The sequence below is a fragment of the Verrucosispora sp. ts21 genome (assembly GCF_002879555.1).
GTDB classification, from domain to species: Bacteria; Actinomycetota; Actinomycetes; order Mycobacteriales; family Micromonosporaceae; genus Micromonospora; species Micromonospora gifhornensis.
Genome location: NZ_PNOZ01000044.1, coordinates 1 through 56,551 on the forward strand (window position 1 = coordinate 1; position 56,551 = coordinate 56,551).

Here is a 56,551-nt window from a genome sequence, read left to right on the forward strand (position 1 = left end):
GGGCGGGGGGCGACCACATGGTGACCAGGGGTGGGGGATGACGCGGGCGGGCATCGAAGCGCGCTACCGTCGCAGCACTACTGACAGACGCGGAAGGTGGCGACGAGGATGGCGGATCGGGCTACGGCGCAGATCGGTGTGACCGGGCTGGCGGTGATGGGCCGCAACCTGGCTCGGAACCTGGCTCGCAACGGGTTCACCGTGGCGTTGCACAACCGCTCGCCGGAGCGGACCCGGTCGCTGGTGGCCGAGCACGGCGACGAGGGCACCTTCGTCCCGACGGAGTCCCTTGCGGACTTCGTCGCCGCGCTGGAGCGCCCCCGCGCAGTGATCATCATGGTCAAGGCGGGCGGCCCCACCGACGCGGTGATCGACGAGTTGGTGCCGTTGCTCGAAGAGGGCGACATCATCATCGACTGCGGCAACGCGCACTTCGCCGACACCCGTCGGCGGGAGGAGGCGCTGCGGGCCCACGGCCTGCACTTCGTCGGCACCGGTGTCTCCGGTGGTGAGGAGGGCGCACTGTGGGGGCCGAGCATCATGCCGGGCGGCTCGGTCGAGTCGTACCGCAAGCTCGGCCCGATCTTCGAGAAGATCGCCGCGCAGGTCGACGGTGAGCCGTGCTGCCAGCACGTCGGGCCGGACGGCGCCGGGCACTTCGTGAAGATGGTCCACAACGGCATCGAGTACGCCGACATGCAGCTCATCGCCGAGGCGTACGACCTGCTGCGGGCCGGGCTGGGCGCGACGCCGTCGGAACTCGCGGAGATCTTCCGGGAGTGGAACACCGGCGAGCTGGAGTCGTTCCTGATCGAGATCACCGCCGACGTGCTGGCGCACACCGACGCCGCCACCGGCGAGGCGTTCGTGGATGTGGTGCAGGACCGGGCCGAGCAGAAGGGCACCGGCCGGTGGACCGTCCAGATCGCCCTCGACCTGGGCATCCCGATCACCGGCATCGCCGAGGCGACCTTCGCCCGGTCGCTGTCCGGGCACGTCGGGCAGCGTGAGGCCGCAGTCCGGGCCTTCCCCGACTCCGGGGAGAAGTGGCAGGTCACCGACCGCGAGGCGTTCATCGAGGATGTCCGCCGGGCCCTGCTGGCTTCGAAGATCGTGGCGTACGCCCAAGGCTTCGACCAGATCCGTGCCGGCAGCGCCGAGTACGACTGGAACATCGACCTGGGCGGCACCGCACGCATCTGGCGGGGCGGCTGCATCATCCGGGCCCGCTTCCTGGACCGGATCAAGCAGGCGTACGACGAGCAGCCGGAGCTGCCCACCCTGCTGGTGGCGCCGTGGTTCGCCGACACCGTGCGCGACGGCGTGCCGAGCTGGCGGCGGGTGGTGGCCGAGGCGGCGCAGGCCGGCGTCCCGACCCCCGCCTTCGCCTCGTCCCTGGCCTACTTCGACGCGCTGCGCGCCGAGCGGCTGCCCGCCGCCCTCATCCAGGGTCTGCGGGACAACTTCGGCGCACACACCTACCGTCGGGTCGACCGCGACGGTTCCTTCCACACCCTGTGGGCCACCCCGGACCGCGCCGAGGTCGAGGCCTGAGGGTCGCACCGGACCGCGCCGAGGTCGAGGCCCAAGGTCACACCCGATCGCGCCGGGGTCGAGGCCTGAGGGGTCACACCGTCAGGTCGACGCCTGAGCTGACGCTGACGCGCCCTGTCCCGGGACACCGGGACAGGGCGCGTCAGGTTACGGGGTCAGAAGAAGCGGCGACGCCGGGCCTTCTGGGGGCGCAGCAGGTCGGCTCCCCGGGTGAGCATGCGGCTGGCCCCGGACGGGCCGCGCCGCGACTCCAGCGTGTGACTGAGCCGGCGAGCACCCGCTGCCGCCAACGGAACCGCCACGGCCATCACCGCCCACTGGGCAACGCGCTTGCGGATCATGTGGTTTCACCTCCGTCAGTGGCTGCTGCCAGCGGTGGTACCCACTCCGGGCGGACACTATGCGTTCAGGTGGTCGGTGCCACCGGGTTGGGTAGCGCGCCGCCGAAGCGACGGTCCCGCTGGGCGTACAGCTCGCAGGCGTACCACAGGTGGCGGCGGTCGAAGTCCGGCCAGAGCGTGTCCAGGAAGACCAGTTCGGCGTACGCGCTCTGCCAGAGCATGAAGTTCGAGGTGCGCTGCTCACCGGAGGGCCGCAGGAACAGGTCCACCTCGGGCACCTCGGGGTGGTAGAGGTAGCGGGCGACGGTCTTCTCGGTCACCTTCGCCGGGTCGAGCCGGCCGGCGGCCACCTCCCGGGCGATCGCGGCGGCGGCGTCGGCGATCTCCGCCTGCCCGCCGTAGTTGACGCAGAACTGCAGGGTCAGCGTCGAGTTGCCCCGGGACATCTCCTCGGCGGTCTGCAACTCGCTGATCACGCTCTTCCACAGCCGCCCGGCCCGACCCGACCAGACCACCCGTACCCCGAGGTCGATCAGCTGGTCCCGGCGTCGACGGATGACGTCGCGGTTGAAGCCCATCAGGAACCGGACCTCGTCCGGCGAGCGCCGCCAGTTCTCGGTGGAGAAGGCGTACGCCGACAGGTAGGGGATGCCCATCTCGATGGCCCCCTCGACGGTGTCGAAGAGGGAGAACTCCCCCGCCTCGTGTCCCTTGGTGCGGGGCAGCCCCCGCTCCTTGGCCCAGCGGCCGTTGCCGTCCATCACCACGGCGACGTGCTTGGGCACCGCCCCCGGCGGCAGCGCCGGCGGCCGGGCACCCGACGGGTGCGGGGTCGGCGGCACCGGCTCGCGCCGGCCGGCCCTGGTGGATCGGATCACTCGGCTCTCCCCTGTTCACGCTCTGGGACCGCTGTGGTCGCCGGGCCACCCCGATCGACCAGCGGCAGCGAGCGTAGCGTGCGCTCCAGATGCCACTGCAGGTGCGCCGCGACGAGCCCGCTGCACTCCCGGCGTACCCCGGTGTCGGTGGCGTTGGCGACCCGCCAGTCTCCGCCGACAAGCGCGGACATCAGGTCGATGGTGGCCGGGGCGGGATGAGCGGCACCCGGGGGACGACAGTCCGGGCAGACCGCGCCTCCGGCGGGCACCGAGAAGGCCCGATGCCGGCCGGGGGTGCCGCAGACGGCGCAGGCGGTCAACGCGGGCGCCCAGCCGGCCAGGGCCATGCCCCGCAGCAGGTACGCGTCGAGCACCAGGGTGATGGCGTGTTCTCCCTGGGCGAGGGCCCGCAGCGCGCCCAGGGTGAGCTGGAACAGCCGCAACGACGGTTCCCGCTCCACCGGAGTGAGCCGCTCGGCGGTCTCGGCGATCGCGCTGGCCGCCGTGTAACGGGGATAGTCGCCGAGGAACCGCTTGCCGTACAGGTCGATCCCCTCGACCTGGCTGACCGTGTGCAGGGAACTGCCCAACTCCCCCTTGGGGTCACCGGCGAGTTGCAGGTCGACGTGGCCGAACGGCTCCAACCGGGCACCGAACTTGGAGGTCGTCCGGCGTACGCCTCGGGCCACCGCCCGCAGCCGGCCGTGCCGCCGGGTGAGCAGGGTGACGATCCGGTCGGACTCGCCGAGCTTCTGTACGCGCAACACCACCGCGTCGTCGCGGTAGAGCTGTCGGCGGTATCCGGCCATCGCGTCATTGTCCCTCCCGGCCGGACACCCGTCGGCACCCCGGGTCGGATTTCAGGGTCCGCTCCGGGTATCGGGGGCCGCTGACCCGGATGTGCCCCCACCAGCACCGGCGTTAGCGTGCTCGGCATGGCTGCACACCCGACCACTCCCCCTCGACCTGCTCGGCGTACCCCGGTCCGTCGGGTCGGCACGGTGATCGCCGCGGCGATCGCCCTGACCGTCCTGGCCGGCTGCAACAACCTCTCCTTCCGTCGGCTCGACTTCGACACCACCGAGGAAGCCAAGATCAGCAGCATCCGCCTGCTGCCGGGTGCCGGTGACGTGGTGGTCCGCGCCGACGGCGAACCGGACCGGATCCGCATCAAGCGGGTGGTCCGCTACCAGGGTGACGAGCCGGGCATCACGTACGAGATCAAGGGCACCGAACTGGTGCTGGACACCTCGTGCGGACGCCGGTGCAGCGTCTCCTACGAGGTGGTCGCGGGCGAGGGGGTCCGGGTCGAGGGCAGGACCGGTTCGGGCAACATCGACCTGAGCTGGGTGGGACAGGTCGAGGTGACTGTCGGCTCCGGCGACGTCCGGGTGGTCGGTGCCGCCGGCCCGGTCCGGGTGGAGAGCGGCTCCGGCGAGATCGAGGTGTACGACCTGACGTCCACCGTGGTGCTGCGGACCGGCTCCGGAGACATCACCGCCACCCGGCTGCGCGGGGAGGTGGACGCACAGGCCTCGTCGGGCAACGTGACGGTCGAGCTGGACGTGCCCGCCTCGGCCCGCGCGCACGCGTCGAGCGGCAACGTCGAGCTGCGGGTACCCGCCGGCAGCTACCAGATCCGGTCCGAGGCCGGTTCCGGTTCGGTCGACGTGAGCGTACCGAACGACCCGGCCGCCGCTCTGGTGCTCGACGTGCGGACGGGCAGCGGCGACATCTCCCTCATGACCCGGTGATGTCCCGGCCCCGCCGACCCGACACGGCGTCCTCCCGAGGCTCGGCCGACCGGTCACGCTGACCCGGTACGGCCATCTCGCCGGGCTCGGCGGCCCGATCGGGCGCGACACCGCGGCGGGGTTCCGCGTGCCCGCGGGCGGCCGGCACGGCGTGGTGGCGTCCGCCGGGGATCAACTCGGGCGGGCGCCCCGCCGCGACGTCCTCGACCCAGCCGACGAGTGCGGTGACCACCCCCACCAGCAGGAAGACCAGGATCACCCGGATCGCCAGGCCCAGCAGGTCCTGATGCGACCAGCCGAACACGTCCACCAGCGGGGTGAGCGCCACCACGAACGCCATGTGCCACAGGTAGACGGTCAACGCCCGGCGGTTCAGCACGGTGACCGCGCGACCGAAGACCGGGTTACGGTCCACCCAGTCCGCACTCGACGGGGCCCGGCCCAGCGCCACCAGGATGAACGCGGCCGACCAGAGGGCGTTGCCGAGCGGGTTGTCGTTCAGGTCGTAGCCGCGCGGCCCGGGGTGGGCCAGCAGCCAGGCACCGCCGGTCACCGCGAGGGCGAGCACGGTCGGCACCAGCACCCGGTTCGCCAGGCGGCGCAGCATCCCCGCCTGGTGGGCGAAGCCGAGCAGCCACGCACCGAAGTAGAGCCCGAACTCCCGCAGCACGCCGGGGGCGTTGGGGTAGATGCCCAACTCGATCGCCAACAGCAGGCAGTACGGGGCGAGCAGGGTGGGCAGTGGATAACGCCGGAACAGCCAGAGCGCGACCGGTGAGGCGAGCACGAACCACAGGTAGTCCCGCAGGTACCAGATCGGGCTCAGCGCCAACGCGCCCCAGTAGTTCGCCGGTGGATCGGCGACCGGGAAGAGCCAGAGCAGCACCTTCGGCGTCAGCGGCAACCCGGTCAGCAGCATCGCCGGTACGAAGATCGCGGCCACCACCCACAGCGACGGCAGCAGTCGACGCAGCCGACGGCCGACCGCGGTGGGGCCGGACCTGTGCAGCGAGGTCGCCATCAGCGACCCGGCCAGGGCGAACATCACCGACATCGCCGGGAACAGCAGGGTCAGCGACGCCCAACCGGTGACGTGGTAGACGACGACTCGCACGATGGCCAGGAAGCGCAGCAGGTCCAGGTATCGATTTCGCATCAGCCTGCATCTGTATCCGGGGGCATAGGTACGTCTCTCTACCCTCCGGGGTGGGCGGCGGAAACGCCCAGAGGCCCGGCCAGATAGTGAACCTTCCCATATGCCTGACCGGTACCGATCAGTCAGATGCGACGCGAGAAGTCCGGATTACCGGCGCTGTCAGAAGCCGAGTTTGCGCAGCTGCTTGGGGTCGCGTTGCCAGTCCTTGGCCACCCGCACATGCAGGTCGAGGTAGACCCGGGTGCCCAGCAGCTCCTCGATCTGCCGCCGGGCCGCGGTGCCCACCGCCTTGAGCCGGCTGCCCCGGTGCCCGATGACGATCGCCTTCTGGCTGGGCCGCTCGACGTACAGATCGGCGTAGATCTTCGTCAGCTGCCCCTCGGGGATCATCTCCTCGACCACCACCGCGATGGAGTGCGGCAGCTCGTCCCGGACACCCTCCAGGGCGGCCTCCCGGACCAGCTCCGCGACAAGCACCTGCTCCGGGTCGTCGGTGAGCATGTCGTCGGGATAGAGCTGCGGAGACTCGGGCAGGTACCGCGTCATCACCTCGACGAGCGTGTCCACCTGGTGACCGGCGACCGCGCTGACCGGTACCACCTCGGCGAACTCGCCCAGCTCGCTGACGGCGAGCAGCTGCTCGGCCAGCCGCTTCTTGTCCACCAGGTCGGTCTTGGTGACCACCGCCAGCACTGTCGCCTTCAACTCGGCCAGCTCGCCGGTGATGAACCGGTCGCCACGGCCGATCGGCTCGTCGGCGGGGATACACAGGCCGATCACGTCGACCTCGCTCCAGGTCTGCCGGACCAGGTCGTTGAGCCGCTCGCCGAGCAGGGTGCGCGGCCGGTGCAGACCCGGGGTGTCCACGAGCACGAGCTGCGAGTCCGGCCGGTGCAGCACCGCCCGGATGATGTGCCGGGTGGTCTGCGGCTTGTTCGAGGTGATGGCGATCTTCTGCCCGACGATCGCGTTGGTGAGCGTGGACTTGCCGGCGTTGGGTCGACCGACGAAGCAGGCGAAGCCCGCCCGGTAGGCGCGCGGCATCGGCTCGGCGCTCACTCGGTCACCGTGCCGAGCACCGTGCCGTCCGGCGCGGCCACGTGCACCGGCGCATCGGCGGCCAGGTCGCGGACGGCCGCGTACCCCGCACCGTCGAGAGTGGATGCCTCGGTGACCACGGCAGCGGCCTCCAACCGGGTGGCGCCGGCCGCCGCCGCCGAGGCGACCGCCAACTGCAACGCGGTGATCGTCAACGAGGGCAGCGACACGCTGGCCGCCGCGTACGTCCGACCGTCCTGGTCGCGGACCGCGGCGCCCTCCACGGCACCCACCCGACCCCGGGCTCCCCGGGCCAGGATGACCAGCTTGCCGTCCTCGGCGCTGAGCTCGGAGCCGGCGGGTACGGCGGCTGGTACGGCAGGTGACTCAGGCATCGGCGGGTTGCCTCTCCTCTGATCGATCGGTGTCGCCCCGGGAGGCGGTCGGCCCACCGCCCGGGTTGTCCTGGGTGTCGGTCGGCTCGACCCGGCGCACCAGCACCGTGTCGATCCGGTTGCGTCGGCCGGTGGTGCCCTCGGCGAGCAGCTGCAGCCCGGCCACCTCGACCTCCGCTCCGGGGATCGGCACCCGGCCGAGGCACTGGGCGAGCAGGCCGCCGACGGTTTCCACCTCGTCGTGCGGCAACTCGGTGTCGAACAGTTCGCCGAGATCCTCGACCGGCAGTCGGGCGGTGACCCGCACCGCGCCGTCGGGCAGTTGCTCGATCGGCGGACGCTCGACGTCGTACTCGTCGGTGATCTCGCCGACGATCTCCTCCAGGATGTCCTCGATGGTGACCAGCCCGCCGGTGCCGCCGTACTCGTCGACGACGATCACCAGATGGTTGCGGGCGGCCTGCATCTCCGACAGCAGGTCGTCGACGGGCTTGGAGTCCGGCACGAACGTGGCCGGGCGCATCAGCTCGGCCACCGGCAGCTGACGGTCCTCGGCGGCACCACCCTGGGTACGCCGGATGAGGTCCTTGAGGTAGAGCACACCGAGCACGTCGTCGACGCTCTCGCCGATCACCGGGATGCGGGAGAACCCGGAACGCAGGAACAGCGCCAACGCCTGCGCCAGCGTCTTGGTCGACTCGATCCACACCATCTCGGTACGCGGCACCATGACCTCGCGGGCGATGGTGTCACCGAGCGCGAAGACCGAGTGGATCATCTGCCGTTCGCCGTGTTCGACGACGCCCCGCTGCTCCGCGAGGTCGACAAGTTCGCGCAGCTCGACCTGGGTGGCGAAGGGTCCTTCCCGGAACCCGCGACCCGGCGTGACCGCGTTGCCGATCAGGATCAGCAGCGATGCGAGGGGGTTGAGTGCCCGGCCGAGCCAGCGCACCAGCGGCGCGGCGAACCGGGCCACCGCGTACGCGTGCTGTCGCCCGATGGTGCGCGGACCCACACCCACCGCGACGAAGCTGACCACGGTCATCGCCCCGGCGGTGACCAGCGCCGCCCGCCAGCCCGCACCGAAGGTGTCCACCGCGACCAGGGCCACAAGCGTGGTGGCGGTCAGCTCGGCAAGCAGCCGCAGCAGGAGCAGCAGGTTGAGGTGGCGGACCACGTCACCGGCGACCAGTTGCAGGGTGGGCGCGCCCCGCGCACCCTCCCGGGCCAGCTCGGCGGCCCGAGCCGGCGAGACCGCGGCCAGGGCGGCCTCGGTCATCGCGATGAGACCGCCGAGCACCACCAGCCCGGCGGCGAAGGCGAGTAGTTGCAGGTCGGGTAGGCCGGTGGCGGACGCGGCCAGCGAGGTATCCATCACTGGGTGCGGGTCGACCGCCAGCTCGACAACAACCGGGCCTGGAGCCCGAACATCTCCCGCTCCTCCTCCGGCTCCGCGTGGTCGTAGCCGAGCAGGTGCAGGACGCCGTGCACGGTGAGCAGGTGCAGCTCGTCGGCGGCGCTGTGACCCGCGGTGGCCGCCTGCTTCGCCGCCACCTCCGGGCAGAGCACGATGTCACCGAGCAGGGCCGGCTCTCCGCCGACGGCCGCGTTCTCACCCGGCCCGTGGTCGATGCTGCCCTCGTCCATGGGGAAGGCGAGCACGTCGGTCGGGCCGTCGCCACCCATCCAGCGATGGTTCAGCTCGGTCATGTAGCCGACGTCGACAAGCAGCACGGACAGCTCGGCGAGGGGGTTGACCCCCATCTCGTCGAGTGCGTGCCGGGCGACGGCCAGCACGGCGTCGGTGTCGACGGCGACACCCGACTCGTTGGCGATCTCGATGGACAACTGTCTTCCCTCGGTCTTAGCGGCGCCGACCGGCGCGGTTGCCCTGGGCGTTGCGCCCCGGCACCGCGTGCACGGCCTGCGCCTGCTGATTCTCCCGCTCGGCGTCCCAGCGGGCGTACGCGTCGACGATCTCACCCACCAGTCGGTGGCGTACCACGTCGGCGCTGGACAGCTGCGCGAAGTGCACGTCCTCGACGCCGGCCAGGATCTCCCGGACGACCCGAAGGCCGCTTGTCGTCCCACCGGGCAGGTCGACCTGGGTGACGTCACCGGTCACCACGATCTTCGAGCCGAAGCCGAGCCGGGTGAGGAACATCTTCATCTGCTCGGGCGTGGTGTTCTGCGCCTCGTCGAGAATGATGAACGCGTCATTCAACGTGCGGCCCCGCATGTACGCCAGCGGGGCGACCTCGATCGTGCCCGCCGCCATCAGCTTCGGGATCGTCTCCGGGTCGAGCATGTCGTGCAGCGCGTCGTAGAGCGGGCGCAGGTACGGGTCGATCTTCTCGTTGAGCGTGCCGGGCAGGAAGCCCAGCCGCTCCCCCGCCTCGACGGCGGGCCGGGTCAGGATGATCCGGTTGATCTGCTTGGCCTGCAACGCCTGGACGGCCTTGGCCATGGCGAGGTAGGTCTTGCCGGTACCGGCCGGGCCGATGCCGAAGACGATGGTGTGCGCGTCGATCGCGTCGACGTAGCGCTTCTGCCCGAGCGTCTTGGGCCGGATGGTGCGCCCGCGCCGGGAGAGGATGTTGAGGGTGAGCACCTCGGCGGGTCGTTCCGTGCCACCCTGTTCGAGCATGCCGACGGTACGCCGGACAGCATCTGTGGTCAGGGTCTCGCCTTTCTCGATGAGTTCGAGCAGCTCGCTGAAGATCCGCTCGGCGAGGGCATTGTCGGCGGGCGCGCCGGTGATGGTGATCTCGTTGCCCCGCACGTGCACGTCGCTGTTCACCGAGCGCTCGACCAGTCGCAGGATCTCGTCACCCGCGCCGAGCAGGTTCACCATGATCTTCGAGTCGGGGACGGTGATCCTGGTCTGCACCCGGGGTGGGCCGGGAGGTGGGGTGCCGGTCATAGGTCGGGCCGAAGGGCCCTGCGCCACCTGCTCTCGATCTCGGTGCCGGGCCTGGCGCCACGGCGTGCTGACGTTACCTCCATCGTATCGGGTCGCCCGCGCGGACACGCTGCCCAATTCCGCCGGCACGACACAGGCGTACACGAGCGGACGAAACGCCATAAAAGGCGCGGCTGTCCGGGCGGGTCAGGCCCGGAAGTCGTACCCGTCGAAGGCCTCCTGGTGCCGGGTGAACCGGTATGTCGCCCAGTGCATCCGGACCACCACCCCGGCACCGTCGCGGGTCAGCCGGAGCAACTCGCCGACCTCCCGCCCGGCGACCGTACGGAACACGTCCGGCCGGTCCGGTTGCGGCGCGAAGACCGCCGGCGGCTTGCCCGGCGGATCGTCCGCGCCCCGGGCCTGGAGGGTCCCGTCCCGCCAACTGAACACGTACTGGAAGCCTTCGCCCCACCAGCGGCCGAGCAGCCCACGCAGCTGGGCGGGGGCCGGGTCGCCGGGTCGCCACGGAGTGATCTCGGCGGGGTCGTGCTCGACGGCGGCGGCGAGCAGCCGGTGCGGCAGCTCCAGCAGCTCCGCCGAGGTGCCCGAGGAGCCCAGCACGGCAGCCCCGAAGGCGGCAGGGGTGCCCTCGCCGCCCCGGCGGCCGTACGCCCCGGCCAGGAATCCGGGCATGGCGCCGTCGTGCCCGACGTGCACCACCCGGTCGCCCTGCGGCACCAGGATCAGGCCGAGGCCGAACCCGGCGTTCCAGAGCGCCTCGTCGGTGACCGTGACCGGCCAGCGCATCTCTTCCAGGGTGGCCGGGCCGAGCACCCGGCCGGTCGCGTCCATCGCCGCCGGGTCGGCCAGGAAGGCCGCCCAACGGGCCATGTCGGTGGCCGTGCTCCAGAGCTGGGCGGCCGGGCCGACGGCACCGAAGTCGGTCGGCGGCTCCGGATGCGCCTCGTCGGAGTACGCGTCGACCAGGTAACCGGTGGCCGCCCGAGGGCCTGGCGAAACCGTGGTGCTGGTCAGTCCGAGCGGAGTCAGCACCCGCTCGGTAAGCACCTCGGCCCAGGTGCTTGCGCGTACCTGGCCGACCAGCCGGCCGAGCAGCGCCATGCCGAGGTTGGAGTAGTGGAAACGCCGGCCGGGCGGCAACACCCGCTCGGCCCGGTCCAGCTCGGCGACGAGTTGGTCGGCGTCGGGCACCCGCAGCGTGTCCCAGACGTCGCCGTACGGCTCGCGTTGCAGGCCCGCGGTGTGCGACAGCAACCGGCGTACGGTCAGCTCGCCGTGCGCCGGCAGGTCCAGGTGCCGGCCCAACCGATCGTCGAGGTCGAGCAGCCCGTCGTCGCGACACTGCATGACCAGTACGGCGGTGAAGGTCTTGGTCACCGACCCGATCCGGAACCGGGTCTGTTCGTCGAGCGCGGTGTCGTTGCCGGTGCCGCCGACCGTGCACGTCCACAGCGCCCGGTCGGCCCGGTGCACGGCGGCCGAGACCGCCGGCACCCGAGCCTGCGCCTGGACCCGCCGCACCAGCCGTTCGAGCTGCTGGGCGGCGGCGGTACGGCCGGCGGCCGAACTCACGCCACGCTCCGGGCCAACATCGGTCCGAGCGGCGCACCGCCCAGCACGTGCGCGTGCACGTGGAAGACCTCCTGGCCGCCGTAGGGGCCGGTGTTGAACATCAGCCGGAAGCCGTCGCCGAGCAGCCCCTCGTCCTCGGCCACCGCGGCGGCCGTGGCGAGCACCTCACCGGCCAGCGCCGGGTCGCCCTGGCCGAGGGTGGCCACGTCGGCGTAGTGCTCCTTCGGGATGACCAGCACGTGCACCGGCGCCTTCGGGTCGATGTCGCGGAAGGCGAGCGTGGTGGGGGTCTCGCGGACCACCGTGGCCGGGATCTCCCCGGCGACGATCCGGCAGAACAGACAGTCAGTACTCACCCGGGCAGTGTAAGGAAGGGCCCCTGCTTAACGCCTCAGGTAGAGCAAGGGCCCCTTGTTAACACCACCGCGCAGGTACGGCAGGATGTCGCCCATGGCGGAACGGGCAGTGCTGGTCACGGGCGGTTCACGGGGCATCGGGCGGGCGGTGGTGCAGGCCTTCGCCGCCTCCGGCGACCGGGTGGCCATCCACCACCGCGACTCGGCCGACCTGGCCGAGCAGCTGCGGGCCGACCTGCCGGGCACCGGCCACGTGGTGGTCCGCGCCGACCTCGCCGACCCCGACGCCGTACGGGCGATGGTGGACGAGGCCGCCGACCGCCTCGACGGGCTCGACGTACTTGTCAACAACGCCGGCGTGTTCGGGCCGGCCGACCCGCCGCACCCCGTCTTCGGCAGCAGCTACGAGCAGTGGCGGCAACGCTGGCGCGAGGTCTGCGACACCAACCTGTTCGGGGCGGCCAACGCCGCCTGGTGCGCCGCCCAGCACATGCGCACGCGAGGTGGGCGAATCGTCAACGTCTCCTCGCGCGGCGCGTTCCGCGGCGAGCCGACCAATCCGGCGTACGGCGCTAGCAAGGCCGGTCTCAACGCGATGGCCCAGTCGTTGGCGGTGGCCCTGGCGCCGTACGGCATCGCGGTGGCCACGGTCGCGCCCGGCTTCGTCGAGACGGACATGACCAACGAGCACCTGAAGGCACCGCGTGGCGACGCCATCCGGGCGCAGAGCCCGTTCGACCGGGTGGCCCGGCCCGAGGAGATCGCCGCCGCCGTGCACTGGCTGGCCAGCCCCGAGGCGGAGTGGGCCTCCGGCACCATCATCGACCTCAACGGCGCCTCCTACCTGCGCACCTGACGCAGCAGGCCGACAGCGGGGTCTACCAGCGCAGGAGGCGGGTGGCGAGGACGGCCAGGGCGGCCACGCCGGCGGTGGAGGTACGCAGCACCGAGGGGCCGAGGCGGACCGGGTGCGCGCCGGCCTCCTCAAACGTTGCCAGCTCGGCCGGGGTGATGCCGCCCTCGGGGCCGACCACCAGCACGATCTCGCCCGCCTCGGGCAGCTCGACGGTGGTCAGCCGGTCGGTCGCCTCCTCGTGCAGGACGTAGCCGGCGGCGGCGCCGGAGATGCGTCGGGCCACCGATGCGGTGGACTCGTCCGGCGCGCCTGCCACCACGGGCAGCCACGCCCGGCGGGCCTGCTTCGCCGCCTCGCGGGCCGTGGCCACCCACTTGTCCCGGGCCCGTACGCCCCGGTCTCCGCGCCACTGCGCGACCGACCGGCCGGCCGCCCAGGGGACGATCTCGTCCACGCCCGCCTCGGTCATCGCCTGTACGGCCAGTTCACCCCGGTCACCCTTGGCGATGCCCTGCACCACCACCAGCCGGGGGTTCGCCGCGTCGACGTACCCCCGGTCGGTGATCTCGAGGTCGAGGGTGCCCCGGCCGACGGCGCTGACCACGGCGGCGGCCGTGCCGCCCCGGCCGTCGCCGAGCAGCAGTTCCTCGCCGACCCGTAGCCGTTGCACGGTGGCGGCGTGGTGCCCTTCGGGGCCGTCGAGCACCATCGTGTCGGCGGCGGGCAGCGACTCGACCAGGAACAGCGGAGCGGACACGGGACGCCGGTCAGCCGTGACCGTTGAACGCGTCGCGCATCCGGGAGAAGAAGCCGCCCTGCTTGGTCAGCTCGGCGACCTCCTCGCCCCGGGTCTTGGCGAAGTCGCGCAGCATCCGCTCCTGGTCGGCGTCGAGCTTGGTCGGGGTACGCACGTCGAGGTGGACGTAGAGGTCACCACGACCGGTCCCACGCAGGTGGGGCACGCCCCGGGCGCGCAACCGCAGCGTGCTGCCGGGCTGGGTGCCCGCCTTGACGTCGACCGGTTCCTCGCTGTCGAGCGTCTTGATGGTCAGCCGGGTGCCGAGCGCCGCGGCGGTCATCGGCACGGTGACCCGGCAGTGCAGGTCGTCGCCCTTGCGGGAGAAGACGTCGTGCGGCCGCTCGTGGATCTCGACGTAGAGGTCACCGGCGGTGCCACCACCCGGACCGACCTCGCCCTGCTGGGCCAGCCGGATCCGCATGCCGTCCTCGACCCCGGCCGGGATCTTGACGGTCAGCGACCGGCGGGTCCGCACCCGCCCGTCACCGGCGCAGGTCGGGCAGGGGTGCGGGATGGTGGTGCCGTAGCCCTGGCAGACGGTGCACGGCCGGGCGGAGACCACCTGACCGAGGAAGGTGCGCTGCACCGACTGCACCTCGCCCCGGCCACCGCACGCCTCGCAGGTCGCCAGGTGGGTGCCGGCGGCGGTGCCCGCACCGGAGCAGGTGGTGCAGAGCACCGCGGTGTCCACGGTGATCGGCGCTTCCACCCCGAAGGCGGTCTCCTGCAGGTCCAGTTCCAGCCGCAGGATCGCGTCGGCACCCGGTCGGGTACGCGGTCGCGGTCCCCGGCCGGCGCCGGTGGCCCCGCCGAAGAAGGCGTCCATGATGTCCTGGAAGCCGACGAACGGCCCGGCGCCGCCGGGCCCGCCCGGGCCACCGGCACCGCCACCGCCCGGGGCCAACGGGTCGCCGCCGAGGTCGACGATCTGTCGTTTCCGATCGTCCGAGAGGACCTCGTACGCGGCGTTGATGTCCTTGAACTTCTCCTGTGCCTCCGGATCCGGATTGACGTCCGGGTGGAATTGCCGCGCGAGCTTGCGGTACGCGCGCTTGATCTCGTCATCGGAGGCGCCCCGGCTGACGCCGAGAATGCCGTAGTAGTCCCTGGCCACTGCGTTCCGTGTCCTCGTGTTCGTCTCGCGTTACGCCGGTCGGCGGCGGCAGCCCACCGTCGGCCCTGACTGATCAGTTCTGGGCCAGCAGCTCGCCCACGTAGCGTGCCACGGCCCTCACCGTGGCGATGGTCCCGGGGTAGTCCATCCGGGTCGGCCCCAGCACGCCCATCCCCCCGACGATCGTCGCGCCCGGGCCGTAGCCGGTGCTGACCACGGAGGCCGCCCGCAGGTTGTCGATCTCGTTCTCGTCACCGATGCGTACCCGTAGCGTGCTCGGCTCCACCTCGCCGATGAGTTTGAGCAGCACGACCTCCTCCTCGAGGGCTTCGAGGATCGGCCGCAGGGAACCCTGGAAGTCCAGTAGACCGCCGCGGGCGAGGTTGGCGGTGCCGGCCAGCGCGATCCGCTCCTCGTGCCGCTCGACAAGTGTCTCCAGCAACACGGTGGACAGGGTGGTCATGGCACCACGCAGATGCGGAACGCACTCGTCGATGAGGGCCTGCACCAGCGGTGGGGTCTCCGACAACTGGATGCCGACCAGCTTCTCGTTGACCGTCCGACGCAGGTCCAGCACGTCGTCGGCGTGGATCGGGGCGGGCAGTTCGACCAGCCGCTGCTCGACCCGCCCGGTGTCGGCTATCACGACGAGCATCAGTCGGGTGGTGGAGATCGGCACCAGCTCCAGATGCCGTACGCGGGACCGGGCCAGGCTCGGGTACTGCACCACGGCGACCTGCCGGGTCAGCTGCGCCAACAGCCGGACGGTGCGGTGCACCACGTCGTCGAGGTCGACCGCGCCGGCCAGGAACCGCTCGATCGCCCGGCGTTCGGCCGGGCTGAGCGGCTTGACCCGGCTCAACCGGTCGACGAACAGCCGGTAGCCGCGGTCGGTGGGCACTCGACCGGCGCTGGTGTGCGGCTGCCGGATGTAGCCCTCTTCCTCCAGCACGGCCATGTCGTTCCTGACGGTGGCCGGCGAGACACCGAGCTGGTGCCGCTCGACCAGGGCCTTGCTGCCGACCGGCTCCTGGGTGGCGACGTAGTCCTCGACAATCGCCCGCAGTACGGCGAGCTTGCGGTCGTCGAGACCCATCTCCCACCTCCTGTCGCAGGTCAGTGTCGAGCGTCACCCACCGTCGGCGGGCGCCCTGGCACTCGACTGTAGCGAGTGCCAGTCTACGTCGAGGCTCCCGGCAGCGCGATGATCAAGAAAACGGAGTTGTCCGCAGTCCGATCGGGGACTTGACACTCGCCGGTGTCGCTATGGTGCGCCATTGCCGCTGGCACCTACCGTGAGCCCATGACTGAACCACCTCGTCCCCCGAGTTTCGGCGACGATCCCACGGCTCCCGTTTCCGGATCGTCTGGCCAGGGCGGCTATCCCCCGCCCGGCGGCTACCCGCCGCCCGGTGACCAGCCCCCGCCGGCCGGCTACCCGCCGCCGGGTGGTTATCCGCCGCCCGGCGGTTATCCGCCCCCCGGTGTCGGCTACCCGACCGGCGGCTACGGCGCGCCCGGCGGCGGCTACGGCAGCAACGAAGACAAGACCTGGGCCCTGATCGCCCACTTCGGCGGCCCGCTCGGCGTGGTCGTCGGTGGTGGCCTGCTCGGCTGGGTCGCCCCGCTGATCGCGAACATGACCCGCGGGCAGCAGTCCCCGGTCGTCCGGGCGCACGCCGTCGCGGCCCTGAACTTCCAGCTCACCTGGGCGATCGCCGGGCTGCTGAGCTGGGTGCTCACCGCAATCACCTGCGGCATTCTGTTCTTCGTCCCGTTCCTGGCCGCGATCGTGCCGGTGATCTTCGGCATCATCGGCGGCGTCAAGGCCAATGAGGGCGCCCTCTACCGGTACCCGATGAGCTACTCCTTCGTGAAGGCCTGATCCCTGAGCCCGTCATCAGGGCAGCAGGTCACGCACCACGGCGTCGGCGAGCAGCCGGCCGCGCAGGGTCAACACCGCGCGGCCGGCCGCGTGGGCGGGAGCGGCCAGCAGGCCGTCGGTCACCGCCCGCGCCGCCGCCGCGCGACCGGCGTCGTCGAGCACGTCCAGCGGCAGGCCGTCGGCAAGCCGCAGCCGGAGCATGACCTCCTCCATCCGGGCCTCGTCGGCGGTCAGCACCTCCCGCGCCAGTCCGGGTGACCGGCCGGCGGCCAGGCGTTGGGCGTACGCCGTGGGGTGTTTGACGTTCCACCAGCGCACCCCACCGACGTGGCTGTGCGCCCCCGGCCCGAGGCCCCACCAGTCGCCGCCGGTCCAGTAGAGCAGGTTGTGCCGGCACCGGGCCGATGGCGTACGGGCCCAGTTGGACACCTCGTACCAGGAGAAACCGGCCGCGTCGAGGGCGGCCTCGGCGGCCAGGTAACGGTCCGCGGCGACGTCGTCGTCCGGGTACGGCAGTTCACCGCGACGCATCCGGGCGGCCAGTCGGGTGCCGTCCTCGACGATCAGGGCGTACGCGCTGACGTGGTCGGCACCCGCCGCCACGACCTGGTCCAGCGAGGCGGCGAAGTCCTCCGGCCGCTCCCCCGGCGTCCCGTAGATCAGATCCAGGTTGACGTGGTCGAACCCGGCGTCCCGGGCCTCCAGCGCGGCGGCCGTGGCCCGACCGGCGCTGTGTCGACGGTCGAGCACGGCGAGCACCCCGGGGGCGACCGACTGCATGCCCAGCGAGATCCGGGTGTAGCCGGCGGCCCGCAGTTCCTTGAGGGAGGCGGGGGTGACCGACTCGGGGTTGGCCTCGGTGGTCACCTCGGCGTCGGCGGCCAGTCCCCAGGTGCGGTCGATGGCGTCGAGGATGCGGGCCAGGTCGTCGGCGGGCAGCAGGGTGGGGGTTCCACCGCCGACGAAGACGGTCTCCACCCGGCGGGGCGGACGGTCGCCCAGCACCCGCGCGGCGAGGGCCAGCTCGGCCAGCACGGTGTCGGCGTAGCCGTCCCGGCTCGCGCCGCCGCCCAGCTCCTGCGCCGTGTAGGTGTTGAAGTCGCAGTAGCCGCAGCGACTGGCGCAGAAGGGCACGTGCACGTACACGCCGAAGCCCTGGTCACCGACGCTCGCTCGGGCGGATGCGGGCAACGACCCGTCGGTCGGGACGGGTTCGCCTGCTGGAAGGACGCCGGGCATGGCCACTAGTGTGCCCTCCCATGACCTCTCCCGACGCGCTGGTACGGGTCACCACGGCCCGCGGGGTGAGCACCCTCACCCTGGACAGCCCACACAACCGCAACGCTCTCTCCACGCCGTTGATGACCCAACTGCTGGCCGGGCTGGACGCCGCGGTCGCCGACGACACGGTCCGGGTGATCGTGCTGGACCACACCGGCCCGGTCTTCTGTTCCGGGGCGGACCTGAAGGAGACGGCGGCGGCGTACGCCAGCGGGACGGTGCCCGCCGGGATGCTGGGTGACGTGCTCGCGGCGGTCTGGCAGTGCCCGAAGCCGGTGCTGGCCCGGGTCGCCGGCCCGGCCCGAGCCGGTGGTCTGGGCCTGATCGCGGCGGCCGACCTGGCGATCTGCGCCGCCGAGGCCACCTTCGCCTTCACCGAGGTACGCATCGGGGTGATCCCGGCGGTGATCTCGGCGACCGTGCTGCCCCGGCTGCATCCCCGGGCGGCGGCCGAGCTGTACCTGACCGGCGACACCTTCGACGGCCGGCGGGCGGCGCAGATCGGTCTGGTCACCGCCGCGGTGCCGGCCGACGAGTTGGACGCCGCGGTGCAGCGCTACCTCGACTCGCTGGTGCGGGGCGCTCCGTCGGCGCTGGCCGGGGCGAAGGAACTGCTGCGCCGCCCACCCGCCACCGACCTGCGCGCCGAACTTGCGGAGCTGGGCACCCTGTCCACCCGCTACTTCCTGTCCGGCGACGGCATCGAGGGGGTCACCGCGTTCCGGGAGAAGCGTCCGCCGCGCTGGGTCGCCGAACTCGACAGGTGAGGATCGGCCGCCATCGGGGAACTTCCGTCCCGACGCGGATCGCGCGCTCGCGGTGGAACTGGACGGACGACCCAGGTCGGGCGCTGAGGGACGTACGCTTTCGGCGGACGTCGTACGGGAGGTGTGGGTGCGAACTCGGGTGGTCGTGGGCGGTTTCCTGGTCGTCGTGCTGGTCGCCGTGATCGGCATCGTGCTCGGCATGCGGCAGGTGGGAGAGCGACTACGGCTGCCCTTGGCCAGCCGGGCCTGCACCGTGCAGGCCGACGGGAAGGTGACCCTGGACGCTCACCAGATGGCCAATGCGGCGACCATCGCGGCCATCGGCATCCAGCACGAGCTTCCCGACCGGGCCGTGGTGGTGGCGCTCGCCACCGCCTACCAGGAGTCCGGGCTGCGCAACCTGGCCGGCGGGGACCGCGACTCGGTAGGCCTGTTCCAGCAGCGGCCGAGCCAGGGTTGGGGCAGTCCCGAGGAGATCCGTGACCCCCGGTACGCGGCCGACCGGTTCTACGCCGCGCTGAAGAAGGTGCGCGGCTGGCAGGACATGCGGGTCACCGACGCGGCGCAGAAGGTGCAGCGGTCCGCCTTCCCGGAGGCGTACGAGAAGTGGGCCGACGAGTCGGAGGTGCTCACCCGCGCGCTGCTCGGCCACGCCACGGGTGCGGTGGTCTGCACCTTCGGCGACGATCCGGCGATGCGGGGCGAGGCTGCCGCCACCGCGCTGACCCAGGGTCTCAACCTCGACTGGGGGTTGACCGGCTCGGCGACCACGGCGCATCTGACCGGGCTCACGGTCACGGCGGCGAACCAACTCGATGGCTGGCGGTACGCGCACTGGCTGGTCGCCCACGCCAACGATCACGGAGTGAAGCGGGTGCGCTTCGGCGACCTGGAGTGGACCAACCGGGGTGGTTCGTGGAGCCGGGTCGGTGACGGTTCGCGGGAGCATGCCGAGGTCGTCGCCGAGGTCTTCGCGGACGCCTGACAGACCCCGATCTCCTTACCCGCAGTAACCGCAAAAACCGGCATTCCGCCATTAATGGCCCAGCATCGCCACTCTGGGTGACTAGTGGTAGTCGCTCAGCTGCGGTGCGTCGTCATCATCGCAGGGATCGATGTGGGCGGTCCGACAGCCGGTGCGATCGCGCGTTACGATCGGCCACCTGTGCCAGAAATGGTTTCACCTCTTGGGGAGGGTACGACGTGGCTTTCGACTACGGCGACCGCACCGGCTATGAACCGATCAGTGACGTCGACCGCAAGGAGTTCCACGAGCAGGGCTTTCTCCTGCTGCGCAACGTCCTGACCGAGGACCACCGGGCCGCCCTCGAAGCCGCGGTCGACCGGGTGTACGCCGAGGAGAAGGCCAAGGGCAAGACCACCAAGGACGGCACCCTGCACCTGCTGGGCTTCCTTGAGCGCGACGAGCTCTTCGGCGACCTGCTCACCCACCCGATCGCCTTCCCGTACATGTGGGGCCTGGCCGGGTGGAACATCTACAGCCACCACAACCACCTCGACGTGACTCCTCCGGCGCTGGAGCCGGAGAAGCCGTACTGGGGGTGGCACCAGGACGGGTACCGGCAGAACTCCGACCCGGAGACGATGGACCCGAACCTGCCCCGGCCGATGTTCTCGCTGAAGGTCGCCTACGTGCTCTCCGACCTGTCGGAGACCGGCCGCGGCGCCACCAAGGTCATCCCGGGCAGCCACCTGTGGAACTCGCTGCCGCGTCCGGCGGACACCACGGTGCACAACCCGGACCCGGAGGGCACCGTCGAGATCACCGCCAACCCGGGCGACGCCTTCATCTTCGACCGCCGCCAGTGGCACTCGCGGTCGACGAACCTGTCGACCATCACCCGCAAGATGCTCTTCGTCGGCTACACCTACCGGTGGATCCGTCCCCTCGACGAGCTGCACATCGACAAGAACGGCGAGTGGTGGAACAACCGCACGCCGGTGCAGCGCCAGCTCTGCGGTGAGGGCACCCACACCGCGAACTACTGGGGCATCAACTGGGACGGCTACATCGACGACGAGATCCCGCTGCGCAAGGAACTCAAGCAGCGCGGCCTGCTCAACCGCAACATCCCCTGGCTCCGCTGAGCATGCAAGGAAGGGCACCTTATTAACGCCTCGCGTACTAAAGGGTGCCCTTCTTAACACCCGGCAGCACCTCGCGGCACCCACCGCCGCACCGGTGCTGATGAGAGCAAGATGCGCACGAGAAAGGCACCCGACCACTCAGGTCGGGTGCCTTTCTTTGTGATCAGCGATTACCGGTGGGTGACGCCCCGGCGACTGCGGCCGACCCCGGCGACCAGCGCGACCGCGATGGCGGCCAGCAGCACCTGGAGCATCAGCTCCCGCCAGTCGATGCCGGCGGTCTCGGCGAAGCCGGAGGCGCGGGCGATCACGGTACCGAGCAGCGCGGCACCGACACCGATGAGCATGTGCAGCCAGATCGGCATGGGCTGACGGCCCGGCACCACCAGGCGGCCCAGTGCGCCGACGATCAGACCGACGATCAGCGCGGTGATGATGCCCCAGACGGTGAGCTCCATGGTCGCTCTCCTTCACAAAAGACGATCCACATTTGTGGTTTTCCTGTCGTGACCGCCTAATGCCCGACCCGCGAAGAACTCAAACCGACCTATGCCGGTCGACAGTCCACCGGTCTCACCGCCCTGCCCGTACCCGTGGGTCAACACGGTTTCGCCGCAATGGCGGTCACCGGATTGCCTGGTGACCGCCATTGCGGCGAAACGACTACCGCACCCGAGGGGGCTACTTCTTGCCGGTGGGCTTCCCGTCCCCGGAGTCGGAGGAGAGCGCGGCGATGAAGGCCTCCTGCGGGACCTCCACCCGGCCCACCATCTTCATCCGCTTCTTGCCTTCCTTCTGCTTCTCCAGCAGCTTGCGCTTGCGGCTGATGTCACCGCCGTAGCACTTGGCGAGCACGTCCTTGCGGATCGCCCGGATGGTCTCCCGGGCGATGACCCGGCTGCCGATGGCGGCCTGGATCGGCACCTCGAACTGCTGGCGCGGGATCAGGTTGCGCAGCTTCGCGGCGATCGTGGTGCCGTAGGCGTACGCCTTGTCCTTGTGCACGATGGCACTGAACGCGTCCACCGGCTCGCCGTGCAGCAGGATGTCGACCTTCACCAGGTCGGACGCCTGCTCGTCGGTGGGCTCGTAGTCAAGCGAGGCGTAGCCCTTGGTGCGGCTCTTGAGCTGGTCGAAGAAGTCGAAGATGATCTCCGCCAGCGGCAGCGTGTAGCGCAGCTCCACCCGGTCGGCGGAGAGATACTCCATGCCGAGCAGGCTGCCCCGACGGCTCTGGCACAGCTCCATCACCGCACCGACGTAGTCGTTCGGGGTCAGCACACTGGCCCGCACCGTCGGCTCGTACACCTCGGCGATCTTGCCGGTGGGGTACTCGCTCGGGTTGGTGACCACGACCTCCTGGCCGTCCTCGGAGATGGCCCGGTAGACCACGTTCGGCGCGGTGGAGATCAGATCCAGGTTGAACTCCCGCTCCAGCCGCTCGCCGATGATCTCCAGGTGCAGCAGGCCGAGAAAGCCGCAGCGGAACCCGAAGCCGAGCGCACCGGAGGTCTCCGGCTCGTAGGTCAGTGCGGCGTCGTTGAGCTTGAGCTTGTCCAGTGCGTCGCGCAGGGCCGGGTAGTCCGAGCCGTCGATCGGGTAGAGGCCCGAGTAGACCATCGGCTTCGGGTCCTTGTAGCCGCCGAGCGGCTCGGCCGCCGGGCGCCCGTTGATGGTGACCGTGTCACCGACCCGGGACTGGCGGACGTCCTTCACACCGGTGATCAGGTAGCCGACCTCGCCGACGCCGAGCGCATCGGACTTCACCATCTCCGGCGAGATGACGCCGATCTCCAGCAACTCGTGCACCGCGCCGGTGGACATCATCTTGATCCGGTCGCGGGCGCTGATCCGCCCGTCGATCACCCGGACATAGGTGACCACGCCCCGGTAGACGTCGTACACCGAGTCGAAGATCATCGCGCGGGCCGGCGCGTCGGCGTCACCGACCGGCGGGACGAACTGCCGGACGATCTCGTCGAGCAGGTGCGGCACACCCTCACCGGTCTTGCCGGAGACCTTGATGCAGTCCGCCGGGTCACCGCCGATCAGGTGGGCCAGTTCCTCGGCGTACTTCTCCGGCTGGGCGGCCGGCAAGTCGATCTTGTTGAGCACCGGGATGATGTGCAGGTCGTTCTCAAGGGCGAGATACAGGTTGGCCAGGGTCTGCGCCTCGATGCCCTGGGCGGCGTCGACAAGCAGGATCGCGCCCTCGCAGGCGGCCAGCGAGCGGGACACCTCGTAGGTGAAGTCGACGTGCCCCGGGGTGTCGATCATGTTGAGCACGGCCTGCTCGCCGGCCCGCTCACCATCGCGGATGGTCCACGGCATCCGTACGGCCTGGCTCTTGATCGTGATGCCGCGCTCGCGCTCGATGTCCATCCGGTCGAGGTACTGCGCACGCATCTGCCGAGGGTCGACCACGCCGGTGAGCTGCAACATCCGGTCGGCCAGGGTCGACTTCCCATGGTCGATGTGAGCGATGATGCAGAAGTTCCTGATCCGCGCCGGGTCGGTGGCACCAGGAGCGTTCGCGCCGGTATCGAGCGTCGGTGGCACAGCGGTCCGTTCTGGTCGGCTGACGTGAGCAGGCCGGCTCGTGCCGGCCCCCTCTATGCTCCCACGTCCCCGCCGAGCGTCGGCCGGGCGTCCGTCACTCCTGTGGCGGCTCCACGAACAGGGCCGCGAGCTTGGGCAACCGACGCCGGGCCTCGTCGGCGTCGTCGAAGTCCCAGAAGTCGTTCAGGTCGGGCACCGGCGGCGATTCGCGGTCGGTGGGGAGTTCGGTCGCGGTCGCCTTGCGGTACGCGTCCCACGGCACCGCCAGCATGTCCTCGCACTCGAACTCCTCGCCGCTGAGCGAGGCGGACCGCACCCGCGGCAGGTCGGCCAGCGAGTCCGGCTCGGCCACCGCGCGGGCGAAGACCTCCCGGCCCTGTGCCATCAACCAGCCCCGGAAATACTCGAAGCCGTCGTCGGAGGCACCGCCGTTGATCAGGTACGCCGCACCCCAGAGGTCGACCCGGTAGGAGGCGGTGAGGACGCGCTGTTGGTGGCGGGCGTACCCGATGATCTCCTCGGGGTCGCGGGCCGCGAGCAGCGCGACCGCCCGAGCGGCGATGGCGTCCGGCTCTCCCCCACCGGACCGGGCGCTGTCGATCAACTGCCAGAACTCGTCGGTCCTCATGGCCTGGCAGTCTGGCAGACGCCGCCACCACCACCGCACGGCGCGCGGACGCCACGCGCGGTTGCCGGCCACCCTTGCGTGGTCGCTCCCCGGCCGCGCCGGCCGGCCGCGCCGCGCCCCTCGGTAGCCGGGCCGCGCGGTGGCGCTGCCGCCGGGGCAGCATGGTGGGGTGAGCAACCCGTCTGCGTCGCCCGTGTCGTACCACGCCACCGCCCAGCGGCCCGGCTGGGCGGCCCTGCCGGCGGCGGTCCGGGCCGCGTTGTCGGCCCGCCTCGGCACGCCGGTGGTCCAGGCCCGGGTCGCCACCGCCGGGTTCACCCGGGGTTTCGCCGCGGTGCTGCGCACCGCCGACGGCGGCAGCGCATTCGTCAAGGCCGCGGCCCGCGCCGAGCAGCCACACCTGGTCGACTGGTACGCCCGGGAGGCCGCCATCCTCACCCGGCTACCCGCCGGGCTGCCCGTTCCACGACTGCGCTGGACGCTGTGGGAGGCGGGCTGGTACGCGCTCTGCCTCGACCCGGTCGACGGGCACACACCCCGACTGCCGTGGGACCCGACGGAGTTGGACGCCACCCTCGCCGGGTTCGTCGACATCGCCGCCGCGCTCGCCGAGCCGCCGACCGAACTCGCCGACCTCGGGCTGCCCCGCCTCGCCGACCTGGCCCGCGAGGACATCCTCTGGTGGGGCGAGGTGGCCGCCGGCCGGGAAGCGGCACCACCGCTACCCGCACCGGTGGCGGGCCGGCTGGCCGAACTGGTCGCGCTGGAGTCGAAACTGCCCGGGTACGCCGCCGGGACGACCGGCCTGACCCACGGTGACCTGCGGGTGGACAACATCCTGATCGGTGCCGACGCGACCGCCTGGTTCTGCGACTGGACCTGGCTGTGTCACGGACCGGCCTGGTTCGACCTGGCCGGGCTGTTGATCACCGGGTACGCCAGCGGACTGGACGTGGACACCCGTTTCGCCGCCCACCCGGCCGCCGCCGACGCGCCGGCCGACGCCCTGGACGTGACCCTGGCCGCCCTGGCCGGCTACCACCTGACAGCCGCCGCCTCTCCCCCACCGACCGCGTCGGCCCAGCTACCCGCCCACCAGCGGTGGACCGGCGAGCAGGCGCTGGCCTGGCTGGCCCGCCGCCAGGCGTGGACCTGACTGGTCGGGTGCCGTTTTGGCTCGTCCGAGCCGACCTGGTAACCTGGCTCTTCGCGCAGCGATGACGCATGCTCGTCGCGCGCACAAGCTGACCAACCCGAGCTATCAAGACGAGGCTGTCGCGTGGCGAACATCAAGTCCCAGATCAAGCGCAACCGGCAGAACGAGAAGCGCCGGCTGCGTAACAAGTCGGTCAAGTCGTCGCTGAAGACCGCCATCCGCAAGTTCCACGAGGCTGCGGAGGCCGGTGACGCCGAGAAGGCCACCGCGCTGATGCAGGACGCCTCCCGGAAGCTGGACAAGGCGGCCAGCAAGGGCGTCATCCACGCCAACCAGGCGGCGAACCGCAAGTCGGCGATCGCCAAGCGCGTGGCGTCGCTCGCCTCCTGAGCCAGCGACCGCTGACCTGACGTAAGCCCCGGGGCACTGCCCTGGGGCTTACTCTCGTCATCCACCCGCTCCGGTTATCCACCCGCTCTCGTCGTCCACCCGTCGACTGGCCGGGCTTACTCTCGCCTGCCTGCTGACCGGCCGGACGCTGCGTCGGTGTCGTCGGCGGGTTTGACGCTGTCCGCCGGCCCGACCCGGACCACCACACCGGGCACGCTGTGCGGCAGCCAGTCGACCTGGGCCCGCCCCACGACCGGTTCCACCTGCCGCCGGAACCGGTCGCGTTCCTGCTCGGGCACGGCGGCCGCCGAACGGACCACCATCGCGACCACCAGGTCGTTGAGCTTGACCATGACGGCCACCGCCGTCGGCAGCACCACGATCGCCCACCACTTGACCAGTTCGGCGAGGACGAGCAGGGTCGCCAACGCGATCGCACCCTCGAAGAACAGGAAGCAGAGCACCCCACCCGGATTGACGAAACGCAGCCTCAGCGCCCGGGCGTAGAACGGGCGGTACCGCTGCTCGTCCGCCGGGATCGTGGCCCACGAGCCACGGGAGGCTCCGCTCATCTGCTGCCGTCCCGCCGCGCGGCGGCCACTGAGAAGACGGCCCGTTCCAGCGCGTACGCCCGGTCGTCCGAGCCGCCCTTGACCGCCGCGTTGCACTCGGCCGCCGCCTGCATCGCCTGGACCAGCCCCTCGGGCGTCCAACCACGTGCCTGCCGCTGGGCCCGTTCGACCTTCCACGGCGGCATGCCCAGGCTGCTCGCCAGTTGATAGGGGCTGCCCCTCCCGGCGGAGGCGACCCGGGCGACGGTGCGGATCCCGTCGGCGAGCGCATCGGCGATCGGCACCGGGTCCACCCCGACGTGCAGGGCCCACCGCAGTGCCTCCAGCGCACCCGGCAGGTCACCGACCATGGTGGCGTCGGCCACGGTGAAGCCACTCACCTCCACCCGGCCCCGGTAGTAACGGGCCACGGTGTCGGCGCCGATCCGACCGTCGGTGTCGGCGATCAGCTGTGCGCAGGCCGCGGCGAGCTCCCGCAGGTCGTTGCCGACCGCGGCGATCAACGCCTCGGCGGCGTCGTCGGTGCACCGCCCACCGGCCCGACGGAACTCGTCCCGGACGAAGGCCACCCGGTCACGGTGCCCCTTCAGCTTGGCCGCCGGCATGATGTGGGCACCGGCCGCCTTCAGGCCGTCGGCGAACGCCTTGCCCTTGGCCGCACCGAGATGCTGCACGATCAGCTGCACGTCCGGGTCGGGATTCTTCGCGTACGCCAGCAGGGCCGCGACCAGATCCTTGCGGGCGTCCTGACCGGAACGCAGCACCAGCACCCGGCGACCGCCGAACAGCGACGGGCTGAGCATCTCGTCGATCTCGCCGACACTGAGCTGACCAGCCTGGTATTCGCGGACGTCTACGTCCGGGTCGGCGGCCCGTGCGGTGGCGACGGTTTCGGCCACCGCACGCGTGGCGAGCAGCTCCTCGTCACCGAGGACGAGCACAATAGGAGCGGCACTGGCGGCGGTCACGCCGCCCATATTCGCACGCTCAGCGGCCCGGTCCAGTCCGGTCGGCCGCACCGCACGGGCGGACCCCGCACACAGCGCAAATCCAGACATATATCTAATTTGCCGCTAATCTCCATAAATTGGGGTCTATTCCCTGGTCGATGATGAACCTGCTTCACGGGGTGGACCGACTCAGGTCGACACCGCCCAGCACCACGGCCAGCCCGGACGCGGCGAGCACCACCGCCACGTCCCCGTCGATGTCGGTACGCAACACCCGCGCTCCGCCTCGGGACAACCGGGCCAGCACCGCGTCGCTCGGATGCCCGTAGGTGTTGCCCGCACCCACCGGCACCAGCGCGACCGCCGGTGCGATCGCGTCCAGGAAGGCTGCGTCCTGGAACGCGCTGCCGTGGTGGGCAACCTTCAGCACGTCGGCCCGCAGCCGGTGTACGGGCAACCGTTCCCGCAGTGCCTGCTGCTCCTCGGTCTCGGCGTCGCCGGTGAGCATGATCCGCACCCCGGCCACCGTGGCGAGCAGCACCAGCGAGTTGTTGTTCGGATCCGACCGGGTTCCCCGCATCGGGTAGGGCGGGCCGACGACGAGCAGGTCGACCGCGCCAGCCTGGTACCGCCACCCGGCCGCCACCGGCACTACCGGGGTGCCGTGGGTGGCGGCGGTGTCGTGGACCTGGTTCCGCCCGGTTGCCGGCTCCGGCCACTGCGGAGTCGACACCAGGTCGACCCGCCGCCCCCGGAACACCCCCGCCACACCAGCGGTGTGGTCGGCGTGGAAGTGGCTGACCACAAGCAACGGCACCCGGCGCACGTCGAGCCGGCGCAGACAGGCGTCCGCCGCCCCCGGATCCGGGCCGGTGTCGATGACGACCGCCCGCCCGGGCGCCACCGGCAACACCACCGTGTCACCCTGACCGACGGCGCAGACCGCGATGACCCAACCCTTCGGCGGCCAGCCCGGCGCGATCACCCGCACCGGCACGGTGCCGAGCATCACCGCGACCGTGCCCACCGCGACCAGGCGGCGCACCACCGGCCGCCGGGCGGCGACCAACAGGGCCACGGTCAGCCCCGCCAGCAGCAACGCCCCGGTCACTCCGCCCGGCCAGGGCAGGTTCCCCATCGGCATGCGTGCGCCGTACCGGGCGACCAGCACCAACCACCACGCCGGCCAGTGCGCCAGCCAGGCCGCGATCTCGGCACCGAACGGCCAGACCGGCGACACCGTCGCGGCCACCACACCGAGCACGGTGGCCGGGGCGATCGCCGGCACCACGAGCAGGTTCGCCGGCACCGCGACCAGGCTGACGGTGCCCGACAGGCCGGCGATCACCGGCGAACAGGCCAACTGCGCGGCAGCCGGCACCGCCAGCGCCTCGGCCGCCCCCGGAGGTACGCCCCGCCGCCGCAGCCCGTCGCGCCACCGTGGCGCGAGCAGCAACAGACCGCCGGTGGCCATCACCGACAACGCGAAGCCGGGGTCCCCGGCCAGATCCGGGTCGACAAGCACCAACACCGCCACGGCGGCGGCCAGCGCCGGTACCGCTGCTCGGGGGCGGCCGGCGGCCAGCGCGGCGAGCCCGATCGCACCCATGGTGGCCGCCCGGACCACGCTCGGCGAGGGACGCACCAGGATCACGAAGCCCACGAGTGCCAGCCCGCAGAGCACGGCGGCCAGGGTGGGGCCGGCCCGCGCCCAGCGGGCCACCAGCAACACCGCCCCGGCGATGATCGCGACATTGGAACCGGATACCGCATTGAGATGCGTCATTCCGGTGGCGCGGAAGTCCTCCTCGACCGCGTCGGGCAGCCGGCTCGTGTCGCCGACCACCAGCCCGGGCAGCAGGCCACCGGGCTCGTCCGGCAACGGCGCACACGCCTGCTGCAGACCGGCACGCAGCCGACCGGCGACCCGCTGCAGCGCCGAGGGTGTCCCGAGCCGGTCGGGCGGGCCGGCGGCCAGCAGCACGGCGGCGGTCAGATCACCACCGCGCGGTTCGGTCAACCGCCCCTCGGCGGTGAGCCGTTGCCCGGGCAGCAGGTGCCGCCAGGCCGGATCGTCGGTGAGCACCAGCACGCGGGCCGGTACGGCCACCCGCTGCCCCTCCGGGCCGGTGACGTTCACCAGTTTGGCCCGTACCAGCAGGGTGGGCGGGCGACCCACGATGCCACCGCGTACCGGCCGTGGATCGTCCCGGACGACCAGTTCGGCGGTGACCTGGGCCCGGTCGTCGACAAGTGCGCGGATCGGCTCGGCGTCGCGTACGGCCAGCCGGGCCGAGGTCGCGGCGCCACCGCAGACGACGCCGATCAGTACCGACACCACGATCCAGCCGTATCGGCGTGCGACCGTGCCGGGACGGCCGGCCACCCCGATCAGGTGCAGTGCCACCAGCACGGCCAGACCGGCCGCGACGGCGGCCACCAGCAACGCCCGCCCGGCGTCGACGTGCAGCCCGACCAGGGCGGTCAGCCAGGCTGCCACGGCCAGCCCAGCCAGCCGGAGATCGGGGATCTGGGCACCGTCCAGGCCGACGATCGCCCCGGCAGCGCCGAAGGTGCCGTCGCCCGAGCGCCTCAGCTCGGCCACCGCCGAGGTACGCCGGGACGAGGGTGCCCCGTCCGTCGTCACACCGTCACCAGGTCTTTGAGTTCCTCGTACCGTGCGTCGCCGATGCCGTTGACCTGGCGTAGATCGCTGACGGACCGGAAGCCGCCGTGCTCGTCGCGGTGCTCGATGATGCGTCGGGCCAGCACCGGCCCGACCCCGGGCAGCGTTTCCAGTTGGGGCTGGCTCGCGGTGTTGAGATTGAGCCGGCCACCCGGGGCCGCGCCCGCCGCCGGGTCGGCACCTGGCGCGGCCCCCACCGCCGGGGTGGCCGCCGCCACGCCGACCAGGATCAACTCGCCGTCGGCGACCTTGCGGGCCGGGTTGAGCATGGCCACGTCCACTCCGGGCAACGCTCCGCCGGCTGCCTCGACGGCATCGGCGACCCGCGCACCGGCCGGCAGTCGCACCAGTCCGGGACGCCGGACCTTGCCCGCCACCGCGACCACCACCTCGCCGGTCGCCTCACCGGTCGCCCCGTCGGCCTGCTCGTCTCCCGAACTGTCGGACGGGACCGCGGTGGGTGCGCCGGTTACCGCGCTGACCGGTTCGACCTGTGGTCGGGAGCGCCAGGTCCAGCCGGCGGCACCGAGCACCACCAGGACCGCGACCACGGCCAGTGCCCGAACCCCCCGCCGGCCCGGATCGAAGGCCCCCGGCCCCGGCAACCGCGACGCCGACGCGACCTCGGCCGCGTCGAGCCCGGACCGCGAATCGGTCGACTCCGGCCCGACCGACGGCCCCGGATCAACCCACCCCGGCCCAGTCAGCCGGGCAGGCCCGACCATGGATGGCCCGGCCACGGTCGGCGGGAGGGGGTTCCGGTCGATGGTGGCGGGGCGGACGGGCAGCGGTACCGTCGGCCAGTCCAGCGGCGTGGAGGCCGCCACCGACGCCGAACGAGGGCCGCGCAGGCGGAACTCGGGCATGCCTGAGTCCTCGGATTCCGGCTCGGCCGCAGGTGCGTCGGGCACCACCGGTGCGTCAGCAGCGTGTTCGGCCGCGTCGGGCATGAGTCGCCACAGGCGCGCCCGTACCGCCGTCTCCTCGTCGTTGGACACCGCGCGAGGCTAGGACGATCGGGCCGGTGCCCGTTGGCCACGAACGCTTCGCTGTGGACAACCAGCGCCCTGTGGACAACGCCCTGATCATGCCCTCGATGTGCTAGTGCCTAGGCCGACTCCGGGTCGAGGCCGAGCACGCTGCGCCCACCGTCGACCGGCAGGATCACGCCGTTGACGAAGCCGGCGGCCGGCGACAACAGATACGCCACCGCCCCCGCCACGTCCTGCGGCTGTCCGATCCTGCCCACCGGGTGCAGCCGGGCCAGCTCCGCCTCGATCCGTTGCACCTCACCGGCGTCCTGGCCGGCGAGGAACGCCTCGTGCCGCTCGGTCGTCACCGAGCCCAGCGCGACGGCGTTGCTGCGGATGCCGTACCTGCCGTACTCGACCGCGAGCGCCCGGGTCAGTCCTTCCACGGCGGCCTTCGCGGTGGCGTACGGCAGGCAGCCCGGCACGGGGCGGCTCGCCTGGTGGGAGGAGACGTTCACGATCGCGCCAGGGGTCTCGGCGGCGAGGAAACGCCGTACGGCGGTGGCCGCCCCGACCACGGCGGGCCGCAGGTTGCGCGTGATCAGGTCGAACACCTCGCCCACCGGGGCGTCATGCACGGAGGCGTCCCGGAACACCGCGGCGTTGTTCACCCATCCGGTGAGCGGCTGGTGCCGTTCCGCCAGGTCGGCGGCCCGGCCTGTGACCGCCTCGTCGGCGGCGTCGCCCACCACGGCGGTCAGGCGGTCCGCGTGGGGATGCCCGGGCACCCAGGACACCACATCGGCATCCCGCTCGATCACGACCACGGTCTCACCACCGGCGAGCAGGTGCTCGACGATCCCCCGTCCGATCCCCCGCCCGCCGCCGGTCACCACACAGGACATCCGCCACCCCGTTCACGCTTCACGGTCGTCGGTGGATCACCACGCAGGCCAGGCCGGGGCCGACGTGGGCGGCGACGGCCGCACCGGCCTCGGTGACGTACGTGTCGTGAAGTCGGTCGCCGAGCCGAGCCGTCAGCGCACCGAGCAGATCCTCGGCGCGTTGCGGCGCGGCGAGGTGGTGGACGGCGAGATCCACCTGTGCGTCGCCGGCCGCCTCGACGGCCAGGTCGACCAGGCGCGCCACCCCTCGACTGGCGGTACGCACCTTGTCCTTCAGCACGATGCCGCCGTCGGGCATGTGCAGGATCGGTTTGACCGACAGTGCCGTGCCGAGCAGCGCCTCAGCCGCGTTGATCCGGCCGCCCCGTCGCAGCAACTCCAGCGTGTCGACGTAGAAGAAGGTTGCGGTACGCCCCGCCGCGTCGACGGCCTCGGCGCGTACGCCTGCCAGGTCTACGCCCTGCGCGGCGGCCCGGGCCGCAGCGAGGTTCGCAAAGCCGAGGCCCATGCCGCAGGAGCGGCTGTCCACCACCGTCACCTGCCCGCCGAACTGGGCCGCCGCCAACTCGGCGGCCTCGACGGTGCCGGAGAGCGCGGCCGACAGGTGCACCGAGACGATCCCTTCCGCGCCGGCCTCCAGCAGGCTGCGGTAGGTGCGGGTGAACTGTTCGGGCGACGGGCGGGAGGTGCTCACCGAGACCCGTCGCGCACTCAGGGCCCGGGTGGCGTCGGCGGGGAAGACCTGCACTCCCTCCAGCCCTTCGACGCCGTTGAGCACCACGGTCAGCGGCACCACGGTCAGTCGGTGCGCCAGCACCAGTTCCGGTGGCAGATAGGTGGTGGAGTCGGTCACGACCGCGACGGGCATGCCGGCACCGTAGCGGATCATCCCCGCCCCCACCCCCACCGGTTCAACCCCGAAACCCTCCGTGGGCCCCGAACCACCTGGTTGATCAAGAGGTTTGCGTCACCGATCGACGCGACCACGACGCAAACCTCTTGATCAACTGCTCAGGCGGCGGCGCCGGCGGTGCGGTTCAGACGGGTTCGGTGGGGGGTGTGGTGATCGGGCCCACGTTGTGGGCGCGCAGGTGCCAGCCCTGTTCGGGGTGGTGGCGTAGTTCGGTCCAGTGGCAGTTGCGCAGGGGGCCGACGGTACGCAGCACGGCATGGTCCCAGCCCAGCAGGTGCCCGCAGCCCTGGCGCGCCGCGCCGCCGTGGGTCGCAACGACGATCGTGCCACCGGCCATCTCGTCGGCGATCTCGTGCAGGGCGGTGCCGATCCGCTTGCCCAACTCGTCGAGGGGTTCGACGTCCGCGCCGGGTGCCGGGTCACCGGCTCGCCAACGGGCGTACTCGTCGGGGAACTGTGCGGCGACCTCGGTGAGCAGCAGCCCCTGCCAATTGCCGAAGTGGCGTTCCCGCAGCCGGGCGTCGGAGCGTACCGGCAGGCCGGTGAGCGCGGCCAGCGCGGCGGCGGTGTCCGCCGCGCGGCTCAGGTCGCTGGCGACGATCGCGTCCGGGCGCAGCGCCGCGAGCAACGGTGCGGCCTCGCGGGCCTGCTCCCGGCCGAGATCGTTGAGGGGGATGTCGGTCTGCCCCTGCACCCGGCTGGCGGCGTTCCAGTCGGTGTTGCCGTGCCGCCAGATCAGCAGCCGGGTCACTCGCCCGATCCGGCGGCGGCCTCGGCGCGAGCCAGGTCCCGGTCGACGAACGGGATGGTCGGGCAGTCCTTCCAGAGCCGGTCGAGGGCGTAGAACTCGCGCTCCTCGGTGTGCTGGACGTGCACCACGATGTCGACGTAGTCGAGCAGCACCCAGCGCCCGCCGCGCTCACCCTCGCGCCGAATCGGCTTCGCCTTCTCCGGCAGGTTGAGCAGGGCTTCCTCGATGGCGTCGACGATGGCCAGCACCTGCCGCTCGTTCGACGCTGCGGCGAGCACGAACGCGTCGGTGATGGCGAGCTGGTCACCCACGTCGATGATGACGATGTCCTGAGCCTTCTTGTCCGCCGCCGCCTGGGCTGCGGCGATCGCCAGCTCGTGAGCGCGCTCGGAAACTGTCACCGTTCTCCTTCGATCAACCGTGCGATACCCAAGCCTCTCACACGGCCCGCGAGTGCGACCCGCCAGTTTCAGCCCGGAATCGGCATTATCTATCGCATAAGTGGACGTATCACTGCTGATAGAGACGCCGTTTCGCGATGTACTGCACCACACCGTCCGGCACCAGATACCAGACCGGCTCACCGCGGGCGACCCGCGCCCGACAATCGGTGGAGGATATCGCCATCGCCGGCACCTGGACCAGGCTGACCGTGTCGGCGGGCAGGTGAGCGTCGGACAATGCGAATCCCGGTCGGGTCACCCCGATGAAGTGGGCGAGTTCGAAGATCTCGTCGAGGTTCTTCCAGCTCAGGATGCGTTCCAGCGCGTCCGCACCGGTGATGAAGAACAGTTGCGCCTTGGGCCCGTACATCGCGTGCAGGTCCCGCAGGGTGTCGACCGTGTAGGTCGGGCCGCCCCGGTCGATGTCCACTCGACTGACCTGAAAGCGCGGATTGGAGGCGGTGGCGACCACGGTCATGAGGTAACGGTCCTCGGCCGAACTGACCGGAAGATCCGCCTTCTGCCACGGTTCGCCGGTCGGCACGAAAATCACTTCGTCCAGCCCGAACCGGTCCGCGACCTCACTGGCGGCCACCAGGTGCCCGTGATGGATCGGATCGAAGGTGCCGCCCATGATCCCGATCCGCCGGTTGTCTTCCGTCACCCCATGATCGTAGTCCGAGCCGGCCTCATTTCAGGCCGGGCATGACGGACAGCTCACGTCCCGCCACGCAGATCAGGCAGTGGTGGCAGCCACCGCCGTCCGCGCCACCAGGGCACGACGCAGGTCGTCGTCGGCGTCGGTGATCACCCGGCGCAGGCCGGGCGTGAGGTCATCCCGGGACAGCAGCGCCGCGGCCGCCTCCCGGGTGGGCTGCGCCACCGCGTAGCGGGGGAAGGCGAGCTTCGCCACCTCGTCGGCCACCCAGGGCGTACGCAGCCGCGCCATGGCGGGCATGTCGGCGAAGAAACGCGGCACGTACTCGGCGGTCAGCTCGGCCTGCTCGGGCTGCCAGAAGCCGGTTGCGGTCGCCTCGATCAGCCGGTTGGAGACCGTGGTGTCGGTCACGATCATCTCCCATGCGGCCTGCTTGGCTGCCGGATCCGGCAACGCGGCTCGGCACCGCGCGGCATGCTCGGCACCTGCGGCGCTCCGATCGGCCGTCGCCTCCGCCTCGATCTCGGCCGCACCCGCCGCACCGAGCACCACCAGCCGACCCAGGATCTTCCAGCGCAACTCGGTGTCGATCGCCAGACCGTCCGGGACACCTCGGCCGTCGAGCCAGCCGGTGAGCAGGGCGGCGTCGGTGGTCGCGGCGATCCGGCCCCGCGCCGCGGCCAGCTGCATGGACCCGCCGGCGAGAGCGGTGTCGAGCATCCGCCGGCAGGCTTTGTCGATCACCGCCAGGGCGGTCTGCCGCATCGACGGATCGAGGTAACGGTCGACAAGCGAACGGCTCAGGGCCAGCACGTCCTCGGCGATGATCACCTCGGTCTCGGTGGGCAGCGCCTCCCCGATCAGCTCCACCACCGCCATGACCGGCCGCTCACCGTCGGTCGCCGCGTCCAGCGCCTCGCCCCACAGCAGAGCGCGGGCCAACGGGTCGGTCAGCCGGGGAAGCAGCAGCGGCACCGCGTCGAACGAGGCGGGATCGAGACGGATCTTGGCGAAGGTGAGATCGCCGTCGTTGGGCAGCAGGACGGCCGACGCCGGCTCACCGGCCAACCGGTCGAGCACCGTCCGGCCACCGTCGGTGCTCGGATCCAGGTCGACCTCGAAGCGGTCGGCGCTGCCGTCGACGGCGTACCGTCCCACGCCGATGCGGTGCGGGCGCAGCACCGGATGCGTCGACGGCGCGGTCTGCAGGACCGCCACCTCCCGGTACCGGCCGTCGGCGTCCAGGGCCACCTCGGCCCGCAACGTGTTGACCTGGGCGGCACGCAACCACGCCTGCGCCCAACCGGCCAGGTCCCGCCCGCTCGCCGAGCCGAGGCTGGCGAGGAGATCGGCCAGGGTGGCGTTGCCGAACCGGTGGCGGGAGAAGTGGTCGTTCAGCCCGGCCAGGAAGGGCTCGTCGCCCAGCCACGCCACCAGTTGCCGCAGCACACTGGCACCCTTGGCGTACGAGATGCCGTCGAAGTTGAGCAGCGCCTCTGCCGCGTCGGACAGCTCGTCCGGAGCCACCGGATGGGTGGAGGGACGCTGGTCTGCCGCGTACCCCCACGCCTTGCGGCGCATGGCGAACGTCGTCCATGCCTGGTCGAACCGGGTGGCCTCGGCGGTGACCCGGGTGCCGAGGTATTCCGCGAACGACTCGTTGAGCCACAGGTCGTCCCACCACCGCATGGTGACCAGGTTGCCGAACCACATGTGGGCCATCTCGTGGGCGATGGTGGTGGCCCGCAGCTCCCGCTGGGTGTCGGTGACCGCGGATCGGAAGACGTAGTCGTCGCGGAAGGTGACCAGCCCGGGATTCTCCATGGCACCGGCGTTGAACTCCGGCACGAACGCCTGGTCGTACTTGCCGAACGGGTAGCGCTCGTCGAACAGCCTGTGGAAGCGGTCCAGGCACTGCTTGGTGACGGTGAAGATCTCCTCGGCGTCGGCGTCCAGGTGCTCGGCCAGGGAACGCCGGCAGTAGATGCCGAGCGGAACGCCGTCGTGCTCGTCGCGACGGACGTGCCAGGGCCCGGCGATCAGGCTGAACAGGTAGGTCGAGATCGGCAGGGTGGGGGCGAACTCCCAGCGCCCCGGCCCGGGCTGGGCGGCCAGGTCGGCGTTCGCCGCGACCGTCCAGTGTGGCGGTGCGGTGACCGAGAGGGTCACCGGGGCCTTCAGGTCGGGCTGGTCGAAGGCGGCGAAGATGCGCTGCACGTCGTCCAGGAAGGACATGGCGTAGAGGTAGGTCTCCCCGTCGGCCGGGTCGACGAACCGGTGCAGTCCTTCGCCAGTGTTGGTGTACGCCATCTCCGCCTCGACGGTCAGCGTGTTCTCCTCGACCAACCCGGTCAGGGCCAGCCGGTTGTCGTCCAGCGCGGCCGGATCGAGGTCGACGCCGTTGAGGCGTACGGCCAGCAGTTCCGCGGGCTTGACCTCGGCGAAGGTCTCGGTGCCGGTGGCGGTGAACCGGATCGTGACCTGCGACCGGAACCGCTCGCCGCCCCCGGTCAGGTCGAGATCCACGTGGTACGACTCGACGGCGATCGACGCGCCACGCGCGGTCGACTCTGCACGGCTCAGGCTCGGCATCCGCTTATCCTGCCGGATGGGGTCGCACGGAGCGCCCCCACCCACCGACGCTGGAGGACTGGACCATGACAACGCACCCCAAGGGCGACTTCGACCTCTCCCGGGCGGTCTGGCAGCGTGCCGAGGGGGACACCTCCGAGGCCGCCGTGGAGGTCGCCTTCGTCGACGACCTGATCGGCATGCGCAACTCCGCCGAGCCGGACGGCCCGGTGCTGGTGTTCACCCAGGCCGAGTGGGACGCCTTCGTCGCGGGCGCCCAGGACGGCGAGTTCGACCTCGACTGACCGGCGGGACCCACCGCCCCGGTCGGCGGGCCCGACCCCGCCGTGCCGGACCGGGGCGCTCCCTCAGGCGACATCGCCATCACCCCACCCCAACCCACCCGGCCCCGGCGCGTGATGGAACCCCGGATGGCCGGCGACGTCGACGCAGCGCTCGCCGTCGGGGCCGACCGCCCCGCAGAACAGCCGCTCGGCCCGCCGCCAGTCCTCGGCCGGGGACACCGCAGCCGCCCCGAGCGCCACCTCGGCCCGCAACACGCTAAGCGCCTCCGCGTATCCGACCGCCGTTTCCCGGGCGGTCGCCAGATCAGGCGCGGTGAAGCCGAGGTGCGCGGTGAAGCACCGATCCGGCCGGACCACCCGCCGAGGCGGCCCGATCAGTGGTGGGTCGCCGCCACCACACAGCGCCCCGGCCATCCACCGCCGCCAGTGTGCCGGCCTGTTGTCCCGCATGCGTCCTCCCCCGCGTGCCCGCCGGCACACTTGCCGCACCCCGCCCCGCCGACGCTCCGCCGCAAGCCGGCCGGCCGACGCGGTGCGCACCGCCCGGGTGGGCGGCGTCGCCGACGCTGACCGCAGTCAACCAGGAACGTCTGCTCCCGGGAGGGGCCAGCTGGCCCACACTGCCGAATCGGCAACGGCCCACCTGGTGACGCCGGGGCCGCAGCCCCGGCGCGTCAGGCGTCAGGCCGGGTGCAACACCGTCCGCAGGCACCCGTCCTGCTTCTTCTCGAAGATCTCGTAGCCGCGGGCGCCCTCCTCCAGCGACATCGGATGGGTGGCCAGGTAAGCGGGATCGATCTCCCCGGCGACGAGCCGCTCCAGCAGCATCGGGATGTACCGCTGGGCGTGCATCTGCCCCATCCGCAGCACCAGGGCCTTGTTCATCGCCGCACCCAGCGGGAACTTGTCCACGAAGCCCGCGTAGACGCCGACGATGCTGACCGTGCCGCCTTTGCGTGCCGCCAGGATGGCCTGCCGGACCGACGTCGGCCGGTCCAGCTGCGTCCGGGTGGCCTGCTTCGCCCGGTCGTACGCGTACGCCGGGCCGACGTCGTGCGCCTCCATGCCGACCGCCTCGATGCAGGCGTCCGGTCCACGGCCGGCGGTCATCTCGCGCAGCGCCTCCAGCACGTCGGTCTCGGCGTAGTTGACCGTCTCCACACCGAGCCGGTCGGCGGCGGTGGCCAGCCGTTCCGGCAGCCGGTCCACCATGATGACCCGCTCGGCGCCGAGCAACTGGGCGGCGCGGGCGGCCATCTGACCTACTCCCCCGGCGCCCCACACCGCGACCACCTCGCCGCCGGTCAGGCCACAGAAGTCCGCGGCCATCCAACCGGTGGGCAGCGCGTCGGAGGCGAAGACCACGGAGTCGTCCGGTACGCCGTCGGGCACCTTGAACGCACCGATGTCACCGAACGGCACCCGGACGTACTCGGCGTGGCTGCCGGAGTAGCCACCGGCGGCGTGCGAGTAGCCGAGGATGCCGGCCGGTGAATGGCCCCACAGCTTCTCGGTGAACACCGGCTGCGGGTTGGAGTTGTCGCACAACGAGTACTGCTCGGTCCGGCAGTACCAGCAGCCGCCGCAGGCCACCACCGAGCCGACCACCACCCGGTCGCCGACGGCGATCCGTCGTACGCCCGGCCCGGTCTCCACCACCTCGCCCATGAACTCGTGGCCGAGGATGTCCCCCTCCCGCATGGCGGGCAAAAACCCGTTGATCAGGTGCAGGTCGGAGCCGCAGACGCTGCTGGCCCGCACCTTGACGATGATGTCCCCGTCCGCGCGTACCGTCGGCTCCGGCACGTCGCGCACCTTGAGTTTGCCGACTCCTTCCCAGCACAGCGCCCTCATGCCCGTCCTCCCGCCGACAGCCGCTCACGCACCTTGTCGGTGGCGCGCTCCTGCATCCGGCCACGACCGGACGGGTCACGTCGGGTCTCGATGATCTGACCGCACTCGATAAGCGACTTCACCCGGCGCAGCGTGTCGCGCAGTCGCAGGTCCGGCTCGTGGTCACCGGCGAGGCCGAGTACCCGGCGCAGCGGACCGGAGCGGTACCGCAACTCGGCCCGGATCTCGGTGCCCCGGCCCTGCGGGGCGGTCACCAACTCCACCGTGCCCTGCTGTTCGGGCCCGTCGGTGACCTGCCAGCTCAATCGGCCCGGACCGGTGACGGTGATATCGGCCCGCCACTCGACGCCCTCGCCCGAGTCGTCGCGCGCCACGCACCGCCAGTGTTCGTCGTCGATCCGTTCCAGGGTCGCCCACTCGGCCAGGGCACGGTCGAGCCGTTCCTGGTCGGTCCAGAAACCGATGACCGCCTCGACCGGCCGGTCGACCGTCACCCCGCGCCGCACCACGTACCAGCCGTCCTGCTTGACAGGCTGGTGCCGATGTCGCCGCCGCGCGACCGCCCGGCCGACGCCGACCGCGGTCACGGTGGCGGCACCGAGCAACGCCCACCTCGCACCTTTGCTTGTCGTCATGTCTCCTCCACTCGGACGTCCGGCGTTGAACCGTCCACTCCGAGCGCTACCCGGACAGCGGTCGACGAAACGACACGTCAGGCGCTTCCGGTCGACAGGTGCCGGGTCGTGTCTGATTGGTCGTTTCGCTGCGGGAGCACCGCCGGGCTTACGACAATGGAGGACCAACGGGCCGGCGAGATCGCCAGGCCGGTGCCCAGCCTCGCCGCCCCCTCGGCCGCGCGCGTATCCAGATCCACAGGGGTGACATCAATGGCGCATCACGCACGCCGCGGTCGGCCCGGACGTAGCCGCGTCCAACTCGCCGCCCTGGCCGTGGCAGCCCTCTTCCTGGTCCTCGGCGTGGCAGGCTTCATCCCCGGCATCACCACCGGGTACGGCGACATGACCTTCGCCGGGCACCACTCCGGCGCGAAGCTGCTCGGCCTGTTCCAGGTCTCGATCCTGCACAACCTGCTGCATCTCGGCTTCGGCCTGATCGGGCTGGTGCTGGCCCGCCGGCTGGCCGGCGCGCGGATCTTCCTGACCGCCGGCGGGGCCGTCTACCTGGCCCTGTGGCTGTACGGGTGGGCGACCGAGGACGACAGCAGCGCCAACTTCATCCCGGTCAACGGCGCGGACGACTTCCTGCACCTCGGGCTCGGTTTCGGCATGCTGGCCCTGGGCCTGCTGCTGTCGAACAACGTCGGCACCGGCGGTCGACTCGACGATCCCCTCGACCGCCCCTGATCTTTCGCAGCGGCGGCCGTCGGCCTACTCGGCGTCGTCCGCCCCGATGGCCGCCGTACCCTCGGTGGCCGCCGTAGCCTCGGGTGCCGCCTCCACCTCGTCGGCGGGCCGCTGCCGGCGAGCCTTGCGGGCCGCCAGCCGTTCGGCCGCGCTCGCCCGGGTCGACTTCTCCTCCAGCCGGATGTCACGTCCCCGGCTCCCAGGCGTGAACTCGGCACCCGCGTAGAGAGTCGGCTGCCAGTCGAACTCCCGCTCACCGATGCGGACCAGGTCGCCCGGTTGGGCGCCCGCCCTGGCCAACTGGTCCTCGACACCGAGTCGGGCCAGCCGGTCGGCGAGGTAGCCCACCGCCTCGTCGTTGTCGAAGTTCGTCTGGCGCACCCACCGCTCGGGTCGGACACCCCGCACGGTGTACGAGCCGTCCTGCTCCGCCTCGATGGTGAAGCCGGCGTCGTCGACCGCCTTCGGCCGGAGCACGATCCGGGTCGGTTCGGCTGGCGGCGCCGCGGCGCGCGACTGCTCCACCAGCTCCGCCATCGCGTAGGTGAGCTCCTTGAGCCCTTCCCGGGTGGCTGCGGACACCTCGTAGACCCGCAGTCCGCGCGCTTCAAGGTCGGGCCGGACGATGTCGGCCAGGTCCCGCCCGTCGGGCACGTCGATCTTGTTCAACGCGACCAGTCGGGGCCGGTCGGCCAGACCGCCGTACTCCGCGAGTTCCGCCTCGATGGTGTCGATGTCGGCCAACGGGTCCCGACCCGGCTCCAGGGTCGCGGTGTCGATGACGTGCACCAGCACGGCGCACCGCTCGATGTGCCGGAGGAACTCCAGCCCCAGGCCCTTGCCGGTGGCCGCACCGGGGATCAGGCCGGGCACGTCGGCCACGGTGAAGGTGTGGTTGTCGACCCGGACCACACCGAGGTTCGGTACCAGGGTGGTGAACGGGTAGTCGGCGATCTTCGGCTTGGCTGCGGAGATCACCGAGATCAGCGACGACTTACCGGCCGACGGGAAACCCACCAGACCGACGTCGGCGACGCTCTTGAGTTCCAGCACCACGTCCAGGTGCTCACCCGGCTCGCCCAGCTCGGCGAAGCCGGGGGCCTTCCGGCGGGCGTTGGCCAACGAGGCGTTGCCCCGGCCGCCACGACCACCCCGGGCCACCTCGAAGGTCGTGCCGGCACCCACCATGTCGGCGAGCACGGTGCCGTCGAGGGTCTGCACGACCGTGCCGTTGGGCACTGTGATCACCAGGTCCGCGCCGTTGGCGCCGTCCCGGTTGGAACCGGCACCCCCGCGACCGTTCTGCGCCTTGATGTGCGGGCGGAAGTGGAAGTCGAGCAGCGTGTGCACCTGCGGGTCGACCACCAGGGAGACGCTGCCGCCGTGCCCGCCGTTACCCCCGTCGGGGCCGCCGAACGGCTTGAACTTCTCCCGGTGGATCGAGACACAGCCGTGCCCACCGTCGCCGGCCTGCAGGTGCAGGACGACCCGGTCAACGAACATCGTCACGCCGCAATCCTTCCAGCGGGGAGCAGCCCCGCATCTGAAAAGGCGAAGCGGGCCGGGACATCAGGTCCACGGCCCGCTCACGCCGGAGAGTTACTGCTGCGGCACGATGCTGACGGTCTTGCGACCGCGCTTGCTGCCGAACTGGACCGCACCGGCGGCCAGCGCGAAGAGCGTGTCGTCTCCGCCGCGGCCGACCAGGTCACCGGGGTGGAACTTGGTGCCACGCTGCCGGACGATGATCTCGCCCGCGCTGACGACCTGACCACCGAAGCGCTTCACGCCGAGCCGCTGGGCCGCGGAGTCCCGGCCGTTACGCGAGCTGGACGCACCCTTTTTGTGAGCCATCTTGAGACGACCTACTTCCCGCTGGAGATGCCGGTCACCTTGACCTGGGTCAGCGGCTGGCGGTGACCCTGGCGCTTGTGGTAGCCGGTCTTGTTCTTGAACTTGTGGATCCGGATCTTCGGGCCCTTGGTGTGTGCGGCGATCTCGCCGGACACCTCGACCTGCGCGAGCTTGGCCGCGTCGGTCACCAGGTCGTCACCGTCGACGAGGAGCACCGCGGCGAGCTTCACCGCGTCGCCGGGAGCACCGACGAGCTTCTCGACCTCGATCACGTCGCCTTCGGCGACCTTGTACTGCTTGCCGCCGGTCTTGACGATCGCGTACATCGGAGGCGCACTCCCTGTCGTTGAGGCTGCTAGCGTCTTTACCCACCGTTGCCGGTCGGTCGTCCCCGCGGCGGCTCGCCGGGTAGCAGAGGCACGGCGGCGCGGGCACGCGAGAACTCGGCACACAAGGGTGCGCCGCAGGCAAGCGTACGCCATGCCTGCCCTGCGCCCCAAACCGCCCCCGCCCCACGCCGGGCACGGCCCGGCGGGGAGCACGCAGCAGCCCCTCCTCGCGGACGTCACCGCAGGGAGGGGCCACCACGAGCATGCTCAGGTCAGGGCCGGGTACGGCGCCGAGCACCGGCCCGGCGGGAGCGCCGGCGACCGGAGCCGCTGTCGTCCTCGTCGTCCTCGGCGAGCGCATCCGGGTCGTCCGGTGCGGCCAGCCGAGCCGACTCACCCTGCTGACTGTCGGCGACGTCCGGCGTGGCCGGGGTCTCCGCCTCGTAGCGCGACAGGTCGTAGCCCATGGTGTCGTGGTAGTCGGCGTCGGCGCTGCTCGTGTCGTCGACCTCGGCGACCTCCACCACGGCCCGCTCGGCCGCAGCGCTCTTGCGAGCCCGACGCCGGGACGAGGCGGTCGGCTGCTCCGCCGTCGTCGGCGCAGCAGCCGAGGCGACCGCCTTGACCTTCTCCGCGCCACCGGAGCGGGGCTTCTCCGGCACCGGCTCGGTGTGGATCACCAGGCCTCGGCCCTTGCAGCACTCGCAGGTCTCGCTGAACGCCTCCAGCAGACCGGCGCCGATCCGCTTACGGGTCATCTGCACGAGGCCCAGCGAGGTGATCTCGGTGACCTGGTGCTTGGTACGGTCCCGGCCCAGGCACTCGGTCAACCGGCGCAACACCAGTTCCCGGTTCGACTCCAGCACCATGTCGATGAAGTCGATCACCACGATGCCGCCGATGTCGCGCAGCCGCAGCTGACGGACGATCTCCTCGGCCGCCTCCAGGTTGTTGCGGGTGACCGTCTCCTCCAGGTTGCCGCCGGCACCTGTGTACTTGCCGGTGTTGACGTCGACCACGGTCATCGCCTCGGTCCGGTCGATGACCAGGTGGCCGCCGGAGGGCAGGAAGACCTTACGGTCGAGCCCCTTGAGGATCTGCTCGTCGATGCGGTACTCGGCGAAGACGTCAGTGGTGCCCACGTGCCGGCGCAGCCGGGCGAGCAGGTCCGGCGAGACGTGCGACAGGTACGACTCGACCATGTCGTACGACTGGTCACCCTCGATCACCAGCTCGCGGAAGTCCTCGTTGAACAGGTCCCGGACCACCCGGATGACCAGGTCCGGCTCCTCGTAGAGCAGCACCGGCGCGCCGCCCTCGGCGGCCTTGGCCTGGATGTCCTCCCACTGCGCCTGGAGCCGCTTGACGTCGCGGGCCAACTCGTCCTCGCTGGCCCCCTCGGCCGCGGTCCGGACGATCACCCCGGCGCCATCGGGCACCAACTTCTTCAGCACGTCACGCAGGCGCTTGCGCTCGGTGTCGGGCAGCTTGCGGCTGATCCCGGAGGCGTTGCCGCCGGGCACGTACACCAGGTGCCGACCCGAGAGCGCGACGTGGCTGGTCAGCCGGGCGCCCTTGTGTCCGATCGGGTCCTTGGTGACCTGCACCAGCACCGAGTCGCCGGACTTGAGGGCCTGCTCGATCGAGCGGGCCCGACCCTCCAGGCCGCTGGTGTCCCAGTTGACCTCTCCGGCGTACAGCACCGCGTTGCGACCGCGACCGATGTCGACGAACGCCGCCTCCATGCTGGGCAGCACGTTCTGCACCTTGCCGAGGTAGACGTTGCCGGCCATGGTGCCGGTGGAACTGCGGGTGACGTAGTGCTCGACCAGCACGCCGTCCTCGAGCACCGCGATCTGGGTGCGGTCACCGCGCTGGCGTACCGCCATCACCCGGTCGACGGCTTCCCGGCGGGCCAGGAACTCGGACTCGCTGAGGATCGGCGGGCGCGTACGGCGCTGCTCACGACCGTCCCGACGGCGCTGCCGCTTGGCCTCCAGCCGGGTCGAGCCGGAGACGCCCTGCACCTCGTCGACCGTACGACGGGGCTCCCGGATCTTCACCACGGTCGGCACGCCGTCATCGGCGGCGCCCTCGGTGTCACCGGCACCGCGCCGACGACGCCGACGACGCCGACGGGTCAACCCGTCGCCTTCGGTGTCGTCGCCGTTCTCGTCGGTCTCGGCCTCGGCCTCGGCTTCGGTCTCCCCCGCCTCGCCGTCCTCGGTCGCGGTGGCCTCCTCGGCCTCGCCGTCCTCGCCGTCCTCGGCCTCTTCCGCGCCACCCTTGCCGCGTCCCCGGCCCCGACGACCACGCCGACGGCGACGTCGGGCGCTGGCGGACTCCTCGTCCTCGTCCTCCTCGGCGGCCTCCTCGGCCTCCTCGACGGCGGGTTCCTCGTCGGCCTCGACCGTCACGACCGGCTCGGGCTCGCGCCGGCTGCGCCGCCGGCGGCGGGAGGGTTCGGCCGGTTCCTCGGCGACCTCCTCCTCGGCCTCCAGCGCGGCGGCGGCGATACGGGCCGCGGTGATCTCCTCGGGGGCCATGAACAGCACCGTCGGGGCGGTGAGCGCGGCCCGTCGGCGGCGCGACCGAGGCTCCGGCTCCGCGACCGCCTCCGGCGCCGGTGGCACCTGCGTCACCGGTGGCGGCACCGCGCCCGGTGCCGGCTCTGCCGCCGCGCCCGCGGTCGGCGTCTCCGCCGTCGGCTCGACCTCTTCGGTGGACTCGTCAGGTGCGGGGGCAGCGCTCTCGGCCGGGACGGCTGCGGCTCCGAAATCGGTTCCGGCGGCGGGTTCGGCCGCGGCCTCCGGCTCTTCGGCGCTCGGCACCTCGGCCGGGGTCTCGACGGCCGGCTCGACCGCCGCGGGCGTGGCCTTCCGCCGCCGGGTACGGGTCACCTTGACCGGCGGTACGACGTCACCGGCGGTCGCCTCGACCTCGGCAGCGGCCAGGGGCTCCTCGGTGCTCTTCGCCGCGGTGGTGGCCTTGCGGCGTCGCCGCGTGGTCTTGGGTGCGGCGTCGAGGTCACCGGAGACCGGGGCGAAGACCTCTGCCTGCGGGGCTTCCGCACTGCCCACGGCCGGCGTGTTCTGCGCGTCCACCGGGGCGTCGGTCTGCTCGGGCTGGCTGACCGGGGTGGCGCGCCGCCGGGTGGTCCGCCGCCGGGGCGGTGTCTCGCCGGTGGGCACGCCGGCCAGGTCGGCCGTACCGCTCACCGTGTCGGTGGCGTCCTGTGACGTGGTGCCACCCGCTCCGGGGGCAGTGGTCTCCTGCGGCGCAGCGGTGCCGCCGGCCCCGCTCGCCGCGTCGACGGTGGTGGGCTCGGCGGCCGGGTTCGCACCGGTCTGTTCGCCGCCCTCGGGCTCGTTCTCGAGCATGGACGTTCTCCAGTTCTGGCTTCCCCGGGCGCGGGTGAGCGCTGCCACGCAGGGATGCCGCAAAAGGTGTTTCCCCGGGCGCACGGCGTGCGCGACCGGCGAAGTCTGCCTGCCTGGACGCCAACCGTCGGTCAGCGTCCGCCGATGGTTGCCCCGTCGCGGTCCGCGTCCAGCGGATCCACGATCGCACCCTGCGCGGTCAGCGTGCCCTGAGCCAGCCGGATCACCTTCGGGGCCACCGGCGGCTCCAGGCCGGCCACCACGCGGAGGCCGGAAAGGACGTCATCGGGTCGTACGGACGGGGTGACCTGCCGTACAACCAGTTCGAGTATCGCACACGGTACGGCTGATGCCTCGGAAGGCGTCGCCGATGCAACGTCCACATCGATGGAGATGACTGCGGCCCGCGCGTCGAAGGTGCGCCGGCCCTGTTTGGTCATCCGCTCGACCTGGACCTCCTCGGCGGCGCTGAACGCGGCCACGGCCTTGGCGAGCACCTCCGGATCGACCTGCGGCAACTCGACGCGCCACTGGGACGCCTCGATCCGGTCGGCCAACCCGCTGCCGGTGGCCACCACGGCGTCGAGCACGTCGATGCCGGGCGAGAGCGCGGCGTCCAGCGCCAGACGCAGCGCGTCGGGATCGACCGGTTCACGCAGGCCGATCTCCAGGTACTCGGCCTCGCTCGCCACCCCGGTCGGCGCCGCACTGGCGTACGAGATCTTGGGGTGCGGGGTGAAGCCCTGCGAGAAGGCCATCGGCACGCCGGCGCGGCGCAACGCACGCTCGAACGCCCGGGCGAAGTCCCGGTGCGAGGTGAACCGCAACGGGCCGCGTTTGGCGTACCGGATCCGCACACGCTGCACGACCGGCGCCTGGCCACCTTCGGGCTGTGGTCTCTTACTGATCTTCATGCTCCTCGTTGAGAGACCCGATCAGATCACTGCTGGGCGCCGGTGGGCAGCTTCAGGCCGTTGACCGGGGTCAACGGGAGCAGCTTCCGGCCGGTGGGGCCGATCTGGATCTCGGTGTCCATGGTCGGGCAGACGCCGCAATCGAAACACGGTGTCCACCGGCAGTCGTCCTGCTCGTACTCGCTGAGCGCGTCCTGCCAGTCCTGCCAGAGCCAGTCCTTGTCCAGGCCCGAGTCCAGGTGGTCCCAGGGCAGGACCTCCAGCTCGTCACGCTCGCGGGTGGTGTACCAGTCGAGGTCCACGCCGAAGGTCGGCAGCACCTCGGCGGCGGCCTCCACCCAGCGCTGGTACGAGAAGTGCTCGCTCCAGCCGTCGAACCGGCCGCCGTTCTCCCAGACCTTGCGGATCACCGCGCCGACCCGGCGATCGCCCCGGGACAGCAGGCCCTCGATCAGCGACGGCTCACCGTCGTGGTAGCGGAAACCGATCGCGCGGCCCAGCGAGCGGTCCGCGTTGATCGCCTGCTTGAGCAGCTTGAGTCGGCCGTCGATGACCTCCGGCCGTTCCATCGCCGCCCACTGGAAAGGGGTGTGCGGCTTCGGCACGAACCCGCCGATGGAGACCGTGCAGCGGATGTCCTTGGAACCGGTGGCGGCCCGGCCGGCCCGAATGACCTCGTGGGCCATGTCGGCGATCTCCAGGACGTCGGAGTCCGTCTCGGTGGGCAGGCCGCACATGAAGTAGAGCTTCACCTGCCGCCAGCCGTTGGTGTACGCGGTGACCACCGTACGGATCAGGTCGTCCTTGGAGACCATCTTGTTGATGACCTTGCGGATCCGCTCCGACCCGCCCTCCGGGGCGAAGGTCAGACCGGTCCGCCGCCCGTTGCGGGACAACTCTTGGGCCAACTCGATGTTGAACGCGTCCACCCGGGTCGAGGGCAGCGACAGCGACACGTTCGTGCCCTTGTACTGCTCGGCCAGGCCGGAGCACATGTCGCCGATCTCGGAGTGGTCGGCCGAGGAGAGCGACAGCAGCCCCACCTCGTGGAAGCCGGAGAACTCCAGCCCCTGCTGCACCATCTGCCCGACGGTGGTGATGGACCGCTCGCGTACCGGTCGGGTGATCATGCCGGCCTGGCAGAACCGGCAACCCCGGGTGCAACCCCGGAAGATCTCCACCGCGTACCGCTCGTGCACCGTCTCGGCCAGCGGTACCAGAGGCTTCTTCGGGTACGGCCAGGCGTCCAGGTCCATCGTCGTGCGCTTGTGCACCCGGAACGGCACGTCCGCCCGGTTCGGCACGACCCGCTGGATCCGGCCGTCGGGCAGGTAGTCCACGTCGTAGAAACGCGGCACGTAGACGCTCTCGGTACGCGCCAGCCGCAGCAGCAGCTCGTCGCGGCCACCCGGGCACCCCTCGGCCTTCCAGTCCCGGAGAATCGCGGTGATCTCCAGGACCGCCTCCTCGCCGTCGCCCAGCACCGCGGCGTCGACGAAGTCGGCGATCGGCTCCGGGTTGAACGCGGCGTGCCCGCCGGCCACGATCACCGGGTCGGCGTCGGTCCGGTCCGCCGCGAGCAGCGGGATGCCGGCCAGGTCGATCGCGGCGAGCAGGTTCGTATACCCCAGCTCGGTGGCGAACGACACGCCGAACAGGTCGAAGTCGCGCACCGGCCGGTGCGCGTCGACGGTGAACTGCGGCACGCCATGGGCGCGCATCAGCTTCTCCAGGTCCGGCCAGACCGCGTAGGTCCGCTCGGCGAGGGTGTCGGGCAGTTCGTTGAGCACCTCGTAGAGGATCTGCACGCCCTGGTTGGGCAGGCCGACCTCGTACGCGTCCGGGTACATCAGCGCCCAACGTACGGTCGCCGAGTCCCAGTCCTTGACCACTGCACCCAGCTCGCCACCGACGTACTGGATGGGCTTGGTCACCTGGGGCAGCAGCGGCTCCAGCCGGGGCCACACGGAATTGGCCGCGACGGGGCGCGGTGTGGTGGACGGGACGCTCATGATGCCCAAGGGTACGCGCCCGCCCGTCGACGGCCGCGCCACACCTGTCCCCCCGGCACGCCGGGCCACCGGTCCCCCTCAAGCGGCCGACCACCGGGACCGGACGCGGCCTGATTCGGACACGCTGGCACGACGGTACTAACCTCGGGTCGGCGTGAGAGGAGATTGCCGCGATGCCGGAGCCGCAGCCGGGTACCGACCGGCCGGTCGACGGGAACCGGCCGGACGCACACCGCGACGGGGAGCCCGCGGTCACCCAGGAACAGCCCACCCCGGTGGTCCTCGGGGCCCCCACCGGCCCTGACGGCACCCAGGTGCTGCCTGCCGACGCGCCCGACTCCACCCGCCCACCTCGTGACGCGGACCAGCCGACGCGGGAGGACAACTCCGTCGGTAGCGACCCCACGGCAGCCCCGCCGGTAGACGCCGATGCCACGGCACCGACCGCCACCGCACCGGGACAACCCGACGACGAGCCGCGCAGCCCCGGGCAGGCCCCCAGCGGCTCCGGTGACGCGCAGCGCACCGCCATCGACCCGGGTGACGCGCACCCCACCGCAATCGACCCGGGCGACGCGCAGTCCGCCGGCACTCCGCCGACGGCTGTCGGTCCGCAGGGCACCCGCCTCATGCCGCAACCGCTGCCGGACGAGGAGCCCGCGCCGCGCTGGAGCGGGTCGGCCGCCGTACCGCCGGCAGCGCCGCGCCGCCCCAGTTGGGGCGAGTCGGCCGAGCCGACCCCGCCGCCACCGGCCGCCGTGGCCCACCAGCCGGAGCACCAGACCCCGGTCGACCCGTGGGCGGGGGTCGACACCAGCGGATGGGAACTGCACTCGGCCGACTTCCCGGCGCTGCCGCCGACACTGTCCTACCCGGCGCCACCGCCGACCACGCCGTACTCCGGACCACCGGCCCACCAGCCACCGCCCGCCAACTTCCCCCCGCCGGCTCCCCCGATGCCACCGGCACCTCCGGCGTATCCGCAGGCAGGCTATTCGCCGCCACCGGCTCACCAGGCGCCCGCGCCGTCCGCGCGTCCCGCCGCCCGCCCGCCGGCCCCGGTCGGGCCACCACCACCGCCCGCCCGAGGGCGAAAGGCGAAGAAGCTGCCACCGGCCGCGCCGCCGCCCGGCTGGCAACCGCCCCCCGGGAACGTCCGGGCCCGCAAACGACGCCGCTGGCCCTGGGTGCTGCTGCTGACCCTGGCGTGCTGCTGCGGCTGCCCGGCCTACTACGGCATGCCGATGGCCACCCAGTACCCGGCGGATGCGGCGCTACCCAGGCAGGTGGCGGATCTGCGCCTGCGGGAGGATCCGCGCAACGCGCAGACCGCCCGGAAACTGGAAGCCCAGACGCGCCAGGCGCACCTGCTCTCCGACAACATCTTCGCCGGGGTGTACACCACGAGCGTCGGCAAGCGGGTGACGGTGTTCGGTGGCACCGGATTCCGACTCACCCCCTCCTCCGACGCCGACACCGAGATCGAACGCCTCACCGAGGAGTACTCCCTCGGCGCGGCGGAGGTGGTGGACAGCGGCGTCCGGGGGCGGCACGGGCGCTGCGCGGTGGGCAACTCCGACGGCGTCGGGGTGGTCGTCTGCACCTCCGTCGACCACGGCAGCCTCACCACCGCGGTGTTCACCGGCCTCTCGGTGGACGACAGCGCCCGGCTGCTCGACACCCTGCGGGAAGAGATCATCACGCCTGCCTGACCTGAACCGGTTTCCACCCCGACCCGCGCCCGCTCGGGGGACAATCGGGTCATGTCTCGGCGTTGGCTGTTCGCCGACCAGCTCGGACCACACTTCCTCGACGAGCGCCGCCAACCGGTGCTGCTGATCGAGTCGAAGGCGGTCTTCCGTCGTCGGGCCTTCCACCGGCAGAAGGCGCACCTGGTGCTCTCCGCCCTCCGCCACCGGGCGGCCGAACTGGGCGACCAGGCGATCTTCCTACGCGCCGAGACCTACCGGCAGGCACTGCGGCGGGTACGCGAACCGCTGGAGGTCTGCCACCCGACGTCCCGGGCCGCGCTGGACTTCGTCCGTGGGCTGGACCAGGTGACCGTGCTGCCGCCCCGCGGCTTCGTCACCGGGCTGGACGAGTTCGCCGACTGGGCGGACGCTCGGCGCGGCGCGCTGCGGATGGAGACCTTCTACCGGTTCGCCCGGGAACACCATCGGGTGCTCGTCGACGGTGCCGAGCCGGTCGGCGGGCGGTGGAGCTTCGACACCGAGAACCGCCAGCCGCCGCCGAAGGGTGTCGAGCGGCTCGACGTACCGCCTCCGCCGATGCCCCGCGAGGACGACATCGACGCCGAGGTGCGGGAGGATCTGGACCGCTGGGAACGGGAGGGCATCCGTTTCGTCGGGCGGGACGGTCCGCGACGATTCCCGGCCACCACCCGCGAGGCTCAGGCACGGCTGCGGCACTTCCTCAAGCACCGCCTACCCCACTTCGGCCCGTACGAGGACGCCATGCTCGCCGGTGACCCGTGGCTGGCGCACAGCATGCTCTCCTCCTCGTTCAACCTCGGGCTGCTCGACCCGATGGCGGCGCTCCGTGGCGCGGAGCAGGCGTACCGCAAGGAGAAGGTGCCGCTGCCCAGCGTGGAGGGCTTCATCCGGCAGATCCTCGGCTGGCGGGACTTCGTCTGGAACCTGTACTGGTACTTCGAGCCCGGCTACCAGCGGAGCAACGCGTTGGGTGCCCGCGCGGCGATGCCGGGCTGGTTCCGTGACCTGGATGCCGACGCGGTGCAGGCGCACTGCCTGTCGGATGTGCTGGCCGATCTGCGTGACCACGGCTGGGTGCACCACATCCCCCGGCTCATGGTGCTCGGCAACTACGCGTTGCAGCGCGGCTGGCGAACGGCCGAGGTGGTGGACTTCTTCCGCCGCAGCTTCGTCGACGGCTACGACTGGGTGATGACCGTCAACGTCGTCGGCATGAGCCAGTACGCCGACCTGGGGCGGATGAGCACCAAGCCGTACGTGGCCGGCGGCTCGTACATCAACCGGATGAGCGACTACTGCGGTGGCTGCCGGTACGACCCGAAGGTCCGCCTGGGTGAGCGGGCCTGCCCGTTCACCGCCGGCTACTGGTCGTTCCTCGATCGCAACCGCGACCGCATCCCGGCCAACGCCCGGATGGCGCGCACGATGGCGCAGATGAACCGGCTCGGCGACCTCGACGCGGTACGCGACCAGGAGAAACGCCGCTCCTCGAAGGCGCCGTGACCGGCGTCGGTCAGTCGGCGCTCGACTCGTCGGTGGTCTTCGGCTGGGCGCGCGGCGGGGCGTACCGCGGCACGTACTCCTGACCGGTGAGCTTCTGGATCTCGGCCATCATCTCGTCGGTCATCTTCCGCAGCGAGAGCCGGTCGTCCGGTCGGCCGGTGAAGTCCAGCGGTTTGCCGAACTTGACGGTGATCTTCTTCCCGGTGAAGGGTCGCGGCACCCGAGCGCCGATCGGCTGCACCTTGTCGGTCCCGATCATGCCGACCGGGATGATCGGCACGCCGGCCGCGATGGCGAGACGGACCGCTCCGGTGCGGCCCCGGTAGAGCCGCCCGTCCGGCGAACGGGTGCCCTCGGGATAGACGACCACCAGGTCACCGCCCTTGAGCGCGGGGATGGCCGCGTCGAACGCGGACAGCGCCGCCCGCCCACCGGCCCGCTCCACCGGGATAGCGCCGAGGCCGGTGAGGACGAACTTCGAGAAGCGCCCCTTGAGGGTGGTGCCCTTGAAGTACTCGGATTTGGCCCAGAAGGCGAGGTGCCGGGGGACGACCGTGCCGAGGAACAACTCGTCGGCCACCGACAGGTGGTTACCGGCGAAGATCGCCCCACCGGTCTCCGGTACGTGCTCCAGACCCTCCACGGTCGGTCGGAACGCCACCCGCAGCGTGGGTGCCACGGTGAGCTTGCCGATGGTGTAGAGCAGCGGCACTGGTCCTCCGACGATGGGGTGATGTACGCAGTGGGGCGCTGACACCGTAGCGGACCGACGCACGTCGTGATGCGCGAGGTGGCGCGGATCCGCTGGCTGGACTACGGATGGTGACAGGGGCCCCGCTGCTGCCCGAGGGCATTGACAAGGGCCCCTGCTCATCCGTCAGGCGCGGCGACCGCGCCAGCCTGTTCCGTCACACGCGGCCGACCGCGCCCGCTCCGTCGTCAGACGCGGCGGACCGAGACGGTGACCCGCTCGCCCTCACCGGCCTCGCCGGCGAACCCGTCGATTCCCTCGGCGAAGTCGACCCGCTCGGCCAGCACCTCCCGGGCCACGAAGTCGGCGTACGCCGACACCGCCTCCCGTACCTGCGCCGAAGCGTCGACGGTCGCCACGATCCGGTCGGAGATGTCCAGGTCGGCGTCGCGCCGGGCCTGCTGCACCACCCGGACCACGTCGCGGGCCAGCCCTTCGGCGGCCAGTTCCGGGGTGACAGTGGTGTCCAGCACCACCACCCCCTCACCGCCGGGCAGCGGTGCCGAGTGCTCGGCGTCGGCCGCGATCAGGCGCAGCTCGTACTCACCCTCGGCGAGGGTGACCCCGGCGGCGACCGGGTCGCCGTCGACCAGTTCCCACTCCCCCGCCTTGACCGCCTTGATCACCTGCTGGACCTGCTTGCCGACCCGCGGCCCGAGCGCCCGGGGCACCACGGTCAGCACCTGCTGGCAGTACGCCGACACGTCGCCGGTGAAGACGACCTGCTTGACGTTCACCTCGTCGGCCACCAGGTCGGCGAAGGGACGCAACTGCTCGGCGACCGGGCTGGCCACGGTCAGCGTGGACAGCGGCAGCCGCACCCGCAGACCCTTCGCCTTGCGCAGCGACAGCGCCGCCGAGGCGACCGCCCGGACGTTGTCCATCGCGGCCACCAGCTCGTGGTCGGCCGGGAACTCGTCGGCGACCGGCCAGTCGGTCAGGTGCACCGACCGCTCACCGGTCAACCCGCGCCAGATCTCCTCCGCGGTCAGCGGCGCCAGCGGCGCCACCACCCGGCACAGGGTCTCCAGCACCGTCGACAGCGTGTCGAACGCGTCGGCGTCGCCGGACCAGAACCGGTCCCGGGAGCGGCGCACGTACCAGTTGGTAAGCGCGTCCAGGTAGGACCGCACGGTGCCGCAGGCGCCGGAGATGTCGTACGCGTCCATCTGCGCGCCGACCGTCGCCACCAGCTCGTTCGTCTTGGCCAGCACGTACCGGTCGAGCAGGTGGGTGCTGTCCGTCCGACGCCGGGCGGTGTAGCCGTCGGCGTTGGCGTAGAGCGAGAAGAAGTACCAGACGTTCCACAGCGGCAGCAGCACCTGTCGGACGGCGTCCCGGATGCCCGACTCGGTGACCGGCATGTCCCCGCCACGCAGCACCGGCGAGGACATCAGCATCCAACGCATCGCGTCAGACCCGTACGAGTCGAAGACGTGGTACACGTCCGGGTAGTTGCGCAGGCTCTTGGACATCTTGCGTCCGTCCGAGCCGAGCAGGATGCCGTGGCTGAGGCAGTTGCGGAACGCCGGCCTGTCGAACAGCGCGGTGGCCAGCACGTGCATGGTGTAGAACCAGCCACGGGTCTGCCCGATGTACTCGACGATGAAGTCGCCCGGGTAGTGGTGCTCGAACCAGTCACGGTTCTCGAACGGGTAGTGCACCTGGGCGAACGGCATCGATCCGGACTCGAACCAGCAGTCCAGCACCTCCGGCACCCGACGCATCATCGACTTGCCGGTCGGGTCGTCCGGGTTGGGGCGGACCAGGTCGTCCACCGCCGGCCGGTGCAGGTCGGTCAGGCGTACGCCGAAGTCCCGCTCGATGTCGGCAAGCGAGCCGTACACGTCGATGCGGGGGTAGTTCGGGTCGTCCGAGCGCCACACCGGGATCGGCGAGCCCCAGAACCGGTTCCGGCTGATCGACCAGTCCCGGGCGTTGGCCAGCCACTTGCCGAACGAGCCGTCCTTGATGTGGCCGGGCGTCCAGTTGATCTGCTGGTTCAGCTCGACCATCCGGTCCTTGAACTTGGTCACCGCGACGAACCACGACGACACCGCCTTGTAGACCAGCGGGGTGTCGCAGCGCCAGCAGTGCGGGTACGAGTGGGTGTAGGTGTCCTGCTTGAGCACCACCCCCCGGTCCTTCAGTTCCCGGATCACCGGCTTGTTGACGTCGAAGACCTGCTCGCCCTGATACGGCGGGACCAGCGAGGTGAACCGGGTGTGGTCGTCCACGGTGACGATGGTGGGGATGCCGGCGGCGTTGCAGACGTTCTGGTCGTCCTCACCGAAGGCCGGGGCCAGGTGCACGATTCCGGTACCGTCCTCGGTGGTCACGAACTCCGCCCCGAGCACCTGGTACGCGTTCTCACCGGCCTGCTCGACCAGGAAGTCGAACAGCGGGGTGTAGCGCCGCCCCACCAGGTCCGCGCCACGCACCGTGCCGACCTGCTCGTACCCCTCGAGTTCCTTGGCGTACGCGGCCACCCGCCCGGCACCCACCACGTACCGCTCGCCGTCGCGTTCCAGCACGGCGTACTCGATGTCCGGGCCGACGGCCAGGGCCAGGTTCGACGGCAGGGTCCACGGCGTGGTGGTCCACACCCCCAGCTTGACCGGGCCACGGACCAGTTCCGGCGCGGACTCGTCGGCGGTCAGCTCGAACCACACCGTCAGCGTCGGGTCGTGCCGGTCCCGGTAGACGTCGTCCATCCGGGTCTCGGTGTTCGACAGCGGGGTCTCGCACCGCCAGCAGTACGCCAGCACCCGGAAGCCCTCGTAGACCAGACCCTTGTCGTGCAGGGTCTTGAAGGCCCACATGACGCTTTCCATGTAGTCCAGGTCGAGGGTCTTGTAGTCGTTGGCGAAGTCGACCCAGCGGGCCTGCCGGGTGACGTACCGCTCCCAGTCGTGGGTGAACTCCAGCACCGACGTGCGGCACGCCTCGTTGAACCGGGCCACGCCCAGGTCGAGGATCTCCGCCTTGCTGGTGATGCCGAGCTGCTTCTCCGCCACCACCTCGGCGGGCAGGCCGTGGCAGTCCCAGCCGAAACGCCGCTCGACCCGGCGACCCCGCATGGTCTGGTAGCGCGGCACCACGTCCTTGACGTACCCGGTGAACAGGTGCCCGTAGTGCGGCAGCCCGTTGGCGAACGGCGGGCCGTCGTAGAAGACGTACTCGTTGTCGGCGTCTCCGCCGGCACCCGTCTCCGATTGCCGGCCGGAGGCCGGCCGCTGCTCGACGCTGGCTTCGAAGGTCTTGTCGGCCGTCCAGTGCTCCAGCACCCGGCGCTCGACCGCGGGCAGGTCCGGGCTCGCCGGGACCCCGGCGGCGGTCGGGTCGTGCAACGGATAGGCCATCGCCTGTCGCTCCTCGCTGACACTCACTGTGTGTGGGTCTTGCGAGGACGAGCCGTCACCGGTACGCCGTCACCAGCGCCCCGGGCAAGGCCCGCGGTACCACCCCGCTTGACGGTCAGGATCAACCGCCCGCTCGTTAGGCCGGCTGTAACGGGCCGAACCCGTCCGGTTCTACTCGGGCACGAGGCCCTTTCTTCCGGAGGCTCCCCGGTGATGGCCGGATCGTCGCCAGTCCCCCCATCCTACCCGCCCCACC

At 71.4% G+C, this 56,551-nt stretch carries 52 protein-coding genes; 13 read left to right on the plus strand and 39 right to left on the minus strand.

Annotation, left to right across the window (positions count from 1 at the left end; all coding sequences use genetic code 11):
* The first annotated feature begins 108 nt into the window (after nucleotides 1-108).
* Nucleotides 109-1,554, plus strand: coding sequence for an NADP-dependent phosphogluconate dehydrogenase (gnd, locus tag C1A38_RS19360; RefSeq protein WP_102659181.1), 1,446 nt, complete (start codon nucleotides 109-111; stop codon nucleotides 1,552-1,554).
* Between the two features lie 155 nt (nucleotides 1,555-1,709).
* Here gnd and C1A38_RS19365 read toward each other — a convergent pair whose 3' ends face one another.
* The 3 genes from C1A38_RS19365 to recO form a co-directional block, all read right to left on the minus strand.
* Nucleotides 1,710-1,895, minus strand: a complete 186-nt coding sequence (locus C1A38_RS19365) for a hypothetical protein (RefSeq protein WP_013735380.1) — start codon at nucleotides 1,893-1,895, stop codon at nucleotides 1,710-1,712.
* Nucleotides 1,896-1,960: 65 nt separating this feature from the next.
* The gene (locus tag C1A38_RS19370; RefSeq protein ID WP_199180260.1) at nucleotides 1,961-2,737 is read right to left on the minus strand and encodes an isoprenyl transferase; all 777 of its coding nucleotides are present in this window, start codon (nucleotides 2,735-2,737) and stop codon (nucleotides 1,961-1,963) included.
* A 32-nt stretch (nucleotides 2,738-2,769) separates the two neighbouring features.
* Nucleotides 2,770-3,582, minus strand: a complete 813-nt coding sequence (gene recO, locus C1A38_RS19375; RefSeq protein WP_013735382.1) for a DNA repair protein RecO — start codon at nucleotides 3,580-3,582, stop codon at nucleotides 2,770-2,772.
* 126 nt (nucleotides 3,583-3,708) lie between these two features.
* Between recO and C1A38_RS19380 the strand changes: the two genes are divergently transcribed.
* On the plus strand, nucleotides 3,709-4,527 hold the full coding sequence (locus C1A38_RS19380) for a DUF4097 family beta strand repeat-containing protein (RefSeq protein ID WP_233196909.1): 819 nt from the start codon (nucleotides 3,709-3,711) through the stop codon (nucleotides 4,525-4,527).
* Here C1A38_RS19380 and C1A38_RS19385 read toward each other — a convergent pair.
* From C1A38_RS19385 to C1A38_RS19420, 8 genes are all read right to left on the minus strand, one after another.
* Complete coding sequence (locus C1A38_RS19385; protein WP_102659184.1) at nucleotides 4,514-5,683, minus strand: acyltransferase family protein; 1,170 nt, start codon at nucleotides 5,681-5,683, stop codon at nucleotides 4,514-4,516. The genes C1A38_RS19380 and C1A38_RS19385 overlap by 14 nt on opposite strands.
* A 159-nt stretch (nucleotides 5,684-5,842) precedes the next feature.
* Nucleotides 5,843-6,727 (minus strand): GTPase Era, encoded by an 885-nt coding sequence (gene era, locus C1A38_RS19390; protein ID WP_102659217.1) that lies wholly within the window; start codon nucleotides 6,725-6,727, stop codon nucleotides 5,843-5,845.
* A gap of 11 nt (nucleotides 6,728-6,738) precedes the next feature.
* Nucleotides 6,739-7,116: a cytidine deaminase-like protein gene (locus C1A38_RS19395; RefSeq protein ID WP_102659185.1), complete on the minus strand. Its 378-nt coding sequence runs from the start codon at nucleotides 7,114-7,116 to the stop codon at nucleotides 6,739-6,741.
* Entirely contained in the window at nucleotides 7,109-8,515 is a 1,407-nt protein-coding gene (locus tag C1A38_RS19400) for a hemolysin family protein (RefSeq protein ID WP_199180261.1), read from the minus strand. The genes C1A38_RS19395 and C1A38_RS19400 overlap by 8 nt, the downstream gene beginning before the upstream one ends.
* Nucleotides 8,491-8,964, minus strand: coding sequence for an rRNA maturation RNase YbeY (gene ybeY, locus C1A38_RS19405; RefSeq protein WP_102659187.1), 474 nt, complete (start codon nucleotides 8,962-8,964; stop codon nucleotides 8,491-8,493). The genes C1A38_RS19400 and ybeY overlap by 25 nt, the downstream gene beginning before the upstream one ends.
* A gap of 16 nt (nucleotides 8,965-8,980) precedes the next feature.
* Nucleotides 8,981-10,039 carry a PhoH family protein gene (locus C1A38_RS19410; RefSeq protein WP_102659188.1) on the minus strand — a complete coding sequence of 353 codons (1,059 nt, stop codon included), beginning with the start codon at nucleotides 10,037-10,039 and terminating at the stop codon, nucleotides 8,981-8,983.
* Nucleotides 10,040-10,225: 186 nt separating this feature from the next.
* On the minus strand, nucleotides 10,226-11,614 hold the full coding sequence (locus tag C1A38_RS19415) for a serine hydrolase domain-containing protein (RefSeq protein ID WP_102659189.1): 1,389 nt from the start codon (nucleotides 11,612-11,614) through the stop codon (nucleotides 10,226-10,228).
* Nucleotides 11,611-11,970, minus strand: coding sequence for a histidine triad nucleotide-binding protein (locus tag C1A38_RS19420; RefSeq protein ID WP_102659190.1), 360 nt, complete (start codon nucleotides 11,968-11,970; stop codon nucleotides 11,611-11,613). The genes C1A38_RS19415 and C1A38_RS19420 overlap by 4 nt, the downstream gene beginning before the upstream one ends.
* Before the next feature lie 94 nt (nucleotides 11,971-12,064).
* Between C1A38_RS19420 and C1A38_RS19425 the strand changes: the two genes are divergently transcribed.
* A complete protein-coding gene (locus C1A38_RS19425; protein ID WP_102659191.1) occupies nucleotides 12,065-12,826 on the plus strand; it encodes an SDR family NAD(P)-dependent oxidoreductase in 762 nt (253 codons plus the stop codon).
* A 22-nt stretch (nucleotides 12,827-12,848) separates the two neighbouring features.
* Here C1A38_RS19425 and C1A38_RS19430 read toward each other — a convergent pair whose 3' ends face one another.
* The 3 genes from C1A38_RS19430 to hrcA all read right to left on the minus strand — a co-directional run bounded on the left by C1A38_RS19430 (nucleotide 12,849) and on the right by hrcA (nucleotide 15,835).
* Entirely contained in the window at nucleotides 12,849-13,583 is a 735-nt protein-coding gene (locus tag C1A38_RS19430; protein WP_102659192.1) for a 16S rRNA (uracil(1498)-N(3))-methyltransferase, read from the minus strand.
* 10 nt (nucleotides 13,584-13,593) lie between these two features.
* Complete coding sequence (gene dnaJ, locus C1A38_RS19435) at nucleotides 13,594-14,739, minus strand: molecular chaperone DnaJ (RefSeq protein WP_102659193.1); 1,146 nt, start codon at nucleotides 14,737-14,739, stop codon at nucleotides 13,594-13,596.
* A gap of 73 nt (nucleotides 14,740-14,812) precedes the next feature.
* Nucleotides 14,813-15,835, minus strand: a complete 1,023-nt coding sequence (hrcA, locus tag C1A38_RS19440) for a heat-inducible transcriptional repressor HrcA (protein ID WP_102659194.1) — start codon at nucleotides 15,833-15,835, stop codon at nucleotides 14,813-14,815.
* Between the two features lie 207 nt (nucleotides 15,836-16,042).
* On the opposite strand from hrcA, the gene C1A38_RS19445 reads away from it, so the two are divergent.
* Nucleotides 16,043-16,624 (plus strand): DUF4870 domain-containing protein, encoded by a 582-nt coding sequence (locus C1A38_RS19445; protein WP_102659195.1) that lies wholly within the window; start codon nucleotides 16,043-16,045, stop codon nucleotides 16,622-16,624.
* 15 nt (nucleotides 16,625-16,639) lie between these two features.
* Here C1A38_RS19445 and hemW read toward each other — a convergent pair whose 3' ends face one another.
* Entirely contained in the window at nucleotides 16,640-17,863 is a 1,224-nt protein-coding gene (gene hemW / locus C1A38_RS19450; protein WP_102659218.1) for a radical SAM family heme chaperone HemW, read from the minus strand.
* Between the two features lie 20 nt (nucleotides 17,864-17,883).
* On the opposite strand from hemW, the gene C1A38_RS19455 reads away from it, so the two are divergent.
* The 3 genes from C1A38_RS19455 to C1A38_RS19465 all read left to right on the plus strand — a co-directional run bounded on the left by C1A38_RS19455 (nucleotide 17,884) and on the right by C1A38_RS19465 (nucleotide 20,781).
* Entirely contained in the window at nucleotides 17,884-18,672 is a 789-nt protein-coding gene (locus tag C1A38_RS19455) for an enoyl-CoA hydratase-related protein (RefSeq protein ID WP_102659196.1), read from the plus strand.
* A gap of 121 nt (nucleotides 18,673-18,793) precedes the next feature.
* Nucleotides 18,794-19,657: a hypothetical protein gene (locus tag C1A38_RS19460; protein WP_043721689.1), complete on the plus strand. Its 864-nt coding sequence runs from the start codon at nucleotides 18,794-18,796 to the stop codon at nucleotides 19,655-19,657.
* A 218-nt stretch (nucleotides 19,658-19,875) separates the two neighbouring features.
* Nucleotides 19,876-20,781, plus strand: a complete 906-nt coding sequence (locus tag C1A38_RS19465; protein WP_102659197.1) for a phytanoyl-CoA dioxygenase family protein — start codon at nucleotides 19,876-19,878, stop codon at nucleotides 20,779-20,781.
* Between the two features lie 170 nt (nucleotides 20,782-20,951).
* Here C1A38_RS19465 and C1A38_RS19470 read toward each other — a convergent pair whose 3' ends face one another.
* The 3 genes from C1A38_RS19470 to C1A38_RS19480 form a co-directional block, all read right to left on the minus strand.
* Complete coding sequence (locus tag C1A38_RS19470) at nucleotides 20,952-21,239, minus strand: GlsB/YeaQ/YmgE family stress response membrane protein (RefSeq protein ID WP_013735401.1); 288 nt, start codon at nucleotides 21,237-21,239, stop codon at nucleotides 20,952-20,954.
* Nucleotides 21,240-21,462: 223 nt separating this feature from the next.
* Entirely contained in the window at nucleotides 21,463-23,340 is a 1,878-nt protein-coding gene (gene lepA, locus C1A38_RS19475) for a translation elongation factor 4 (RefSeq protein WP_102659198.1), read from the minus strand.
* A gap of 94 nt (nucleotides 23,341-23,434) precedes the next feature.
* Complete coding sequence (locus C1A38_RS19480) at nucleotides 23,435-23,968, minus strand: DUF4240 domain-containing protein (RefSeq protein ID WP_102659219.1); 534 nt, start codon at nucleotides 23,966-23,968, stop codon at nucleotides 23,435-23,437.
* A gap of 169 nt (nucleotides 23,969-24,137) precedes the next feature.
* On the opposite strand from C1A38_RS19480, the gene C1A38_RS19485 reads away from it, so the two are divergent.
* Together C1A38_RS19485 and rpsT are read left to right on the plus strand one after the other, a co-directional pair.
* Nucleotides 24,138-25,124 carry a phosphotransferase family protein gene (locus C1A38_RS19485; RefSeq protein ID WP_233196910.1) on the plus strand — a complete coding sequence of 329 codons (987 nt, stop codon included), beginning with the start codon at nucleotides 24,138-24,140 and terminating at the stop codon, nucleotides 25,122-25,124.
* Nucleotides 25,125-25,247: 123 nt separating this feature from the next.
* The gene (gene rpsT, locus C1A38_RS19490; RefSeq protein ID WP_102659200.1) at nucleotides 25,248-25,514 is read left to right on the plus strand and encodes a 30S ribosomal protein S20; all 267 of its coding nucleotides are present in this window, start codon (nucleotides 25,248-25,250) and stop codon (nucleotides 25,512-25,514) included.
* Between the two features lie 116 nt (nucleotides 25,515-25,630).
* Here rpsT and C1A38_RS19495 read toward each other — a convergent pair whose 3' ends face one another.
* From C1A38_RS19495 to pepN, 10 genes are all read right to left on the minus strand, one after another.
* Nucleotides 25,631-26,086, minus strand: a complete 456-nt coding sequence (locus C1A38_RS19495) for a hypothetical protein (protein WP_102659201.1) — start codon at nucleotides 26,084-26,086, stop codon at nucleotides 25,631-25,633.
* Nucleotides 26,083-27,063 (minus strand): DNA polymerase III subunit delta, encoded by a 981-nt coding sequence (gene holA, locus C1A38_RS19500; protein ID WP_102659202.1) that lies wholly within the window; start codon nucleotides 27,061-27,063, stop codon nucleotides 26,083-26,085. The genes C1A38_RS19495 and holA overlap by 4 nt, the downstream gene beginning before the upstream one ends.
* 145 nt (nucleotides 27,064-27,208) lie before the next feature.
* Nucleotides 27,209-29,590: a ComEC/Rec2 family competence protein gene (locus C1A38_RS19505; protein ID WP_502696946.1), complete on the minus strand. Its 2,382-nt coding sequence runs from the start codon at nucleotides 29,588-29,590 to the stop codon at nucleotides 27,209-27,211.
* Nucleotides 29,591-29,679: 89 nt separating this feature from the next.
* Nucleotides 29,680-30,720, minus strand: coding sequence for a ComEA family DNA-binding protein (locus C1A38_RS19510; RefSeq protein ID WP_502696945.1), 1,041 nt, complete (start codon nucleotides 30,718-30,720; stop codon nucleotides 29,680-29,682).
* A gap of 110 nt (nucleotides 30,721-30,830) precedes the next feature.
* Nucleotides 30,831-31,598, minus strand: a complete 768-nt coding sequence (locus C1A38_RS19515) for an SDR family NAD(P)-dependent oxidoreductase (RefSeq protein WP_102659203.1) — start codon at nucleotides 31,596-31,598, stop codon at nucleotides 30,831-30,833.
* Between the two features lie 19 nt (nucleotides 31,599-31,617).
* Nucleotides 31,618-32,466, minus strand: coding sequence for a DegV family protein (locus tag C1A38_RS19520; protein ID WP_102659222.1), 849 nt, complete (start codon nucleotides 32,464-32,466; stop codon nucleotides 31,618-31,620).
* A gap of 169 nt (nucleotides 32,467-32,635) precedes the next feature.
* Nucleotides 32,636-33,262 (minus strand): histidine phosphatase family protein, encoded by a 627-nt coding sequence (locus C1A38_RS19525; RefSeq protein WP_102659204.1) that lies wholly within the window; start codon nucleotides 33,260-33,262, stop codon nucleotides 32,636-32,638.
* Nucleotides 33,259-33,663 carry a ribosome silencing factor gene (rsfS, locus tag C1A38_RS19530; RefSeq protein WP_102659205.1) on the minus strand — a complete coding sequence of 135 codons (405 nt, stop codon included), beginning with the start codon at nucleotides 33,661-33,663 and terminating at the stop codon, nucleotides 33,259-33,261. The genes C1A38_RS19525 and rsfS overlap by 4 nt, the downstream gene beginning before the upstream one ends.
* 109 nt (nucleotides 33,664-33,772) lie before the next feature.
* Nucleotides 33,773-34,369 (minus strand): nicotinate-nucleotide adenylyltransferase, encoded by a 597-nt coding sequence (nadD, locus tag C1A38_RS19535; protein ID WP_043721701.1) that lies wholly within the window; start codon nucleotides 34,367-34,369, stop codon nucleotides 33,773-33,775.
* A gap of 72 nt (nucleotides 34,370-34,441) precedes the next feature.
* Nucleotides 34,442-36,955: an aminopeptidase N gene (gene pepN, locus C1A38_RS19540; protein ID WP_102659206.1), complete on the minus strand. Its 2,514-nt coding sequence runs from the start codon at nucleotides 36,953-36,955 to the stop codon at nucleotides 34,442-34,444.
* 65 nt (nucleotides 36,956-37,020) lie between these two features.
* On the opposite strand from pepN, the gene C1A38_RS19545 reads away from it, so the two are divergent.
* Nucleotides 37,021-37,239, plus strand: a complete 219-nt coding sequence (locus tag C1A38_RS19545) for a DUF397 domain-containing protein (RefSeq protein WP_012014682.1) — start codon at nucleotides 37,021-37,023, stop codon at nucleotides 37,237-37,239.
* Nucleotides 37,240-37,302: 63 nt separating this feature from the next.
* On the opposite strand, the gene C1A38_RS19550 is transcribed toward C1A38_RS19545, so the two are convergent.
* The 3 genes from C1A38_RS19550 to C1A38_RS19560 form a co-directional block, all read right to left on the minus strand.
* Nucleotides 37,303-37,689 carry a hypothetical protein gene (locus C1A38_RS19550; RefSeq protein ID WP_102659207.1) on the minus strand — a complete coding sequence of 129 codons (387 nt, stop codon included), beginning with the start codon at nucleotides 37,687-37,689 and terminating at the stop codon, nucleotides 37,303-37,305.
* Nucleotides 37,690-37,920: 231 nt separating this feature from the next.
* Nucleotides 37,921-39,093, minus strand: coding sequence for a zinc-dependent alcohol dehydrogenase (locus C1A38_RS19555; RefSeq protein WP_102659208.1), 1,173 nt, complete (start codon nucleotides 39,091-39,093; stop codon nucleotides 37,921-37,923).
* Entirely contained in the window at nucleotides 39,090-39,728 is a 639-nt protein-coding gene (locus tag C1A38_RS19560) for an SRPBCC family protein (protein ID WP_102659209.1), read from the minus strand. The genes C1A38_RS19555 and C1A38_RS19560 overlap by 4 nt, the downstream gene beginning before the upstream one ends.
* Nucleotides 39,729-39,980: 252 nt before the next feature.
* Here C1A38_RS19560 and C1A38_RS19565 point away from each other — a divergent pair, with 252 nt between their 5' ends.
* Entirely contained in the window at nucleotides 39,981-40,457 is a 477-nt protein-coding gene (locus tag C1A38_RS19565) for a DUF4383 domain-containing protein (RefSeq protein WP_102659210.1), read from the plus strand.
* A 24-nt stretch (nucleotides 40,458-40,481) separates the two neighbouring features.
* Here the strand turns inward: C1A38_RS19565 and obgE are convergent, their stop codons facing one another.
* The 6 genes from obgE to C1A38_RS19595 all read right to left on the minus strand — a co-directional run bounded on the left by obgE (nucleotide 40,482) and on the right by C1A38_RS19595 (nucleotide 48,946).
* Nucleotides 40,482-41,966 carry a GTPase ObgE gene (gene obgE / locus C1A38_RS19570; protein ID WP_102659211.1) on the minus strand — a complete coding sequence of 495 codons (1,485 nt, stop codon included), beginning with the start codon at nucleotides 41,964-41,966 and terminating at the stop codon, nucleotides 40,482-40,484.
* A gap of 90 nt (nucleotides 41,967-42,056) precedes the next feature.
* The gene (gene rpmA / locus C1A38_RS19575; protein ID WP_013735421.1) at nucleotides 42,057-42,311 is read right to left on the minus strand and encodes a 50S ribosomal protein L27; all 255 of its coding nucleotides are present in this window, start codon (nucleotides 42,309-42,311) and stop codon (nucleotides 42,057-42,059) included.
* Between the two features lie 11 nt (nucleotides 42,312-42,322).
* Nucleotides 42,323-42,637, minus strand: coding sequence for a 50S ribosomal protein L21 (gene rplU / locus C1A38_RS19580; protein ID WP_013735422.1), 315 nt, complete (start codon nucleotides 42,635-42,637; stop codon nucleotides 42,323-42,325).
* A gap of 275 nt (nucleotides 42,638-42,912) precedes the next feature.
* Nucleotides 42,913-46,020, minus strand: a complete 3,108-nt coding sequence (locus C1A38_RS19585; RefSeq protein WP_102659212.1) for an Rne/Rng family ribonuclease — start codon at nucleotides 46,018-46,020, stop codon at nucleotides 42,913-42,915.
* A 131-nt stretch (nucleotides 46,021-46,151) separates the two neighbouring features.
* Complete coding sequence (locus C1A38_RS19590) at nucleotides 46,152-46,886, minus strand: TIGR03936 family radical SAM-associated protein (protein WP_275409837.1); 735 nt, start codon at nucleotides 46,884-46,886, stop codon at nucleotides 46,152-46,154.
* A 74-nt stretch (nucleotides 46,887-46,960) separates the two neighbouring features.
* Entirely contained in the window at nucleotides 46,961-48,946 is a 1,986-nt protein-coding gene (locus tag C1A38_RS19595) for a TIGR03960 family B12-binding radical SAM protein (protein WP_102659214.1), read from the minus strand.
* Nucleotides 48,947-49,119: 173 nt separating this feature from the next.
* On the opposite strand from C1A38_RS19595, the gene C1A38_RS31930 reads away from it, so the two are divergent.
* Together C1A38_RS31930 and C1A38_RS19605 are read left to right on the plus strand one after the other, a co-directional pair.
* The gene (locus tag C1A38_RS31930) at nucleotides 49,120-50,658 is read left to right on the plus strand and encodes a chromosomal replication initiator protein DnaA (protein WP_233196911.1); all 1,539 of its coding nucleotides are present in this window, start codon (nucleotides 49,120-49,122) and stop codon (nucleotides 50,656-50,658) included.
* A gap of 51 nt (nucleotides 50,659-50,709) precedes the next feature.
* Nucleotides 50,710-52,182, plus strand: coding sequence for a cryptochrome/photolyase family protein (locus C1A38_RS19605; RefSeq protein ID WP_102659215.1), 1,473 nt, complete (start codon nucleotides 50,710-50,712; stop codon nucleotides 52,180-52,182).
* A 10-nt stretch (nucleotides 52,183-52,192) separates the two neighbouring features.
* Here C1A38_RS19605 and C1A38_RS19610 read toward each other — a convergent pair whose 3' ends face one another.
* Together C1A38_RS19610 and ileS are read right to left on the minus strand one after the other, a co-directional pair.
* Nucleotides 52,193-52,894: a lysophospholipid acyltransferase family protein gene (locus C1A38_RS19610; protein ID WP_102659216.1), complete on the minus strand. Its 702-nt coding sequence runs from the start codon at nucleotides 52,892-52,894 to the stop codon at nucleotides 52,193-52,195.
* A gap of 227 nt (nucleotides 52,895-53,121) precedes the next feature.
* Nucleotides 53,122-56,295, minus strand: coding sequence for an isoleucine--tRNA ligase (gene ileS, locus C1A38_RS19615; RefSeq protein ID WP_102659224.1), 3,174 nt, complete (start codon nucleotides 56,293-56,295; stop codon nucleotides 53,122-53,124).
* Nucleotides 56,296-56,551 lie beyond the last annotated feature (256 nt).

Coding starts and splice junctions, on each gene's coding strand:
- C1A38_RS19455 (WP_102659196.1), top strand. CDS start 17,884: ATGACCTCTCCCGACGCGCTGGTACGGGTCACCACGGCCCGCGGGGTG.
- C1A38_RS19410 (WP_102659188.1), bottom strand. CDS start 10,039: ATGACCGGCACCCCACCTCCCGGCCCACCCCGGGTGCAGACCAGGATC.
- ileS (WP_102659224.1), bottom strand. CDS start 56,295: ATGGCCTATCCGTTGCACGACCCGACCGCCGCCGGGGTCCCGGCGAGC.
- C1A38_RS19585 (WP_102659212.1), bottom strand. CDS start 46,020: ATGCTCGAGAACGAGCCCGAGGGCGGCGAACAGACCGGTGCGAACCCG.
- recO (WP_013735382.1), bottom strand. CDS start 3,582: ATGGCCGGATACCGCCGACAGCTCTACCGCGACGACGCGGTGGTGTTG.
- C1A38_RS19470 (WP_013735401.1), bottom strand. CDS start 21,239: ATGGAGCTCACCGTCTGGGGCATCATCACCGCGCTGATCGTCGGTCTG.
- C1A38_RS19395 (WP_102659185.1), bottom strand. CDS start 7,116: ATGCCTGAGTCACCTGCCGTACCAGCCGCCGTACCCGCCGGCTCCGAG.
- C1A38_RS19425 (WP_102659191.1), top strand. CDS start 12,065: ATGGCGGAACGGGCAGTGCTGGTCACGGGCGGTTCACGGGGCATCGGG.
- pepN (WP_102659206.1), bottom strand. CDS start 36,955: ATGCCGAGCCTGAGCCGTGCAGAGTCGACCGCGCGTGGCGCGTCGATC.
- C1A38_RS19595 (WP_102659214.1), bottom strand. CDS start 48,946: ATGAGCGTCCCGTCCACCACACCGCGCCCCGTCGCGGCCAATTCCGTG.
- hemW (WP_102659218.1), bottom strand. CDS start 17,863: ATGCCCGGCGTCCTTCCAGCAGGCGAACCCGTCCCGACCGACGGGTCG.
- era (WP_102659217.1), bottom strand. CDS start 6,727: ATGCCGCGCGCCTACCGGGCGGGCTTCGCCTGCTTCGTCGGTCGACCC.
- C1A38_RS19495 (WP_102659201.1), bottom strand. CDS start 26,086: ATGAGCGGAGCCTCCCGTGGCTCGTGGGCCACGATCCCGGCGGACGAG.
- C1A38_RS19365 (WP_013735380.1), bottom strand. CDS start 1,895: ATGATCCGCAAGCGCGTTGCCCAGTGGGCGGTGATGGCCGTGGCGGTT.
- rpmA (WP_013735421.1), bottom strand. CDS start 42,311: ATGGCTCACAAAAAGGGTGCGTCCAGCTCGCGTAACGGCCGGGACTCC.
- hrcA (WP_102659194.1), bottom strand. CDS start 15,835: ATGGGTCTCGACGACCGCAAGCTCGCCGTACTGCGGGCGATTGTCGAG.
- rplU (WP_013735422.1), bottom strand. CDS start 42,637: ATGTACGCGATCGTCAAGACCGGCGGCAAGCAGTACAAGGTCGCCGAA.
- C1A38_RS19605 (WP_102659215.1), top strand. CDS start 50,710: ATGTCTCGGCGTTGGCTGTTCGCCGACCAGCTCGGACCACACTTCCTC.
- C1A38_RS19515 (WP_102659203.1), bottom strand. CDS start 31,598: ATGTCCTGTGTGGTGACCGGCGGCGGGCGGGGGATCGGACGGGGGATC.
- C1A38_RS19545 (WP_012014682.1), top strand. CDS start 37,021: ATGACAACGCACCCCAAGGGCGACTTCGACCTCTCCCGGGCGGTCTGG.
- holA (WP_102659202.1), bottom strand. CDS start 27,063: ATGGGCGGCGTGACCGCCGCCAGTGCCGCTCCTATTGTGCTCGTCCTC.
- C1A38_RS19380 (WP_233196909.1), top strand. CDS start 3,709: ATGGCTGCACACCCGACCACTCCCCCTCGACCTGCTCGGCGTACCCCG.
- C1A38_RS31930 (WP_233196911.1), top strand. CDS start 49,120: ATGCCGGAGCCGCAGCCGGGTACCGACCGGCCGGTCGACGGGAACCGG.
- C1A38_RS19565 (WP_102659210.1), top strand. CDS start 39,981: ATGGCGCATCACGCACGCCGCGGTCGGCCCGGACGTAGCCGCGTCCAA.
- C1A38_RS19385 (WP_102659184.1), bottom strand. CDS start 5,683: ATGCGAAATCGATACCTGGACCTGCTGCGCTTCCTGGCCATCGTGCGA.
- C1A38_RS19550 (WP_102659207.1), bottom strand. CDS start 37,689: ATGCGGGACAACAGGCCGGCACACTGGCGGCGGTGGATGGCCGGGGCG.
- C1A38_RS19480 (WP_102659219.1), bottom strand. CDS start 23,968: ATGAGGACCGACGAGTTCTGGCAGTTGATCGACAGCGCCCGGTCCGGT.
- C1A38_RS19520 (WP_102659222.1), bottom strand. CDS start 32,466: ATGCCCGTCGCGGTCGTGACCGACTCCACCACCTATCTGCCACCGGAA.
- C1A38_RS19560 (WP_102659209.1), bottom strand. CDS start 39,728: ATGACGACAAGCAAAGGTGCGAGGTGGGCGTTGCTCGGTGCCGCCACC.
- C1A38_RS19555 (WP_102659208.1), bottom strand. CDS start 39,093: ATGAGGGCGCTGTGCTGGGAAGGAGTCGGCAAACTCAAGGTGCGCGAC.
- gnd (WP_102659181.1), top strand. CDS start 109: ATGGCGGATCGGGCTACGGCGCAGATCGGTGTGACCGGGCTGGCGGTG.
- C1A38_RS19445 (WP_102659195.1), top strand. CDS start 16,043: ATGACTGAACCACCTCGTCCCCCGAGTTTCGGCGACGATCCCACGGCT.